The 46,043-nt window shown below is 73.4% G+C and carries 41 protein-coding genes, 1 rRNA gene and 1 pseudogene (1 of these 43 only partly in view); 13 read left to right on the top strand and 30 right to left on the bottom strand.

Annotated elements, in window-relative coordinates:
• The 4 genes from ACO1BR_RS14460 to aroH form a co-directional block, all read right to left on the bottom strand.
• On the bottom strand, positions 1–146 hold the beginning of the coding sequence (locus tag ACO1BR_RS14460; RefSeq protein ID WP_426795457.1) for a lysophospholipid acyltransferase family protein. It extends 511 nt beyond the left edge of the window; the window shows 146 of its 657 coding nt (coding positions 1–146); it begins with the start codon at positions 144–146; its stop codon lies beyond the left edge, outside the window.
• Positions 143–886 carry a (d)CMP kinase gene (gene cmk / locus ACO1BR_RS14465; RefSeq protein ID WP_426795458.1) on the bottom strand — a complete coding sequence of 248 codons (744 nt, stop codon included), beginning with the start codon at positions 884–886 and terminating at the stop codon, positions 143–145. Before cmk ends, ACO1BR_RS14460 begins: the two co-directional genes overlap by 4 nt.
• Positions 887–972: 86 nt before the next feature.
• Positions 973–2,058 carry a prephenate dehydrogenase gene (locus ACO1BR_RS14470; RefSeq protein WP_426795459.1) on the bottom strand — a complete coding sequence of 362 codons (1,086 nt, stop codon included), beginning with the start codon at positions 2,056–2,058 and terminating at the stop codon, positions 973–975.
• Positions 2,055–2,417, bottom strand: coding sequence for a chorismate mutase (gene aroH / locus ACO1BR_RS14475; RefSeq protein WP_426795460.1), 363 nt, complete (start codon positions 2,415–2,417; stop codon positions 2,055–2,057). The genes ACO1BR_RS14470 and aroH overlap by 4 nt, the downstream gene beginning before the upstream one ends.
• Before the next feature lie 199 nt (positions 2,418–2,616).
• Here aroH and ACO1BR_RS14480 point away from each other — a divergent pair, with 199 nt between their 5' ends.
• A complete protein-coding gene (locus tag ACO1BR_RS14480; protein WP_426795461.1) occupies positions 2,617–3,318 on the top strand; it encodes a nucleotidyltransferase domain-containing protein in 702 nt (233 codons plus the stop codon).
• A gap of 4 nt (positions 3,319–3,322) precedes the next feature.
• Here the strand turns inward: ACO1BR_RS14480 and ACO1BR_RS14485 are convergent, their stop codons facing one another.
• The 11 genes from ACO1BR_RS14485 to ACO1BR_RS14535 form a co-directional block, all read right to left on the bottom strand.
• Positions 3,323–4,156, bottom strand: a complete 834-nt coding sequence (locus tag ACO1BR_RS14485; protein WP_426795462.1) for a nucleotidyltransferase domain-containing protein — start codon at positions 4,154–4,156, stop codon at positions 3,323–3,325.
• A complete protein-coding gene (locus tag ACO1BR_RS14490) occupies positions 4,149–5,168 on the bottom strand; it encodes an ADP-ribosylglycohydrolase family protein (RefSeq protein ID WP_426795463.1) in 1,020 nt (339 codons plus the stop codon). The genes ACO1BR_RS14485 and ACO1BR_RS14490 overlap by 8 nt, the downstream gene beginning before the upstream one ends.
• A 67-nt stretch (positions 5,169–5,235) precedes the next feature.
• Positions 5,236–6,366, bottom strand: coding sequence for a pseudouridine synthase (locus ACO1BR_RS14495; RefSeq protein WP_159509892.1), 1,131 nt, complete (start codon positions 6,364–6,366; stop codon positions 5,236–5,238).
• Positions 6,329–7,048, bottom strand: coding sequence for an SMC-Scp complex subunit ScpB (gene scpB, locus ACO1BR_RS14500; protein WP_426795464.1), 720 nt, complete (start codon positions 7,046–7,048; stop codon positions 6,329–6,331). The genes ACO1BR_RS14495 and scpB overlap by 38 nt, the downstream gene beginning before the upstream one ends.
• Complete coding sequence (locus tag ACO1BR_RS14505; protein ID WP_426795465.1) at positions 7,045–8,223, bottom strand: segregation/condensation protein A; 1,179 nt, start codon at positions 8,221–8,223, stop codon at positions 7,045–7,047. Before ACO1BR_RS14505 ends, scpB begins: the two co-directional genes overlap by 4 nt.
• A 92-nt stretch (positions 8,224–8,315) precedes the next feature.
• Complete coding sequence (locus ACO1BR_RS14510) at positions 8,316–8,942, bottom strand: hypothetical protein (protein ID WP_426795466.1); 627 nt, start codon at positions 8,940–8,942, stop codon at positions 8,316–8,318.
• Complete coding sequence (locus tag ACO1BR_RS14515) at positions 8,927–9,943, bottom strand: ParA family protein (protein WP_426795467.1); 1,017 nt, start codon at positions 9,941–9,943, stop codon at positions 8,927–8,929. Before ACO1BR_RS14515 ends, ACO1BR_RS14510 begins: the two co-directional genes overlap by 16 nt.
• 488 nt (positions 9,944–10,431) lie before the next feature.
• Positions 10,432–11,547, bottom strand: coding sequence for an alanine dehydrogenase (ald, locus tag ACO1BR_RS14520; protein ID WP_426795503.1), 1,116 nt, complete (start codon positions 11,545–11,547; stop codon positions 10,432–10,434).
• A gap of 167 nt (positions 11,548–11,714) precedes the next feature.
• Positions 11,715–13,826, bottom strand: a complete 2,112-nt coding sequence (locus ACO1BR_RS14525) for a tetratricopeptide repeat protein (protein WP_426795468.1) — start codon at positions 13,824–13,826, stop codon at positions 11,715–11,717.
• Positions 13,827–14,000: 174 nt separating this feature from the next.
• Entirely contained in the window at positions 14,001–14,627 is a 627-nt protein-coding gene (locus ACO1BR_RS14530) for an NUDIX domain-containing protein (protein WP_426795469.1), read from the bottom strand.
• A gap of 96 nt (positions 14,628–14,723) precedes the next feature.
• Complete coding sequence (locus ACO1BR_RS14535; RefSeq protein WP_426795470.1) at positions 14,724–16,394, bottom strand: CTP synthase; 1,671 nt, start codon at positions 16,392–16,394, stop codon at positions 14,724–14,726.
• 416 nt (positions 16,395–16,810) lie between these two features.
• On the opposite strand from ACO1BR_RS14535, the gene ACO1BR_RS14540 reads away from it, so the two are divergent.
• On the top strand, positions 16,811–18,616 hold the full coding sequence (locus ACO1BR_RS14540; protein WP_426795504.1) for a glycoside hydrolase family 15 protein: 1,806 nt from the start codon (positions 16,811–16,813) through the stop codon (positions 18,614–18,616).
• 98 nt (positions 18,617–18,714) lie between these two features.
• On the opposite strand, the gene ACO1BR_RS14545 is transcribed toward ACO1BR_RS14540, so the two are convergent.
• Complete coding sequence (locus tag ACO1BR_RS14545) at positions 18,715–19,884, bottom strand: beta-1,3-glucanase family protein (RefSeq protein ID WP_426795471.1); 1,170 nt, start codon at positions 19,882–19,884, stop codon at positions 18,715–18,717.
• 229 nt (positions 19,885–20,113) lie between these two features.
• On the opposite strand from ACO1BR_RS14545, the gene ACO1BR_RS14550 reads away from it, so the two are divergent.
• Positions 20,114–21,739 carry a PucR family transcriptional regulator gene (locus tag ACO1BR_RS14550; protein ID WP_426795505.1) on the top strand — a complete coding sequence of 542 codons (1,626 nt, stop codon included), beginning with the start codon at positions 20,114–20,116 and terminating at the stop codon, positions 21,737–21,739.
• A gap of 15 nt (positions 21,740–21,754) precedes the next feature.
• On the opposite strand, the gene ACO1BR_RS14555 is transcribed toward ACO1BR_RS14550, so the two are convergent.
• From ACO1BR_RS14555 to ACO1BR_RS14570, 4 genes are all read right to left on the bottom strand, one after another.
• Positions 21,755–22,924 (bottom strand): glycosyltransferase family 4 protein, encoded by a 1,170-nt coding sequence (locus tag ACO1BR_RS14555; RefSeq protein ID WP_426795472.1) that lies wholly within the window; start codon positions 22,922–22,924, stop codon positions 21,755–21,757.
• 328 nt (positions 22,925–23,252) lie between these two features.
• Positions 23,253–23,633, bottom strand: coding sequence for a hypothetical protein (locus ACO1BR_RS14560; protein WP_426795473.1), 381 nt, complete (start codon positions 23,631–23,633; stop codon positions 23,253–23,255).
• A 79-nt stretch (positions 23,634–23,712) separates the two neighbouring features.
• Positions 23,713–25,476 carry a DNA repair protein RecN gene (gene recN, locus ACO1BR_RS14565; protein ID WP_426795506.1) on the bottom strand — a complete coding sequence of 588 codons (1,764 nt, stop codon included), beginning with the start codon at positions 25,474–25,476 and terminating at the stop codon, positions 23,713–23,715.
• Positions 25,477–25,767: 291 nt separating this feature from the next.
• On the bottom strand, positions 25,768–25,917 hold the full coding sequence (locus tag ACO1BR_RS14570) for a hypothetical protein (protein WP_426795474.1): 150 nt from the start codon (positions 25,915–25,917) through the stop codon (positions 25,768–25,770).
• A gap of 24 nt (positions 25,918–25,941) precedes the next feature.
• Between ACO1BR_RS14570 and ACO1BR_RS14575 the strand changes: the two genes are divergently transcribed.
• Both ACO1BR_RS14575 and ACO1BR_RS14580 read left to right on the top strand, forming a co-directional pair.
• Positions 25,942–26,409: an FtsX-like permease family protein gene (locus tag ACO1BR_RS14575; protein WP_426795475.1), complete on the top strand. Its 468-nt coding sequence runs from the start codon at positions 25,942–25,944 to the stop codon at positions 26,407–26,409.
• A gap of 93 nt (positions 26,410–26,502) precedes the next feature.
• Entirely contained in the window at positions 26,503–27,993 is a 1,491-nt protein-coding gene (locus ACO1BR_RS14580; RefSeq protein WP_426795476.1) for a S41 family peptidase, read from the top strand.
• 35 nt (positions 27,994–28,028) lie between these two features.
• Here ACO1BR_RS14580 and ACO1BR_RS14585 read toward each other — a convergent pair whose 3' ends face one another.
• The 3 genes from ACO1BR_RS14585 to ACO1BR_RS14595 are packed head-to-tail and all read right to left on the bottom strand — an operon-like array spanning position 28,029 to position 30,101.
• Complete coding sequence (locus ACO1BR_RS14585) at positions 28,029–28,970, bottom strand: NAD kinase (RefSeq protein WP_426795477.1); 942 nt, start codon at positions 28,968–28,970, stop codon at positions 28,029–28,031.
• Complete coding sequence (locus ACO1BR_RS14590; protein WP_426795478.1) at positions 28,967–29,782, bottom strand: TlyA family RNA methyltransferase; 816 nt, start codon at positions 29,780–29,782, stop codon at positions 28,967–28,969. Before ACO1BR_RS14590 ends, ACO1BR_RS14585 begins: the two co-directional genes overlap by 4 nt.
• Before the next feature lie 7 nt (positions 29,783–29,789).
• Positions 29,790–30,101: a hypothetical protein gene (locus tag ACO1BR_RS14595; RefSeq protein WP_426795479.1), complete on the bottom strand. Its 312-nt coding sequence runs from the start codon at positions 30,099–30,101 to the stop codon at positions 29,790–29,792.
• Positions 30,102–30,151: 50 nt separating this feature from the next.
• Between ACO1BR_RS14595 and ACO1BR_RS14600 the strand changes: the two genes are divergently transcribed.
• Positions 30,152–30,499 (top strand): sterol-binding protein, encoded by a 348-nt coding sequence (locus tag ACO1BR_RS14600; RefSeq protein WP_426795480.1) that lies wholly within the window; start codon positions 30,152–30,154, stop codon positions 30,497–30,499.
• Here ACO1BR_RS14600 and ACO1BR_RS14605 read toward each other — a convergent pair.
• The 3 genes from ACO1BR_RS14605 to ACO1BR_RS14615 all read right to left on the bottom strand — a co-directional run bounded on the left by ACO1BR_RS14605 (position 30,483) and on the right by ACO1BR_RS14615 (position 33,493).
• A complete protein-coding gene (locus ACO1BR_RS14605; RefSeq protein ID WP_426795481.1) occupies positions 30,483–31,307 on the bottom strand; it encodes an ABC transporter ATP-binding protein in 825 nt (274 codons plus the stop codon). The two genes, ACO1BR_RS14600 and ACO1BR_RS14605, sit on opposite strands and share 17 nt — an antisense overlap.
• 99 nt (positions 31,308–31,406) lie before the next feature.
• Complete coding sequence (locus tag ACO1BR_RS14610) at positions 31,407–32,492, bottom strand: FecCD family ABC transporter permease (protein WP_426795482.1); 1,086 nt, start codon at positions 32,490–32,492, stop codon at positions 31,407–31,409.
• Positions 32,489–33,493, bottom strand: a complete 1,005-nt coding sequence (locus tag ACO1BR_RS14615; RefSeq protein ID WP_426795483.1) for a FecCD family ABC transporter permease — start codon at positions 33,491–33,493, stop codon at positions 32,489–32,491. The genes ACO1BR_RS14610 and ACO1BR_RS14615 overlap by 4 nt, the downstream gene beginning before the upstream one ends.
• A gap of 154 nt (positions 33,494–33,647) precedes the next feature.
• Here ACO1BR_RS14615 and ACO1BR_RS14620 point away from each other — a divergent pair, with 154 nt between their 5' ends.
• Positions 33,648–34,676 (top strand): ABC transporter substrate-binding protein, encoded by a 1,029-nt coding sequence (locus ACO1BR_RS14620; RefSeq protein WP_426795484.1) that lies wholly within the window; start codon positions 33,648–33,650, stop codon positions 34,674–34,676.
• A 79-nt stretch (positions 34,677–34,755) separates the two neighbouring features.
• Complete coding sequence (locus ACO1BR_RS14625) at positions 34,756–35,652, top strand: siderophore-interacting protein (protein ID WP_426795485.1); 897 nt, start codon at positions 34,756–34,758, stop codon at positions 35,650–35,652.
• Between the two features lie 52 nt (positions 35,653–35,704).
• Here the strand turns inward: ACO1BR_RS14625 and ACO1BR_RS14630 are convergent, their stop codons facing one another.
• Positions 35,705–36,790 (bottom strand): HAD-IIA family hydrolase, encoded by a 1,086-nt coding sequence (locus ACO1BR_RS14630; RefSeq protein WP_426795486.1) that lies wholly within the window; start codon positions 36,788–36,790, stop codon positions 35,705–35,707.
• A 176-nt stretch (positions 36,791–36,966) separates the two neighbouring features.
• Here ACO1BR_RS14630 and ACO1BR_RS14635 point away from each other — a divergent pair, with 176 nt between their 5' ends.
• The 5 genes from ACO1BR_RS14635 to ACO1BR_RS14655 all read left to right on the top strand — a co-directional run bounded on the left by ACO1BR_RS14635 (position 36,967) and on the right by ACO1BR_RS14655 (position 43,706).
• Positions 36,967–38,232: a DUF1015 family protein gene (locus tag ACO1BR_RS14635; RefSeq protein ID WP_426795487.1), complete on the top strand. Its 1,266-nt coding sequence runs from the start codon at positions 36,967–36,969 to the stop codon at positions 38,230–38,232.
• Positions 38,233–38,399: 167 nt separating this feature from the next.
• Positions 38,400–39,932 carry a pyridoxal phosphate-dependent decarboxylase family protein gene (locus ACO1BR_RS14640; protein ID WP_426795488.1) on the top strand — a complete coding sequence of 511 codons (1,533 nt, stop codon included), beginning with the start codon at positions 38,400–38,402 and terminating at the stop codon, positions 39,930–39,932.
• Positions 39,933–39,973: 41 nt separating this feature from the next.
• Positions 39,974–41,299 (top strand): lysine N(6)-hydroxylase/L-ornithine N(5)-oxygenase family protein, encoded by a 1,326-nt coding sequence (locus tag ACO1BR_RS14645; RefSeq protein ID WP_426795489.1) that lies wholly within the window; start codon positions 39,974–39,976, stop codon positions 41,297–41,299.
• Positions 41,296–41,871: a GNAT family N-acetyltransferase gene (locus tag ACO1BR_RS14650; protein ID WP_426795490.1), complete on the top strand. Its 576-nt coding sequence runs from the start codon at positions 41,296–41,298 to the stop codon at positions 41,869–41,871. Before ACO1BR_RS14645 ends, ACO1BR_RS14650 begins: the two co-directional genes overlap by 4 nt.
• Entirely contained in the window at positions 41,871–43,706 is a 1,836-nt protein-coding gene (locus ACO1BR_RS14655; protein WP_426795491.1) for an IucA/IucC family protein, read from the top strand. Before ACO1BR_RS14650 ends, ACO1BR_RS14655 begins: the two co-directional genes overlap by 1 nt.
• Positions 43,707–43,790: 84 nt before the next feature.
• Here the strand turns inward: ACO1BR_RS14655 and ACO1BR_RS14660 are convergent, their stop codons facing one another.
• From ACO1BR_RS14660 to rrf, 3 genes and pseudogenes are all read right to left on the bottom strand, one after another.
• Positions 43,791–44,522 (bottom strand): tetratricopeptide repeat protein, encoded by a 732-nt coding sequence (locus ACO1BR_RS14660; protein WP_201305163.1) that lies wholly within the window; start codon positions 44,520–44,522, stop codon positions 43,791–43,793.
• A gap of 126 nt (positions 44,523–44,648) precedes the next feature.
• A pseudogene (locus ACO1BR_RS14665) lies at positions 44,649–45,266 on the bottom strand (hypothetical protein); the annotation flags it as partial.
• Between the two features lie 545 nt (positions 45,267–45,811).
• Positions 45,812–45,928: ribosomal RNA gene (gene rrf / locus ACO1BR_RS14670) — 5S ribosomal RNA — on the bottom strand.
• Positions 45,929–46,043 lie beyond the last annotated feature (115 nt).

Here is a 46,043-nt window from a genome sequence, read left to right on the forward strand (position 1 = left end):
TTGACGGCGAGGATCACCGGCCCGCCGGCCGGCACCCGCCAGGCGCCCAGCACCCGCGGCTGCCACAGGCCGTACATCAGCCCGATGCCGATCCGCCTGCCGACCGCGGCGCCCCGCGGGCTCGGCGGCTTGCCGGAGTCGGTCACCGGGCGACCCGCCCCGATTTTTCGGCGCTGACGCCCTCGACGAGGGTGACCACGCACTCGATGACCTGATCCAGCGTCAGGTCGGTGGTGTCGACCTCGACCGCGTCGTCCGCCTTGGCCAGCGGGGAGGTCTTCCGGGAGGAGTCGGCGGCGTCCCGCTTGATCAGCGCCTCGCGGGTGGCGGCCAGATCGGCAGCCAGCTCGGGGTTCTTGCCCCTGAGCTCACCGTTGCGCCGGGCCGCCCGCGCCTCCGGGGAGGCGGTGAGGAAGACCTTGAGGTCGGCGTCCGGCAGGACGGTTATGCCGATGTCCCGGCCCTCGACGACGATGCCGTGCGGCGCCCCGGCGGCGATGCTGCGCTGGAGGTCGGTGATCAGGGCCCGCACCTCGGGGACGGCGCTGACCGCGCTGACCGCGGCGGTGACCTCCTGGCTGCGGATCGGGCCCGCGGCGTCGAGGCCGTCGACGGTGATGGTCGGGGCGGCCGGGTCCGTACCGGAGACGATCACCGGCTTGGCGCTGGCGTCGGCCACCGCGACCGCGTCGTCGACGTCGATGCCGTTGGTCAGCATCCACCACGTGATCGCGCGGTACTGCGCGCCGGTGTCGAGGTAGCCGAGTCCCAGCTTGGCGGCGACGGCCTTGGACGTGCTGGACTTGCCCGTGCCTGCGGGGCCGTCGATGGCGACAATCACTGCAGCCGGGGCGGTCCGAGCGGCGGTTTCCACGGTGACGAACACCTTTCTTGTTACACGGGGCGGCGGTCCAGGGCACTGAGGGCCTCGGACAAGGTTACTGGCTGAGCCGGAGCGCGCCGTCCACGGAGTCACTGCCGGATCGACCACCCCCGCTCCCGCAGCTCCGCGGTCAGCACCGGCACCGCCGGCGGCTCGACCGTCAGCTGGATGAAGCCGGCCTGCTGGCCCGTGGCGTGCTCGATGCGGACGTCCTCGATGTTGACCCCGGCGCGGCCGGCGTCGGCGAAGATCCGGGCCAGCTCGCCCGGCTGGTCGCCGATGTAGACCGCGACGGTCTCGTACACGGCCGGGGCGGCGCCGTGCTTGCCGGGCACCCGCTCGCGGCCGGCGTTGCCGCGGCGGAGCACGTCGGCGATGCCGGTGGCCCCGCCTCCGCGCTTCTCCTCGTCGGTGGACTCCAGGGCGCGCAGCGACCGTACGGTCTCGTCCAGGTCGGCGGCGACCTCGGCCAGCACATCGGCGACCGGGCCCGGGTTGGCGGACAGGATGTCGATCCACATCGCCGGATCCGAGGCCGCGATCCGGGTCACATCGCGGATGCCCTGGCCGCAGAGCCGCACCGCGGTCTCGTCGGCGCCCTTGAGGCGGGCCGCGACGAGGCTGGAGAGCAGCTGCGGGGTGTGCGACACCAGGGCGACGGCGCGGTCGTGCGCGTCCGCGTCCATCACCACCGGGACGGCCCGGCACAGCGCGACCAGCTCCAGCGCGAGATTGAGCACCTCGGTGTCGCCGCCGGGGACCGGGGTGAGCACCCAGGGGCGGCCCTCGAAGAGATCGGCGGTGGCGGCCAGCGGCCCGGAGCGCTCCCGACCGGCCATCGGGTGCGTGCCCAGATAGCCGGACAGGTCGCAACCCAGGGCCTCCAGCTCGCGGCGCGGGCCGCCCTTGACGCTGGCGACGTCGATGTACGCCCGCGCCGCGCCGCGCCGTATCGCGCCGGCCAGCGCCGTCGCGACATGGGCCGGCGGCACGGCGACGACGGCCAGGTCGACGGGGCCCGGCGGCGGCTCGGCCGTACCGGCGCCGAGCGCGGCGGCCGTCAGGGCCTGCGCCTGGTCGTGGTCCTCCAGGAACACCTGGACGCCCCGGGCGTTCAGCGCCAGCGCGGCGGAGGTGCCGATCAGGCCCGTTCCGATGACGAGTGCGGTCCTCACTGGGCGATGTCCTTCCGCAGCGCTCCGGCGGCCCCCAGGTAGACATGGGCGATCCCGGCCTTGGACAGCCCGGTCTCCACATGGGCCAGCACCCGCACCACACGCTGCATGGCACCGGCGACGTCCAGCTCCTGGGCGCAGATCAGCGGGACGTCCGTGATGCCCAGGCCGCGCGCGGCGGCGGCCGGGAAGTCGCTGCGCAGATCGGGGGTGGCGGTGAACCACACGCTGATCAGGTCGTCCGGCACCAGGTCGTTGCGCTCCAGGATGGCGGTGAGCAGCTCGCCGACCTGCTCCTTCATGTGCTCCGCGTCGTCCCGCTCCAGCTGGACCGCCCCGCGGACGGCTCGTACCGCCACGTCACTGCTCCCCTGCGTCGTGTGCCGTGTCGCGCACCCTCGGCGCGCCCCGTGCCCGTGCGATATGCACGCACGATCAGCGTAAACGGCCGCACCGACATCCGTCCGCGGCGGCCGGTCGGCGAGATGGCCGAGCGGCCACCCCCCGCCGCCGTCACCCCGGTGACAGCGGCCCTCCCCACCAGCGACAATCGCCGCCATGCCGGAAGCCGCCACCGCTCATTCCCTGGTCGCCCAGCACACCGTGTACGCGTGTGTGATGGGGTCGCGCGCCTTCGGGCTCGCCACCGAGACCAGCGACACCGACCGCCGCGGGGTCTACCTCGCACCGACCTCGCTCTTCTGGAGGTTCGAGAAGCCGCCGACGCATGTGGAAGGGCCGCGCGAGGAGGAGTTCTCCTGGGAGCTGGAACGGTTCTGCCAGCTCGCGCTGCGCGCCAACCCCAACATCCTGGAGTGCCTGCACTCGCCCTTCGTGGAGCACGCCGACGCCACCGGCCGGGAACTGCTCGCGCTGCGCGGGGCGTTCCTCTCCCGGCAGGCGCACCGCACCTTCGCCGGCTATGCCACGGGCCAGCTCAGGCAGCTGCGCGCCGACCTGCGGCGGTACGGCGCGCCCCGCTGGAAGCACGCCATGCACCTGCTGCGGCTGCTGGCCTCCTCCCGCGACCTGCTGCGTACGGGCGTCCTGACGCTGGACGTCGGCCCGGCCCGCGAGGAGCTGCTGGCGGTCCGGCGCGGCGAGGTGGCCTGGGAGGCGGTGCAGCGCCGGATGGCGACGCTGTCCGAGGAGGCCGACGCGGCGGTGTCCGGCTCGCCGCTGCCCGCCGAGCCGGACCGGGCCCGGGTGGCGGACTTCCTCTACCGGACCCGCCGCGACTCGGCGCTGGGCCGGGTCTGACCGGTCAGCCCCGGCCCGCGCCGCCGAGCCGGGCCCGGACGACCAGATCGTGCAGCGCGTCCCGGGCACCCGGCGCGTCCGGCAGCGCGGTGGCGGCCTGCGCGGCGTCCAGCCGGGCGTGCAGCGCCGCGATGTCGGTGCGCAGCCGGGCCGGGTCCACCACCGCGCCTGCCGGGCCGTGTTCCGCCGCCTCCTTGGCCGCGATCAGCTCGGGTACGTAGGCGGGCGCCGCCAACTCGCCCAGCAGGGTGGGCAGATGGGGCTCCAGGCGGCCGCCGTCCATCAGGTGGATACCGGTCAGCAGCACCCGCAGGGTGTACAGCAGCGGCTTCAGCTCGCCGGTCTTCTCGAACAGCCGCCACTGGGTGCCCGCGAAGCCTCGGTAGTGGTGCGCGTGATGGGCGGTGAGCAGCTCCGGCGCGAGCGCGACCAGCTCCTCGTGGACGGGCGTGGTGTGCACGACCAGTGGGGAGAGCAGCTGCTCCAGGACGTAGCCGTTGGGGCGCAACAGGAGCCGGGCGAACTTCCGCAGGTCGTGCGAGACCAGGTCCATCTCGACGCCGCCCCGGTCCCCCATCCTCGTCCGGGTCTCCTCGGGCTCGCGCAGCCCCACGAGGTCGGCCACCGGCAGCAGATGGGCGCCGCGCAGGTCCACGTCGGAGTCGCGGGACGGGAAGCCGTAGAGGTGCGCGCCGGAGACCGTGGCGAAGACCAGCGGGTCGTGCTGCTCCCCGACGATCGCGTCCAGGTCGACGGCGGGCAGCCCGGCCGCCCGCAGCACCGCGTCCCGCCCGGCCGGCGCCGCGGTGCCGCCGGCGGTGGTCAGGTGCTCAGGCATCCCAGGCCGCCCCCAGCGCGAGCAGTTCCTCGCGGTACTCGATCCGCCCGGCCCACTCCTCGGGCCACGCCCCGGGCCCCAGCCAGGCGCCCGCGAAGGCGCCCGTGAGGCAGGCGATCGAGTCGGAGTCGCCGGACGTGCAGGCCGCCCGGCGCAGCGCGGTCAGCGGCTCCTCCGGGAAGAGCAGGAAGCACAGCAGCCCGGTGGCCAGCGCCTCCTCGGCGATCCAGCCGGCGCCGGTGGCCAGGCACGGATCGGCCTCCCGGTCCGGCGCGGCGAGCGCCGCGTCCAGCCGGTCCAGCACACCCAGGCACTCGTCCCAGCCGCGCGCGATGAAGGACACCGCCGACGGGTCCTGGGACCGGCGCCAGAGGTCGCCGAGCCAGTCCTCCCGGTAGACGGTGCGCTGCGCGTGCGCGTACGCCCGCAGCAGGCCGGGCAGTTCGGCCGGGCGGGCGCCGTCGGCGAGCGCCCGTACGGCATACGCGGTCAGGTCGCTGGCGGCGAGCCCGGTGGGGTGGCCGTGGGTCAGCGCGGACTGCAGCTGCGCCGCGCCGGAGCGCTGCGCCGCGGTCAGGCCCGGCACCAGCCCGATGGGCGCCACCCGCATGTTGGCGCCGCAGCCCTTCGACCCGATCTGGCTGGCGTCGGCCCAGGCCCGCGCCGAGGTGCTGAGCAGTTCGCAGGCGCGCAGGCAGGTGCCACCCGGGGCCCGGTTGTTGTCGGGCGAGCGCCACCAGGCCACGTACTCGTCCCGTACGGGCTTCTCCAGCCCGGCCGCGGTCAGTTCGCCGCGCGCCATGGCCGTCCGCAGGCCGCGCCCCAGCGCGAGCGTCATCTGCGTGTCGTCGGTGACGAACGCGGGCGTCGGCAGGTCCATCCCGCGCCACGGCCCGCACTTCGCCAGGATTCCCGGCACATCGCTGAACTCGGTCGGAAAGCCCAGTGCGTCACCGAGCGCCAGCCCGATCAGCGACCCCGTGGCCGCACGCCCCCCGTGGAGCTGCCCCATGAAAACCACCCCTTAATCGTCACGATGACATTAAGGGGTGGTCCGGCACTGCCGCAAGCGGCTCCGCCTACAGGTCGACCTCGCGCATCAGCATGCCGACCTCGGTGTTGGTCATCCGGCGCAGCCAGCCCGACTTCTGGTCGCCCAGGGCGATCGGGCCGAAGTGCGTCCGGACCAGCTTGTCCACGGGGAAGCCGGCCTCGGCGAGCATCCGGCGCACGATGTGCTTGCGGCCTTCGTGGAGGCTCACCTCGACGAGGTAGTTCTTGCCGGTGTTCTCCACGACCCGGAAGTGGTCGGCGCGCGCATAGCCGTCCTCCAGCTGGATGCCGTCCTTGAGCTGCTTGCCCAGGTCGCGCGGGAGGGGCCCCTGGATGGCGGCGAGGTAGGTCTTGCGGACGCCGTAGCGCGGGTGGGTCAGCCGGTGGGCCAGCTCACCGTGGTTGGTGAGCAGGATGATGCCCTCGGTCTCGGTGTCCAGCCGGCCGACGTGGAAGAGCCGGGTCTCCCGGTTGGTGACGTAGTCGCCCAGGCACTGGCGCCCGTCCGGGTCCTCCATCGTGGAGACCACACCGGCCGGCTTGTTCAGCGCGAAGAAGAGGTACGACTGGGTGGCGACCGTCAGGCCGTCGACCTTGATCTCGTCCTTCTCCGGGTCGACCCGGAGACCCTGCTCCATGACGACCTGGCCGTTGACCTCGACGCGCGCCTGCTCGATCAGCTCCTCGCAGGCCCGCCGAGAGCCCATACCGGCCCGGGCCAGCACCTTCTGGAGCCGCTCGCCCTCCTGCTCGCCGAAGGTCTTGGGGGTCTTGACCTGCGGCTTGTCGTAGCGGGCGCGGTTGCGCTCCTCGATCTTGGCGTCGTACTCACGGGACCGCGCGGGCGCCGGGCCGCGGCCGCGCTGCTGACCGTCCTTGCCGCCCGGCCGGCCGCCCTGGGACGCGCCCGTACGGGGACCGCCCTTGGCACCGCCGCGGGCCGCCGCGCCGCGGGCGCCGCCCTTCCCGCCGCCCCGGCGCTCGTCGCTCCCGGAGGATCCGCCCACGTCGTAGCGGCGCTCCTCGGGACGGGGGCGGCCCGAGCGCTGCTGCTTGTCGTCGCGCTTTCCCCCCGCCTTCGGCCGGGAGGTGCCCCCATCCGCTCCGCGGTGGTTGCCCCTACCGCTGCCGCTGCTGTTCCTGCCGCTGCTTCGCATCATGATCCGTCTGAGAGTCGCCGCTGTCGTCTACGTCGAACGACGGCATACCTTCCGCGGAGTCGCCCTCGACCGCGTCCGCCTCCGGGAGGAACGGTGCCAGCTCCGGAAGCTCGTCCAGGCCGCGCAGGCCCGTCCGCTCCAGAAAGTAGTTCGTCGTCCTGTACAGGATCGCACCTGTTTCAGGTTCCGTCCCCGCCTCCTCCACCAGGCCGCGCTGGAGGAGCGTGCGCATCACGCCGTCACAGTTGACTCCGCGTACGGCCGAGACGCGGGAACGGCTGACCGGCTGACGGTACGCGACCACGGCCAGAGTCTCCAATGCGGCCTGCGTGAGCCGGGCCTGCTGGCCGTCCAGGACGAAGCTCTCCACCGCGTCCGCGTACGCGGCCTGGGAGTAGAACCGCCAGCCCCCGGCCACCAGCCGCAGGTCGAAGCCGCGCCCCTCGCGGGTGTAGTCGTCGGACAGCTCGCGCAGCGCCAGCGCGACCGCCCGGCGGGACCGCTCCAGCACCCTGGCCAGGTGCTCCTCGGTCGCGGGCTCGTCGACGACCATGAGGACGGCCTCCAGCGCGGGCTTCAGCTCCAGCCCTTCGAGGCCCAGCGCCCCGGTGGGCGCGTCCGCGGCCTCCGGGAGCTCCCCGGGGCCCCGCTCCGTGATGTCGTACGCCGCGCCACTCACGTCCGCGCCTCCTCTTCCTGGTCCATCGTGCCCGCCGTTCCCGCCGGCCCCGCTGTGTCCGCTGTGCCCGCCGGCCCGTCCGGCTCACCCTCGCCCGGCTCCCGGTCGAACTCGTCGGTGACCACCGGCGCAGCCCCCTCCGCGCCCGTCCAGCGCACCGTCAGCGCCCCCAGGGCCTCCTCCTGGTCCAGGGCCACCACGCGCTCCCGGTAGAGCTCCAGCAGGGCCAGGAAGCGCGCCACGACGGTGAGGGTGTCCGGCGCGTCCGCGACCAGCTCCTGGAAGCCGGCCTCGCCCACCTCCCGCAGCCGCGCCATCACCACGCCGGCCTGCTCCCGCACGCTCACCAGGGGCGCGTGGATGTGATCGACGTAGACCTGCGGCCTGGCCTTGGGCTGCATCGCCTTCACGGCCAGCTTGGCGAACCCCTCCGCCCCGATGCCGATGACGACCTCGGGCAGCAGCTCGGCATGCTGCGGCTCCAGCCCGACCGTACGGGGGTAGCGGCGGGCCTCGTCGGCCAGCCGGTCGCTGAAGATGTCCGCGATCCGCTTGTACGCGCGGTACTGGAGCAGCCTGGCGAAGAGCAGGTCCCGGGCCTCCAGGAGGGCCAGGTCCGCCTCGTCCTCCACCTCGGCGGCGGGCAGCAGCCGGGCCGCCTTGAGGTCCAGCAGCGTGGCCGCGACGACCAGGAACTCCGTGGTCTGGTCGAGGTCCCAGTCCGGCCCCATCGCCCGGATGTGCGCCATGAACTCGTCGGTCACCTTGGACAGAGCGACCTCGGTGACATCCAGCTTGTGCTTGGAGATCAGCTGGAGCAGCAGGTCGAAGGGGCCCTCGAAGTTGTCCAGCCGGAGGGTGAAGCGGCCGTCGCCGCCCTCCCGAGGAGCCTCGTCGGCGGGAGCGGCGGCCTCACCCGCCACGGCCTCGTCCGCTACGGGCTCCCCGGCCGCGGCCTCCCGCGGCGCGGCCTCGCCCGGTACGGCCTCACCCCGTACGGCCTCGGGTGGCACGGCCTCGGGTGGCATGGTGTCCGCCGGAGCGGCCTCGTGCGGCTCCCCCGGGGCCGGCGTTTCCCGGGCGGCTTCCGGTGCGGCCTGCGGGACCGCCCCCGGCCCCCGGCCCAGGGCTCGTCGGGCGCGGGGGGCGGGGGCGTCGTCGTCGGTCGTGGGCATCGCGGTCCAGGGTGCTGCGGTCCCGCGCCTCAGGGCGGCGGGCTGGTCACGGCGGGGTGTCCCGCCGAAGAAGGAGGCTATCCGGCGGGCGGCTAGCGACCGCGCAGCCGCCGCACCAAGATGCTGGCGTCGCCGCGCGACTCCAGGTCGGCGAGGACCACGGCCACCGCCTCGCGGACGATCCGGCCGCGGTCGACGGCGAGGCCGTGCTCGCCGCGCAGGACCAGGCGGGCGTGTTCCAGGTCCATGAGCTCCTCGGCGGAGACATAGACGGTGATCTTCTCGTCGTGCCGTTCCCGGCCGCTGGGGCGCCGGTTGGCGCCGCGCCCGCCCCGGCGGCGGCCCGGCCCGGCGCCCTGCGCGCTCTCCGTCTCGCCCCGGCCCGCCCGGCCCGCCGGCGTCCGGTGCCCCTTGGGGCTCTCCGGCTCCGGCTCCCGGCCGCCGTGCTCGGCGGGCGCCGTACGCCCCGCTGAACCGCCGTCGGCGGCCGGTGCGCCCTCGGTGTCCGTGCCGCTCTCCGGCCGCCGCTGCCGGGCGGCGGTGGCCGCCTCGGGCGCGTCCGCGGCGGAGTCCGACTCGCCCGCCGGCGCAGGCACGCGCGGTGCCTCGCCGGCCGGGGCGCCGTTCGTCGTGCGACGGGGAGCGGACGGCTGCAGGCCCACGCCCCCGGTGGTACGGAACAGTTCGTCGGCTCCGGGCAGACTCACTCGGCGTGACACCGGGCGAGCACCTCCCTGGCGAGCTGGCGATAGGCGGCGGCACCCACGGAGTTGGACGCGTACGTGGTGATCGGCTCGCCCGCGACGGTGGTCTCGGGGAAGCGGACCGTACGGCCGATGACGGTGTGGTAGACGTGGTCGTCGAACGCCTCGACGACGCGCGCCAGGACCTCGCGGCTGTGCACCGTACGGGAGTCGTACATGGTCGCCAGGATGCCGTCCAGCTCCAGGTCGGGGTTGAGCCGCTCCTGGACCTTCTCGATCGTCTCGGTCAGCAGCGCGACACCGCGCAGCGCGAAGAACTCGCACTCCAGCGGCACGATGACCTTGTGAGCGGCCGTCAGCGCGTTGACGGTCAGCAGGCCGAGCGAGGGCTGGCAGTCGATGACGATGTAGTCGTAGTCGGCCAGCAGCGGCTTGAGCGCCCGCTGGAGGGTCGACTCGCGGGCGACCTCGCTGACCAACTGCACCTCTGCCGCTGACAAATCGATATTGCTGGGCAGCAGGTCCATGTTGGGGACCGCGGTCTTGAGCAGGACCTCGTCGGCCGACATGCCCCGCTCCATGAGCAGGTTGTAGACCGTCAGGTCGAGCTCCATCGGGTTGACGCCGAGTCCGACCGACAGGGCTCCCTGCGGGTCGAAGTCGACGAGCAGCACCCGTCGTCCGTATTCGGCGAGTGCGGCGCCCAGGTTGATGGTCGAGGTGGTCTTGCCGACCCCGCCCTTCTGGTTGCACATCGCGATGATTTTGGCGGGGCCGTGATCCGACAGCGGCCCCGGGATGGGGAAGTACGGGAGCGGTCGCCCGGTCGGGCCGACGCGCTCGCGGCGCTGGCGCGCGGCGTCCGGCGCGAGCGTCGCCGCGTATTCGGGGTCCGGTTCGTACTCCGCGTCCGGATCGTAGAAGTGCCCCTCGGGCAGGTCGTCGTAGTCGGCGAGACGGGCGGGTTCTCCACTGCCCCGGTCGCCGGCCATGGCGTTCACGTGATGGCCGTCCATGCTCTGGTGGGCTGTCGTGGAAATGCTCTGGTGGGCTGCGAAGGTGTGGACCGCTACGGAGCCGACAGCCTCGCGCCCCGAGGGACCCTGGCCCCGTGCAACCGCTCCTGGCCGACCACCTCCGGGAGTAAATGTCGACTCATTCACAAGTCGTCTTACCTCCTTGGATGTGACCAGGAAACTTATCGATAGGTCAGCGTGGCACCATGCCGACGGTTGGCGACTCTATGGCGTGTCGGGCGTCCGCAGCAACACAATCCGCGTGACCCGGCCCGATGTGTCGGTAACGGAACCCCTCGATGTCAAGGGTGCACAGCGCACAACCGCGATGTTTCGGGGGTACGCGAATCGGTTAAAGGGCTACGTTCGCGGCGAGTTGAGAGCCGGCCGCCGAAAACCGCCTCCGGGGCGTGTCGCACATGCGACCGGCCGGACCCTGTCGACAAGGCCCGGCCGGTTGTGCGGCATTGACGCGTGCGGTTGACGCCTCAGCCCAGGAGCGTGCGCAGCTCGGTGCACTCGAGGCCGTGCGCCTCGGCGACCTCGGGGTAGACGACCTTGCCGTCGTGCGTGTTCAGGCCCTTGGCCAGCGCCGGGTCACGGCGCAGCGCCTCGACCCAGCCGCGGTTCGCCAGCTCCACGATGTAGGGCATCGTCGCGTTGGTGAGGGCGTAGGTGGAGGTGTTGGGCACCGCGCCGGGCATGTTGGCGACGCAGTAGAAGACCGAGTTGTGGACCTGGAAGGTCGGCTCGGCGTGCGTGGTCGGCTTGGAGTCCTCGAAGCAGCCGCCCTGGTCGATGGCGATGTCGACAAGAACACTTCCGGGCTTCATCTTGGCGACGAGCTCGTTGGTGACCAGCTTCGGGGCCTTGGCGCCCGGGATCAGGACCGCACCGACGACCAGGTCGGCCTCGACGACGGCCTTCTCCAGCTCGTAGGCGTTGGAGACGATCGTCTGCACCTTGGTGCCGAAGATCTTGTCGGCCTCGCGGAGCTTGTTGATGTCCCGGTCGAGCAGGGTGACGTGGAAGCCGAGGCCCACGGCGATCTGCACGGCGTTCCAGCCGGAGACGCCACCGCCGATGACGACGGCCTTGCCCGCCTGGACGCCCGGGACGCCGCCCGGCAGCACGCCGCGGCCACCGGCCTGGCGCATCAGGTGGTACGCGCCGACCTGCGGGGCGATCCGGCCCGCAACCTCGGACATCGGGGCGAGCAGCGGCAGCTGGCGGCCGGCGGTCTCGACGGTCTCGTAGGCGATGGCGGTGGTGCCGGACGCCAGGAGGGCGTCGGTGCACTCCTTGGAGGCGGCCAGGTGCAGGTAGGTGAAGAGCGTCTGGTCCTTGCGGAGGCGGTGGTACTCCTCGGCGATCGGCTCCTTGACCTTCAGCAGCAGGTCGGCGGTGCCCCAGACCTCATCGGCGGTGTCGAGGATGGTGGCGCCCGCGGAGACGTACTCCTCGTTCGTGATGGACGAGCCGAGGCCGGCGTCCTTCTCGATGAAGACCTGGTGGCCGTTGCGGGCGAGCTCGTTGACTCCGGCGGGCGTGATAGCCACCCGGAACTCGTTGTTCTTGACTTCGCGGGGGATGCCGACCTTCACGTCGATCACGGTCCTTGAATGAGAGCTTGCAGAGGAATTATCCCCTCATGCGTCGCATGACGGAACTGACCGCGCCGTACGCGGCCCGCCCAGTCTATTGAAGGACCTCATGTTGTCTAGCCTTGCAAAGCATTAATTTTTTGGAATGCCACTACCGATTTCGTAGGTCAGTCGGGGTGCTCTTCCCGAAGGCGTTCCCCGGCGGCCCGATGGAGCCGTGCCGCCGCCGGGTCGCCGAGGACGTCGAGGGTGTCCGCAATCCGCAGCTGGAACCCCGTTTCGGCCCGCACATCGGACGCCTCGCGGGCGATGCCGAGGGCTTCCAGAAGGCTCCGCAACGCCTCCTCCGGCCGCCCGGCGTATTCGTGGACCCGAGCCGCCTCCGCCGTCACCCGTGCCTGGCCGGCGAGATCACCGAGCCTGCGGTGGGCCCGGGCGGCGGCCCGGCACTCCTTCAGCGCCTGCTCGTACCGGCCGGTGAAGCCGAGTGCGGTGCCGATCCGGCCGTGCAGCCGCGCCGCGTCGGGCCGCTCGCCACGGGCGAGCCGCAGCTCCAGCGCCCGCCCGTACCAGTCGGCGGCCCGGGTCCAGTCGCCCAGCTCGGCGTAGCTGTCCCCCAGTGACTCCAGCGCCCGGCCGGTGGCCGCCGGGTCCCGCACCGCGCGCGCCGCCTCCAGCGCGCCCCGGTAGCGGGCCAGCGCCTGCACGGTGCGGCCCGCCTGGGCGTCCAGGTCGCCGAGGTTCAGCAGGGCGGCGCCCTGCTCGCGCGGCAGCCCGCGCCGCGTGGCGGCCTCCAGGACGAGCCGGTGCAGGATGTAGAGGTCGGGCGCGGCGGCCTCGGGGCCGTGGTGGGCGAGCAGCGCCCGAGTCAGGGCGGCCAGCAACCGCCGGTCCAGGGTGTCGAGTTGGCCGTCCGCGACGGCGATCCGCGCGGCGTCCAGGAGTGCGCCGCGGCGGGTGCGCAGCCAGTGCGCGGCGGCTGCCCGGGAGGGGAAGCGCAGCGCGCGCGGCAGCCCCGCGGCCCTCCGGCGCGCGGGGGAGTCGGCCGGTTCGGCCGCCGCCCGGCAGGACTGGAGCAGCCGTACGGTCCGCTCCAGCATCCGGGCGCGGGCCAGCTGCACATCGGCCGGCCGCTCGTGCTCCCCGAGCAGCTCGCGGGCGAGCGGGGCGAGGCAGCCGGGAAGCCGGTAGCGGGGGTAGGGCTCGTCGTCGGCGGGCGGGGCCCCGGGGGCGTCGTCGGCGGGCACCGGCCGCAGCAGGCCGAGCGCGGCGAAGTCCTGCAGCAGGGTGGCCGCCGCGTCCACCGCGCAGCCGCCGAGCGCGGCGGCGACATGGGCGTCGACCAAGCCGTCCGGGGCGAGGGTGGCCAGCCGCAGTATCCGGGCCGCGGGCCGCGGCAGCGCCGCGTAGGTGAGGTGGAAGGCGCGGTAGAGGGGGAGGTCGCCGGTGGGCAGGGCCGGCGGCACCGGGACGGCCTGCAGCGCCTGGCGCAGGTCGGCGACGGAGGACTTGGGGCGGGCGGCGAGCCAGGCGCCCGCCAGTATCAGCGCTGCGGGCTGGCCGCCGCACTCCTCGGCGACGGCGTCCGCGGTCCGCGGGTCGACGGTGATCCTGGTCGGTCCCGCGTAGCGGTACAGCACCTCCACGGCCGCGGCGGCGTCCAGCCCGCCGAGGGCGCACGGCCGGACGTCCGGGATGCCGGTCAGCGGCCCCTGGGAGACCACCACGACCAGGCAGTCCGGGGCGTCCGGGATCAGCGGCTCGACCTCTTCGGCGCCCGGTGCGTCGTCCAGCAGGAGCAGCGCCCGGCGCCCGGCGAGCGCGCCGCGCAGCGCCTCGGTCAGCTCGTCGTCGGGGGCGCCGGGCGGGGCACCGGCGCCCAGCGCGCCGAGCAGGTCGCGGGCCGTGCGGTCGGTGGCCACGGGTTCGCCGCCGCGTCCGGTCAGTACCGCGCGCAGCACCCCGTCGGGATAGTCCTGCGCCAGCTCGCGCAGCAGCTCCTCGGCCAGGGCCGTACGGCCGGACCCGGGACGGCCGGCGATCAGCAGCACCCGGCTGCGGGCGCCCCGGCGGCCGGAGAGGGTGTCCAGGCCGGCCCGCCGGATGTCGGCGCGCAGGGCCTTGATCTCACGGCGGCGGCCGGCGAACCCGGCGGCGACGGGGCGGGGTGCGGCACTGTCCTGGCGGGGCCCCGGCGTCCGCCGCTGCTGTGCCGCCGTGCCGGGCCCGCGCACCGCCTCCGGCGCGAGGTGCCCCCCGCCCACCGCCTGGTCCGTCACCGGTCACGCTCCCGTCCACCTGCGCGTACGTGCCCGCCGCGAGCGCGTACGGGCACGCTGCCGAGCGTAGTTCACGAACCGTCACGTCCCGTGCGGAGCAGGGCGGTTGGGTCACTCGATCGGATCGGATGATCATCCGACCGGTGCGCGGAAGAGGCCCCGTGCGGCCCCTGGTCAGACCTCGAAGGGGCGGGCCGGCCAGGGCGCGTCGGCCGGCCGCAGCGCGTCCACGCCCGCGCCCGCACGGGCCGCGCTGAGCGCCAGCGCCCCGACGACCAGGCAGTTGTTGTGCAGCTCACCGGCGAGCACCCCGCGGACCAGGTCGGCCAGCGGCACCCGCGCCAACTCCATGTCGGCCTCCTCCTCGGAGACCGCGAACCGCTCCCCCTCGGCCTCGGACAGATCGCGGGCGAGGAAGATCCGTACCGCCTCGTCGCAGCCGCCGGGGGTGGTGTAGACGTCGGTCAGCACCCGCCAGTCCTCGGCCTTGACGTGCGCCTCCTCGTACAGCTCGCGCTGCGCGGCGTGCAGCGGGTTCTCGCCGGGGACGTCGAGCAGCCCGGCGGGGATCTCCCACAGCCGCTGGCGCACGGGGTGGCGGTACTGGCGCAGCACGAGCACCCGGTCCGCGTCGTCGAGGGCGAGCACCGCCACCGAGCCGGGGTGGACCTGGTAGTCGCGCCGGGCGGTGGCGCCGTCCGGCATGACGACCTCGTCGGTGCGCACGCTGGTCTTGTTGCCGGTGAACGGCGTGGTGGTCGCGGTGACCGTCCACTCCTCCGGGGTGTCCTTGATCGCCATGCGCGTCCTCTCGTGCGACGGTGCCAACGCGGAAACCGGGGTACGGCCCCGGCGAAGGAGGCCGTACCCCGGCAACGGTATCCGTCGTGCCGCGGGCTACTTCGCGGCGCCCGGCTTCCGCGCGGACTGCTGCCGCTGCACGGCCGCCTTCACCAGGCCGGCGAAGAGCGGGTGCGGGCGGGTCGGGCGGGACCGCAGCTCCGGGTGCGCCTGGGTGGCGACCAGGTAGGGGTGGACCTCGCGCGGGTACTCGACGTACTCGACCAGCTTGTTGTCCGGGGAGGTGCCGGAGAAGACCAGGCCGGCCTTCTTCTCCAGCTCGCCGCGGTAGGCGTTGTTGACCTCGTAGCGGTGGCGGTGCCGCTCCTCGACGTAGGGCTGGTCGTCGTAGGTCTCGCGGACGATCGAGCCCTCGGCGAGCTTGGCCGGGTACATGCCCAGCCGCATGGTGCCGCCCATGTCGCCCTCGCCCGCGACGATGTCCATCTGCTCGGCCATCGTGGAGATCACCGGGTGGGCCGCGGCCGGGTCGAACTCGGTGGAGTTGGCGCCCTCGATGCCGGCCAGGTTGCGGGCCGCCTCGATGACCACGCACTGCAGGCCCAGGCAGAGGCCGAGCAGCGGGAGCTTGATCTCCCGGGCGTAGGTGATCGCGCCGACCTTGCCGTCCACACCGCGGTCGCCGAAGCCGCCGGGGATGCAGACCGCGTCGCAGTCGGCGAGCTGCTCGGCGGCGCCGGCCGGGGTCCTGCAGTCGTCGGAGGTGACCCACTTCACCTTCACGCGGGCGCGGTTGGCGAAGCCGCCGGCGCGCAGCGCCTCGGTGACCGAGAGGTAGGCGTCCGGCAGGTCGATGTACTTGCCGACCAGCGCGACCCGGACCTCGTGGTCGGGGTTGTGGACGCGGTCGAGCAGGTCCGCCCACTGGGTCCAGTCCACGTCGCGGAACGGCAGGTCCAGCTTGCGGACCACGTACGCGTCCAGCCCCTCGGCATGCACGACCTTGGGGATGTCGTAGATCGACGGGGCGTCCGGGCAGGCGATGACCGCGGCCTCGTCGACGTCGCACATCAGCGAGATCTTGCGCTTGATGGCGGTGGGGACCTCACGGTCGGCGCGCAGCACGATCGCGTCGGGCTGGATGCCGATGTTGCGCAGCGCGGCGACCGAGTGCTGGGTCGGCTTGGTCTTCAGCTCGCCGGACGGGCCGATGTACGGGAGCAGCGAGATGTGCACGACGAAGACGTTGTCCCGGCCGACCTCGTGGCGGACCTGGCGGACGGTCTCCAGGAACGGCAGCGACTCGATGTCGCCGACCGTGCCGCCGACCTCGGTGATCACGACGTCGACGTCGTCGGTCGCCATCCGCCGGATGCGGTGCTTGATCTCGTTGGTGATGTGCGGGATGACCTGCACGGTGTCGCCGAGGTACTCGCCGCGCCGCTCCTTGGCGATCACGGTGTTGTAGACCTGGCCGGTGGTGACGTTCGCGGAGCCGTCGAGGTCGACGTCCAGGAAGCGCTCGTAGTGGCCGATGTCCAGGTCGGTCTCGGCACCGTCGTTGGTGACGAAGACCTCGCCGTGCTGGAACGGGTTCATCGTGCCGGGGTCGACGTTCAGGTACGGGTCGAGCTTCTGCATCGTGACCCGCAGGCCGCGCGCCTTCAGGAGTGCACCCAGGCTGGAGGCCGTGAGCCCCTTGCCGAGCGAGGAGGCGACGCCCCCCGTGACGAAGAGGTGCTTGGTCGTCGTGGATTTGGGCGGCATGGCCAAGAGGGAACTCCCGTGGTCGCGAGGTGGAGAGGTGCGAGGTGGCGCCGGTCCTGGGATTCAGGGGTGCCGTCGCTGCGGTTCGGGGGTGCCGTACTTCTGCCGTGACATCTCAGGGCGTCCCACCGGTCCACGGGGTACCAGGCTATCAGCGACCGGGCATGGTCGCTCCCGGCGACTCCGGCGAGCGGCCACATCACCCGGGCCACTCGTTCGGAGCCCTTAGTGCCGTGAGCACCGCGCGCCGCACCCGACCGCGTCGTATCCTGCTCGGACACTCGCTACGAGCCGACCGGAACAGGCACCACCCCCGCCCCGAAATTTCCGGTCCAGCTGCTCGGCGACGTTGTTTCATGGGCAGGACGGACAGCACATAACGTCCCATGGGGGGCGTGACTCCAGTTCGACGGGAGATGCACGTGGCCGGGCGCATCGAGGACTACGCACTTATCGGCGATATGCAGACCGCCGCTCTCGTGTGCCGGGACGGCACGGTCGACTGGCTGTGCCTGCCCCGCTTCGACTCGCCGGCGGTCTTCGCGGGGCTGCTGGGCACCGAGGAGCACGGCTTCTGGCAGATGGGCCCGGTCAACGGCAAGGGCCCGAAGCAGGCCGACCGTCGCCGCTACCGAGGGGATTCACTCGTTCTGGAATCCGAGTGGGACACCCCCCGCGGTACCGTCCGGGTGATCGACTTCATGCCGCCGCGGGACGGTGCGCCGCAGGTGATCCGCATCGTGGAGGGCGTCAGCGGCCGGGTCCCGATGCGCTCGGAGCTGCGGATGCGGTTCGCGTACGGCTGGGTGGTGCCGTGGGTGCACAAGGTCGACGGCCGGACGGTGGCGGTCGCCGGGCCCGACGCGGTGTGGCTGGACACGTCCGTGGACACGTACGGCAAGAATCTGACGACGTACTCCGACTTCACCGTGTCGCCCGGGGAGCGGATCGCGTTCACGCTCAGCTGGCAGCCCTCGCACCACCAGCCGCCGGCCGCCGCGGCGGACCCGGAGGGCGCGCTGGAGGCGACCGAGGAGTTCTGGCGCGAGTGGGTCGAGCACTGCACCTACCACGGGCCGTACCGGGACGCGGTGGTGCGCTCGCTGATCACGCTGAAGGCGCTCACGTACGCGCCGACCGGCGGGATCGTGGCAGCGCCGACCACGTCGCTGCCGGAGTGCATCGGCGGGATCCGCAACTGGGACTACCGCTTCACCTGGCTGCGGGACGCGGCGATCACGCTGTCGTCGCTGCTGCGCACCGGCTACCGCGAAGAGGCGCGGGCCTGGCGGGAGTGGCTGCTGCGCGCGGTGGCCGGCGACCCGGAGAACCTCCAGATCATGTACGGCATCGCGGGTGAGCGGGAGCTGGGCGAGAACGAGCTCAACTGGCTTCCCGGGTACGAGAATTCGCGTCCCGTACGGGTCGGCAACGGCGCCGCGGGGCAGCTCCAGCTGGACGTCTACGGCGAGGTCACCGAGGCGCTGCACCTGGCGCACATGACGGGGCTGGCCCGCAACGACTACGCCTCGCTGCTCCAGATCAAGCTGATCCAGTGGGTGGAGAAGCACTGGGACGAGCCGGACGAGGGCATCTGGGAGGTCCGCGGTCCGCGCCGGCACTTCGTGCACTCCAAGGTGATGACCTGGGTCGCGGTCGACCGCACGGTCAAGCTGATCGAGTCCGGGGACGTGGACGGGCCGCTGGAGCGCTGGAAGGACCTGCGCGAGACCATCCACCGGGACGTCTGCGAGAAGGGCTACGACAAGGAGCGCAACACCTTCACCCAGTCCTACGGCTCCCAGGAGCTGGACGCGTCGCTGCTGCTGATCCCTCAGATGGGCTTCCTGCCGCCGGACGACAAGCGCGTCATCGGCACCATCGAGGCCATCCAGCGGGAGCTGGGCACCGAGGACGGTTTCGTCCTGCGCTATCCGACGGCCGGTGAGGGGCTGGGCGTGGACGGCCTCGAAGGGGACGAAGGGGCCTTCCTGGCCTGCTCGTTCTGGCTGGCGGACGATCTGGCGATGATCGGCCGGGTGGAGGAGGCCCGCAAGCTCTTCGAGAAGCTGCTCTCGCTCCGCAACGACCTGGGGCTGCTGGCGGAGGAGTGGGACCCCCGGCTCAAGCGGCAGGTGGGGAACTTCCCGCAGGCGTTCAGCCACGTTCCGCTGATCGACACCGCGCTGCGGCTGACGGCGAGCGGGGCGTACGGGGGGTAGCCGTACCCCGGCACTCGTCCGGCGTTCCCGCGTTCCGGGGTGGAGCCCGGTGGTCCGGGCGGCACCTTTCGCATACCGGGGGCCGCGGGCGGCCGGGCTCAGAACGCGGTCAGGGTGAGGGTCAGCTCCTTCGGGGCGGGGTCCTCGATGTACGAGGCGAAGCCGGCGACGTCGTCGAAGGCGAAGCCGTACGCCTTGCCGTCCCGGGTCGCGGCGTGCATGGCGGCGGCGTAGTGGTTGGTGAGCCGCTCCCGGTAGAAGGTGGCCGGGTCGGTGGTGGGCTGGGCGGGGTGGGTCGTGAGGGTGGAGCGGTTGAGGGCGGCGCCGAGGACGGCGGCGACCGGGCCGAGGGTGCCGTCGTTGGGGGCGGCGAGGGTGCCGTCGCAGAAGAGGACGTCGCGGGTGGAGGGCTTGGCGAAGGAGACCGCCTTGGGGCCCGTGAAGCCGAGCCGGTCGCCGCTGACCCGGCCGGTGAAGGTGCCCGCGTTGGTGGTGACGGTCAGGTCCTTGGCGGCGTAGGCGGTCCATGCCTCGTCGATGGCGGGGGCGAGGTAGTCCTTGCCGAACAGGCCGCCGTCCAGGCCGTGGCCGGGTGCGATGACGCGTTTGTCGCCGATGACCAGGCGGTCGAAGCCCTCGGCGCCCTTGACGTCGGAGAAGATCCGGGCGCGGGCGCCGTCCCTGAGCGTGCCGGTGGTCTGGTCCCTGGCGCCGGTGAGCCGCAGGGCCAGCGGCACGCTGAACATGTCGACCATGGTGGTGTTGCAGTACATCCCGCCGGCGGTGTGGGTGAACTCCGCGCAGTCGTGCAGGACGTCGTAGTTGGGGTCGCCGGCGACCCAGCCCGCGGGGTAGGCCAGCGCGGGCTTCCCGTTGCCGTCGGCGACCGCCTTGATCCTGAGCTTGCCGCCGAGGGCGGCGTAGATCCGGCCGGACATCAGGGGGAGTTGGAGGGTGGTGGTGCCGTTGGCGGCGAGGGGTATGGCGTAGTCGGTGAAGCCGTCCGGGCCGTTGTCGGCGAGGGTGACGGGCTTGAGCTGCCCGTCGGCGGTGACGCGGACCTGTTGGGTGCCGTCGTTGCCGAGGATGTAGATCCGGATCGAGGAGTTGGCGTAGGCGCCGGAGGTGTTGACGATGTGCAGCGGCAGGCCGGCGGCGGACGGGCCGGCCGGGGCGGGGGCACCGAGGGCGCGGGCGGCGGTTGCCAGGCCGGCGGTGGCGGCGGCACCGGCGGCCAGGCCGCCGAGGAGGCTGCGACGGGTGATCACGGGCTGCTCCTAGTGGGGGGTGTGTGGCGGGAGTGCTCTCGCCACGGAGGTACCGGGAACCCTGCCGAGCCGGTGGGGCACCGTCAACGGGGCGGAGCCGAAAAGGAGTTGGAGCGGGCGGTGCGGTGCCCGTACGGGCGGGACGGGTGCCCCGCGGCCCGGGTGCCCGGCGGTGGCCATCCGGACCGCGGCCTTCCGGACGGCCGTACTGCGGGTAGCGTTCGTCGCCATGGGGCCGCAAGGGAAGATCGAAGCCGAGATCACGGTACGCAGGGCACTGGAGCTGCCCGCGCTGCGGCGCGGTCTGCCGGAGGTGCTGGCCGGCGAGCACCGGCTGGACCGGGCGGTGCGCTGGGTGCACGCCGGCGAGGTCCCGCACATCGCCTCGCTGCTCAAGGGCGGCGAGCTGCTGCTGACCACCGGTCTCGGGGTGGGCGCCCGGCCGTCCGAGCAGCGCGCCTTCATCCGCAGGCTCGCCGAGCGCGACATCGCCGCGCTGGTGGTGGAGCTGGGCTCCCGGTTCGACGCGCTGCCCGCGGCGCTGGTCGACGCCGCGCGGGACTGCGGGCTGCCGCTGGTCCAGCTGCACCGCGAGGTCCCGTACGTCACGGTCACCGAGGAGATCCACACCGAGATCATCAACAGCCACTACTCCCTGCTGCGCCGGGCCGACGAGCTGCTGCGGCGCTGCACGGACGTACTGCTGCGCGGCGGCGGGGCCCCCGAGGTGCTGCGGCTGCTCGCCGTCTTCACCGGCAATCCGCTGTGCCTGGAGGCCCCCGACGGCAGCCCGCTGTACGCGGCGGGCCCGGAGGGCGACGACGGGCCCGCGGACGCCGATCCCCTGCTGGCCTGGGAGGGCCTGCGGGAGACCGGGGTGCGGATCGACGTGCCCGGGGGCGGGCACGGGCCCGAATCGGTCCGCGCCCTGGTGCTGCTGCCGGTCAACACCCCGCTCGCGCCGGTCCACCGGATCGCCGCGGAGCGGGCCGCCGACCTGCTCGCCGTCGTCATGCTCCAGTCCCGCCAGGAGGAGGTGCTCGCCGCGCGCGGGCGCGGGGACTTCCTCGCCGAGCTGGCGGAGGGCCGGATCTCCGCGGCCGAGGCCCCGGCCCAGGCCCGGCTCCTGGGGTTTCGGCCTGGTGCCGACCCGGTGCTCCCGGTCGTGATGCGGCTGCCCGCCGCGCTGCCCTCCCCCGGCAGCTGGGCGCTGCTCGCCCAGGCGCTGCGCGAGGAGCTGGCCGCGCCCGGCGTACCCGTACTGCTCGGCGTCCGCCCCGTGGAGGGCCGGGTCCCGCTGCTGGTGGCGCTCCGGGCGGGCCAGGACCGGGCCGCGCTCGCCGGCCGGATCGCCGAGGCGCTGCGCGCCGGGGTCGTCCGCGCGGGCCTGGACCGGCCGTCCGCGCAGCGCCCGGTGGTCGTCGTCGGGACGGCGGGCGACTGGGCGGCCGCCGGCCCCGGGCTGCGGCACGCCGGGGAGGCCGCGGCGGCCGCCCAGGGGCTGCCGGAGCAACCCTGGTACGACGCCCGCCGCCTGGACATCGAGCTGCTGCTGTGGCGGATGCGCGAGCACGGCGAGCAGGGGGTGCTCACCGACTTCGTGGAGCGCGCCATCGGGCCGCTGCTCGCCCATGACCGCGGTGCCCGCCAGCCGCTGCTGCCGACCCTGGAGGCGTATCTGGCCAGCGCGGGCCGCAAGGCGGAGACCGCCCGCGATCTGAACGTGAACCGGCAGACGCTCTACGACCGGCTGGCGCGCATCGCCCAGCTGCTGGCCACGGACCTGGACGATCCGCAGACGGTGCTCGGGCTGCGGCTGGCGCTGCGGGCACGGCGGCACACCGACCGGCCGTAGGGTCCGTCCGACGGGTCAGACCGGCTGGACGGTCTCGACCGGCTGGGTCAACTCGTCGTAGACGCTGAGCACTTGGGCCACCGTGTCGTTCTCGCTGGGCCAGCCGGCGGCCTGGGCGCGGCCCGCCTCGGCGAGGGCGTCGCGGCGCACCGGGTCGGCGAGCAGGTCGAGCACCGTACGGGCGAGGGCGGTGGCGTCCCCGTAGCGGACCAGTTCCGCGGCCCGGCCGACCAGTTCGCGGGTGCCGCCGGTGTCGGTCGCCACCAGCGGCACCCCGGCGCGCAGCGCCTCCTGGGCGATCAGCGAGCGGGCCTCCCACCGGCTGGGCAGCACCACCAGGTCGGCGGCGGCGAGGAGTTCGGGCACGTCGTCGCGGCGGCCGAGGAGCTGGACGGGCAGCCGCTCGCTGTCGATGCGCCGCTGGAGCGCGGCCCGCTGCTCGCCCTCGCCCGCGATGGCGAGCAGCGGCTGGGGGTCCAGCGCGCACCAGGCGTGCGCCGCGTCCAGCAGCAGGTCGTGGCCCTGATACGGGTCGAGGCGGCCGACGGCGAGCAGCAGCGGCCGGTCCACCGCGCCCAGTTCGGCCCGCTCCTTGTCGCGGGCCGGGTCGTCGTCCGCGGGTTCGCCGGGGGGCCCGCCGGGCCGCGGGCACGGAACGGCGACCGGGGCCAGCCGGGCGTCGCGGGCGCCCCGCTCGCGCGCCCGGTCGACGAGGTCGGAGCAGACGCCCAGGACGACGGCGGCGGCGCGGGCCACCCGCCGCTCCATCAGATGCACGACGCGGGCCCGCGCGCCCTCGGTGTGCGCCTTGGTGTGCCAGGTGATGACCAGGGGCACCCGTCCGCCCCGGGGCCCGCGCAGTCCGCGGAGCGCGACGGAGGCGCGCAGCCCGGCCCGCAGGCCGTGGGCGTGCACCAGGTCGGCGTCCCAGCAGGCGCTGCGCAGGGCGGCCATGCCGGCCGGGTCCATCCGAGGGGTGACCTGCACGAACCGGGCGCCGGCCGCGCTAAAGCCGTACGCCTCCTCGGCCTCGGGGGTGGCGCAGACGGTGACCCGCACCCCGCGCGCGACCAGCCCTTCGGCCAGCGAACGGACGTGCGCCGCGCTGCCGCCGCTGCCGTGGCCGAGCACCTGGACCGTGCGCAGCGGCGACAGACCGTGCGCCGGGGACGGGGTGCTGGTCACGTGGTCGGGCTCCTGGTTCGGCGCCGGCACGTACCGTACCGGCGGGGCGGTTTCCTGCTGCGAAGTGCTGCGATGCGCCGGGCCCGCGGGGGCGGTGCCCGTCCTCGGGAAGGACGGGGCGGACCGGCCGCGGCACTGCGCACCGCGCCCAGGATGCCAGCCCGGAGACGTCAATTCGGCACCGTGCGGACGCCGTTCCGGTGGGAAGTCTCACCCCCGGATCCCGTGATTCACCCACATGGGCGACAAGCCGACCACGCGGATTGCCTTCCGGACGAGGGGAACCAACCGGTCCGGTCCCCGTCCGCCGCTGTCCGGAACCCGTCCTTCACTGTCCGGATCCACTCACCACCGGTACGGCCGCGACCGCGGACCGGGGCGATCCGCCCGGACGAGGCGCCCGCGGCCCGGGCCAGAGGGCGCCGGCCGCCCGGCTGACGCGGTCGCCGGCCGCCGCGGCGACGAGCGCGGTCGCGCCGCGGGTCCGGGCGGACAGGCCGGGGGCGCCGGCGGCGGCGAGCGCGGTGCCCGGGGCGGTCGCCGGTCCCGCGTGCAGGGTGACGGTCCGGCCCGCGTGGTTCGTCCGCTCCCACCGCGCTGCGCCGCCCGGCGGCCGCGGGCGCAGCGCCGCGTACCCGGCCCGCGTCGCACCGGCCGCCGCGATCAGCGCCGTCGTCGGCGCCAGGGTCGGTCCGACCACCCTCGCCACCAAGCCACTCCCCTCAACCGGCCCGCCGCCGGGCTCAACTCCCCGGCCCGTGGGCCCTCTCCGTAGGTGTCCGGCCCGGCTATGCCCCCGTGCGCGCCGTCTCCAGCAGTTCCTCCGCGTGGGCGCGGGCCGTCTCGGAGTCCTCCTGGCCGGCGAGCATGCGGGACAGTTCACGGACCCGCTCCTCGCCCTCCAGGACCGTGACGCCGCTGCGGGTGACCGAGCCGTCGTTGGTCTTCTCCACCAGGAGCTGGCGGTCCGCGAAGGCCGCGACCTGCGGGAGGTGGGTGACCACCACGACCTGCGCCGACCGGGCGAGCCTCGCCAGCCGTCGGCCGACCTCGACGGCCGCCTTGCCTCCGACGCCCGCGTCGACCTCGTCGAAGAGGTAGGTGGGCACCGGGTCGGTGCCGGCGAAGACGACCTCCACGGCGAGCATCACCCGCGACAGCTCACCGCCGGACGCGCCCTTGGCGATCGGCCGGGGCGGTGCGCCCGGGTGCGGGGCGAGAAGGAGTTCGACCTCGTCGGCGCCTGTCGGCCCGTAGGCCACGGTGCGGCCGTTCACCTCGATGCCGTCGGCGTCCTCGCCGTCCCCGCTCACCTCGGTCTGGCGGATCGAGACGCTCACCCGGGCGTGCGGCATGGCGAGTTCGCCGAGCTCGGTGGTGACCGCGTCCGCGAAGCGCTTCGCGGACGCGGTTCGGACGTCGGTCAACTCCTGTGCCAGTTCGCCCAGTTCGGTGCGGAGGGCGTCGCGTTCCGCGGTCAGCTCGCCGATCCGGTCGTCGTCGCCGTCCAGTTCGGCGAGCCGGGCGGCGCTCCGCTCGGACCAGGCCAGCACCGCCGCGATGTCCTTGCCGTACTTGCCGGACTTGCCGTACTCGCCGTACTTGCGGACCAGGTGGTTCAGGACGGCGCGGCGCTCCTCGACGGCCGCCAGCCGCAGCGGGTCGGCGTCCAGGCCGTCCGCGTAACCCGCCAGTTCGCCCGCGACGTCCGCCATCAGGATGCCGATCTCGCCGAGCCGCTCGGCGAGCGCGGCCAGCGCCGGGTCGTGGCTGCGGACGGCCTCCAGCGCGCGGTGCGCCCCGGCGACCAGGGTGGTGGCGTCGACGCCCTCGGGGTCCTCGGGGTTGCCGGCCAGCGCGGCGTGCGCGGCGGACGCGGCGGAGGCCAGCGCCTCGGCGTGCCCGAGCCGCTCGGCCTCGGCGGCGAGTTCGGTGTCCTCGCCGGGCTGCGGCTCGGCGGCGGCGATCTCGTCGAGGCCGAAGCGCAGCAGGTCGGCTTCCTGGGAGCGTTCCCTGGCCCGGGTGGTCAGCTCGTCCAACTCGGCGGCGACGGCGCGCAACCGGCGGTGGGCGGCGGTGTACTTGGCGAGCGGGACGGCGACCGCGTCCCCGGCGTAGCGGTCCAGGGACGCGCGCTGGCGGGCCGGCCGCAGCAGACCCTGCTGGTCGGTCTGGCCGTGGACGGCGACCAGGTCGTCGGCCAGTTCGCCGAGCAGGCCGACCGGTACGGACCGGCCGCCCACATGCGCGCGCGAGCGGCCCTCGGCGGAGACCGTGCGACTGATCAGCAGCGCGCCGTCGTCCAGCTCCGCACCGGCTTCCTCGGCCCGTACGGCCGCGGGGGCCGTGGCGGCGAGGGTGATCCTGCCTTCCACCACCGCCGACTTGGCGCCGATCCGCACCAGGGCGGGGTCCGCGCGCCCGCCCAGCAGCAGGCCGAGGCTGGTGACGACCATGGTCTTGCCGGCGCCGGTCTCGCCGGTCACCGCCGTGAAGCCCGGGGACAGCTCGACAACGGCGTCGTCAATGACGCCCAGGGACCGGATCCGCATCTCCTCCAACACGGATACGACCTTACGAGGTCCGGGGGCCGCCCCGCGACGGCCTCCCCCTCACTCCCGTCCCGGCACCGCCCGGCCGCGACCCCCGCCCTGCGGTTCTCCACCCCGCGGACCTGCGGAAAACCCCACCAGGGAAGGGGTGAGAGCCGCATGGCGGCGGACCGCTCCCGGCCGTCACGCTGGTCCGGAGACGGAACCGGGCGGTGCGCACGGTCAGAACCGGGCGAACGGTGGAAGAGGGGGACACATGTCCAGCGGATTGGCGCGAGCCGCGCTGCGCGGTCACCGGCCCGCGTTCGCGGGGACTGCGGTGGCGACGCTGTTCGCCGCGACCGTGGTCGGGGCGTCGACGACGGTGCTCGCCGCCACCGGCGCGGACCGCTTCCCCGCGTCCGCACGGCGCGCGATGGCGGCCCACGACGTAGGGGACATGGCGGTCGCCCTGCTCCTCGGCTGGTGGTCGCGTGCGGCACCACCGAGATCGCGCCGCACGCCACCGCCGCCCACCGGACCGGGTCCGCGGGCCCGGCCGGCGCGGTCTGGCCGGACTACGTCGGCACCGGCCTGTACGCGGGCTTCGCCGCCATCGCCGCCGGCGACACCCTGGCGCTGATCACCGCCGAGCGGCGCCGCGATCCGGCGCTGCGGCGGCCGGTCGGCTCACGGCCCCGCCAGGTACGGGCGATGGCCGCCTGGGAAGCGGCCGTGGTCGCCGGCACCGCCCTCGTCCTCGGTACCGCGATCGCGCTGTGCACCCTCGCCCCGATGCTGCGGCAGGCGTTCGGCGACCCGCTGCCCTACGTCCCGGGGCCGGCGGCCGCCGCGATCGCCGGCGGCACCCTGCTGCTCGCGCTGCTCGCCACCGGCCTGCCCGTCCACCTCGGCCTGCACCGCCGCGCCACGGAGACCCTGGCCGCGGCCTGACGGCCTCCGCCCCACCCTCCTGCTGCTCCGCCCTCCCACGAGGCACATCTCATGCCCCCACACACATCCCACGACCCCCACGAGGTACCCGCCATGAGCGCCCCGGCACCGCACCGCCCGGAACCCGGCCCCCACCGCCCCCGCACCACGACCCTGTTGCACTCCGCACTGGCCGCCGTGGCCGCCCTCGCCGCGCTCACCGCCACCGGTTGCGCGCCCCCGGCCGCCGCGGCCCGCGCCGGCGCCGCCCGTGCTCCCTCCCTGGACGGCGTCTGGCGGACGGAGGGCTACGGCACCCTCGTCGCCATCAAGGGCCGCACCCTGCGGACGTACGAGACCACCGCCGTCAGCTGCCTGCCCGGTTCCGTCACCGGCACCCGGTCCGGCGCCCCCGACGCGCACGGCGCGAGCCGCTTCACGGTCCCGGACCAGGCGCCGCTGACCGTCTCCCCGGCAGGCGCCGACCGCGCCCGGCTGGCCTTCGACGACAACGTGGGCAGCCGCACCCTGCACCGCGTCGGCGCGCTGCCCGAGCGGTGCGGCCGGCGCCCGTCCCGGGACCCCCGGGCGGTCTTCGACGTCTTCTGGCAGACCTACGCGGAGAACTACCCCTTCTTCCGCGCGAAGGGGATCGACTGGGCCGCGGTCCGCGACCGCTACCGGCCGCGGATCACCGCGCACACCACCGACGCCCAACTCTTCGCGGTGCTGCGCGAGATGATCGAGCCGCTGCACGACGCGCACACCCGCGTCGTGGCCGGTCCCGGCCGGCGGTTCGCCGGCAAACGCCCCGGCACCGAGCTGCCCACCCCGGAGACCGCCGCCCGTATCGACCGGGCGATCGCCGCGAACCTCGGGGCCGGCACCGTGCAGCGGCACTGGGCCCAGGGCAAGCTCTCCTACGCCGATCTCCCGGGCCGGATCGGCTACTTCCGGATCACCCAGTTCACCGACTACACCGAGAAGGGCGACTACGCCAGCGATGTCGCCGAGCTGGACCGCGCGCTGGACGCGGTGTTCACCAGGGCCCGTACGCAGGGGCCCACCGCGCTGCGCGGCCTCGTCGTCGACCTGCGGCTCAACGGCGGCGGCGCGGACCCCCTCGGCCTGCGGATCGCCTCGCGGCTCACCGGCCACCCCTACCTCGCGTACCGCAAGCGGGCCCGCAACGACCCCCGCGACCCGGGCGCGTTCACCACTCCCGAGCCGATCCGGGTCCGCCCGCACCAGGGCCCGGTCTACACCGGCCCGGTGGCCGTCCTCACCGGCCGGCTGACGATCAGTGCCGGGGAGACCTTCACCCAGTCGCTGATGGGCCGCTCCCCCGCCCCCACCCGGATCGGCGAGAACACCCAGGGCGTCTTCTCCGACGTCCTGGAGCGCAGCCTCCCCAACGGCTGGACCTTCGGCCTGCCCAACGAGGAGTTCCTGACCGCCGAGGGGCGCACCTTCGACGGTCCGGGCATCCCCCCTGCACTCGCCACCCCCGTCTTCACCGAGGCGGAACTCGCCGCCCGGCGGGACAGCGCCCTCACCCGCGCCCGGGAACTCCTGGCACACGGGGCCCGGGTCAGCGGCCAGTAGCGGGGAGGGGCCGGTGGGCCCGGTGGGGCAGGTGCCTAGTGCGGCGCCCCCCGCCACCCCGCCACCGGGAGCGCGAACTTGGCGACCAGGCGGTCCGTGAACGACGCGTGGTGCAGTCGCGCCAGGCGTACCGGGACGGCGCCGCGGCGGACCTCGACGCGGGCGCCGGCGGGGAGTTCGACGGTCCGCCGGCCGTCGCACCACAGCACCCCGTGCGGGGTCTTGGGCTGCACCTCGACCGCGAGCACCGAACGCGGCGAGGTGACCAGCGGCTTGGCGAACAGGGCATGGGCGCTGATCGGCACCATCAGCAGTGCCTCGACCTCGGGCCAGACCACCGGTCCGCCGGCGGAGAAGGCGTACGCGGTCGAGCCGGTCGGCGTCGCGCAGACCACCCCGTCGCCACCGAAGCGAGACACCGGCCGGCCGTCGACCTCGGTGACCACCTCCAGCATCCGCTCGCGGGCGGCCTTCTCCACGGACGCCTCGTTGAGCGCCCAGTCGGTGTGGACGACGGTGCCGTTGTTGCGGACCAGGACGTCCAGCGTCATCCGCTCCTCGACCTCGTAGGCGCGGGTGACGACCCGGTCGACGACCTTGTCGAGGTCGTCGCGCTCGGCCTCGGCGAGGAAGCCGACCCGGCCGAGGTTGACGCCCAGCATCGGCACCCCGGACGTCCGGGCGAAGTCCGCGCCGCGCAGCAGCGTGCCGTCCCCGCCGAGGACGACCAGCAGTTCGCAGCCCTCGGCCGCGCACTGCTCGGACTCGACGCGCACGACCGACGGCGGCAGCGGCAGATCCGCGGCCTCCTCCGCCAGTACCCGCACCCCGATCCCGCTGCGCAGCAGTCCCTGGACGACGAGTTCGGCGCTGCGGATGGCCGCCGGGCGGCCGGTGTGCGCCAGCAGGAACACCGTCCGCCCGGCGCGGCTGATCTCCTGTGCTGCGCTGCCTTCAACTGCCTGGGTTGTGGTCAACGGGGCCCCTCCGCCACTGCACGGTCGACATCCGCCGGGTCGAGTGCAGGCGCCCCGGCGCGCAGCCACAGAAAGTACTCGACATTGCCCGACGGTCCGGGCAACGGGCTCGCGGTCACGCCAAGGACGCCCAGCCCCAGTTCGGCCGCCCGGCCCGCGACCGCGCACACCGCCTCGGCCCGCAGCCGGGCGCTGCGCACCACTCCGCCGCTGCCCAGCCGCTCCTTGCCGACCTCGAACTGCGGCTTGACCATCAGCACCAGGTCCGCGTCCGGCGCGGCGCAGCCGACCAGCGCGGGCAGTACGAGGCCCAGCGGGATGAACGAGAGGTCGCCGACGACGAGGTCGACGGGCTGCGCGTCGATCTGCTCCAGCGTCAACTCGCGTACGTTGGTACGGTCCTTCACGGTGACCCGGTCGTCGCTCTGGAGCGACCAGGCGAGCTGCCCGTAGCCGACGTCGACGGCCACGACATGGCCGGCGCCGGCCCGCAGCAGGACGTCGGTGAAGCCGCCGGTCGAGGCGCCGGCGTCCAGGGCCCGCCGGCCCTCGATCCGCAGTCCGCGCGGGACGAAGGCGGCGAACGCGCCGGCGAGCTTGTGGCCGCCGCGCGAGACGTAGTCGGGGTCGTCCTCGTCGGCGCGGACGACCAGGGCCGCGCTGGTCTCCACCTGGGTGGCCGGTTTGGTCGCCCTCGCCCCGGCGACGGTCACCCGGCCCGCGGCGATCAGCTGGCTCGCGTGTTCCCGGGAGCGGGCCAGCTTGCGGCGCACCAGCTCCGCGTCGAGTCGGCGTCGTGCCACTCCTGCCACCTGTGGTTCAGCTCCTGTTGTCGTGCGTGGTCGGGGAAGGCGCGGGCGGCCCGGGCGGCTGGTCCAGGGAGGCCAGCACATCGCGCAGCCCACGGTGCACATCCTCGTACATGTCCAGGTGGCCGCCGGTCGGGAGGTGGTCGGCATCGGCGAGGCGCCGCAGCGCGGCGTCGACCGCGGGCAGGCCGGTGGGTGTCACCGGCACCCCGAGCGGCTGCTGCCCTGCGGGGCCGGACGGCTCGCCGGCCCCCTCTGCTGACTCGGGCACGGACAGGGTCCCCGGTGCCTCCGGCTCCGGGCCGGACGTCGGCTCTTCCATGCCTCCGACGCTACCTCGACCGCCCCCGGCCTGGCGTATCGTCGGGCGCGATGGCAACCCACGACCAGTGCCGCGCCGCGCTCGACCGGCTGGCCCAGAACCTGTCCTCGGCGCAGGGCGACGTGCGCAGCGCCGCCGCGCTCGACCGTTCGCTCAGCTGCCGCATCACGGATCTCGACACGACCTTCCTCGGGCGGCTGGCCGACGGCACGATCCGGGACGTCACCAGCGTCCAGGGCCCGCCGCCGCACAAGGCCGAGATCCGGCTCACGATGGCCGGGGACGATCTCGTCGCGCTGGTGGACGGCCGGCTCAACTTCGCCGTGGCGTGGGGCACCGGCCGGGTCAAGCTGGAGGCCGGGCTGCGCGATCTGCTGCGGCTCAGGACGCTGCTGTAACGGTCGCCGGGGCGGTGGCCCGGCGCGGCCGGCGGGCGGCCGGGACGACCAGCGGGGTGCCGGTCTCCGGGTCGTCGATGATCTGGCAGCCGAGGCCGAAGACCCGCTCGACCAGGTCGGCGGTGACGATGTCGGTCGGCGCGCCCTCGGCGATCACCTCGCCGTTCTTCATGGCGATGAGGTGGGTGGCGTAGCGGGCCGCGTGGTTGAGGTCGTGCAGCACCGCGACGAGGGTGCGCCCCTGCTCCTCGTGCAGTTCGGAGCAGAGGTCCAGGACCTCGATCTGGTGCTGGATGTCCAGGTACGTCGTCGGCTCGTCGAGGAGGAACAGCGGGGTCTGCTGGGCCAGTGCCATGGCGATCCAGACGCGCTGCCGCTGGCCGCCGGAGAGTTCGTCGACGTAGCGGTCGGCGAGTTCGCCGACGCCGGTCGCCGCCATCGACTCCCGGACGATCCGCTCGTCCTCGGCCGACCACTGGCGGAGCAGGCCCTGGTGCGGGTAGCGCCCGCGGGCCACGAGGTCGGCGACGGTGATCCCGTCGGGGGCGATCGAGGACTGCGGCAGCAGCCCAAGCGTCCTGGCGACCTTCTTGGCCGGGAGCGAGGAGATCGCGGCGCCGTCGAGCAGCACCGAGCCGGCGGCCGGCTTGAGCATCCGGGAGAGCGCGCGCAGCAGGGTGGACTTGCCGCAGGCGTTCGGGCCGACGATGACGGTGAAGGAGTGGTCGGGGATGGCGACCGAGAGGTTCTCGGCGATCACCCGCTGGTCGTAGGCGAGGGTGACGTTCTCGGCCGTGAGACGGCTCACTTCGGGGCTCCTGGGAGTGGTGGGGTGTCGCTGCTGGTGTCGGTGGTCGCGGTCACGGCTGCCGGGCGCGGCGGCCGGTGCGCCCCGCCGCGGGCCGGTTCACACCCGTCCGGCCTTCCGCTCGGTGAACAGCAGCCACACGAGGTAGCCGCCGCCGAGGATTCCGGTCAGCACGCCCACCGGCAGCTGGTCGGCACCGAAGAGCCCCTGCGAGGCGACGTCCGCTGCGACCAGCAGGGCGGCGCCCATCAGGGCGGCCGGCAGCAGGTTGGGGCCGGGTGACCGGGTGAGCCGCCGGGCGAGTTGGGGCGCGGTGAGCGCCACGAAGGAGATCGGTCCGGCTGCCGCGGTGCCGGCCGCGACCAGCACCACAGCCGCCAGCAGCGCGGCGATCCGGACCCGCTCGACCCGTACGCCCAGCGCGGACGCCGCGTCGTCGCCCATCTCCAGCATCCGCAGCGGACGTCCGAAGCGGAGCACCAGGGGGACGAGGACGGCGCAGACCGCGGCCAGCGGCCAGACCTGGTCCCAGTCCCGGCCGTTGAGCGATCCGGTCATCCAGGTGGTGGCCCGGGTCGCCTCGTGGATGGTCGCCTTGGTCAGCAGGTAGAGCACGATGGCGTAGAGCATCGCGGCGGCGCCGATGCCGACGAGGACGAAGCGGTAGCCGTGGATGCCGCGCTTCCAGGCGAGCAGGAAGATGGCGAGGCCGGTGGCCACACCGCCGACGACGGAGCCGGCGGCGACGCCGTAGGGGCCGCTGTCGAAGTAGACGATGGCGACCAGCGCGCCGACCGAGGAGCCCTGGGCGAAGCCGAGCATGTCCGGGCTGCCGAGCGGGTTGCGGGAGACGGTCTGGAAGACCGCCCCGGCGACGCCGAAGGCGGCGCCGACCAGCAGCCCCACCAGCACCCGGGGCAACCGGAGTTCCTGCACGATGAACTGCTGGCCGGGGGTGCCGCCGCCGGTGAGGGTGCTCAGCACCTCGGAAGGCGTCATCGGGTAGTCGCCGGAGCCGACCAGCGCGACCGCGGCGGCCACCGCGACGGCCAGCAGCAGCAGTCCGGCGAGGACGGCGCGCACGTCGAGCCGGACCGAGAGCCCGCTCCCGGTGCGGACCGCCCGGATGCGCCGGGTGGGCCGCGCCCCGGCCGTCACCTTGGTTCGCTCGCTACGCTCACTCACAGCTGGGCCATCCTCCGACGCCGTACGAGACAGATGAAGACCGGGCCGCCGATGACGGCCGTGACGATGCCGACCTGGAGTTCGCCGGGCCGGGCCACGACCCGGCCGAGCACGTCCGCGCCCAGCAGCAGCACCGGCGAGAGCACCGCCGAGTACGGCAGGATCCAGCGCATGTCCGGTCCGGTGACGGCCCGTACGGCATGCGGCACCATCAGCCCGACGTAGACGATCGGGCCGCAGGCGGCGGTCGCCCCGCCGCACAGCAGGGTGACCGCGAGCATCGCCAGCACCCGGGTGCGGGTCAGCCGCGCGCCCAGTGCCCGCGCCTGGTCGTCGCCGAGCGCGATGGCGTTCAGCGGCCGGGCGAGCAGCAGCGTCAGGAGCGCGCCGGCCGCGAGGAACGGCGCGATCTCGGTGACCGTGGGCATGGTCGCGGCGGCCAGTGAACCGACCGTCCAGAAGCGCATCTTGTCCAGCGCCGCATTGTCCAGCAGGTTGACGGCGTTGAGGTAGCCGGTGAGGACGGCGGTGAGCGCGGTGCCGGCGAGGGCGAGCCGCACGGGGGTGGCGTTGCGGGTGCCGCCGAGGACGTAGACCGCCACCGAGACCACCGCGGCGCCGGCGAACGCGAACCACACATAGCCGGTCAGCGAGGTGACGCCGAGGAAGCTGATGCCGGAGACGACGGCGGCCGAGGCGCCGGCGTTGATGCCGAGGACCCCGGGGTCGGCGAGGGGGTTGCGGGTCAGCGCCTGCATGACCGTGCCGGCGAGGCCGAGGGCGGCGCCGGCGAGCAGGCCGAGGAGGGTGCGGGGTACCCGCACGTCGCGGACGATGACGTCGGTGTCGGAGCCGGAGTAGTGGAACACCCCGTGCCACACCTGGTCGAGGGGTATCTGTTTGGCGCCGACGGCGATGCCGAGGACGGTGATCACGGCGAGCCCGGCCACGGAGGCGAGCAGCCCGGCCGACCGTATGACGGGGCGTCGGCGAGGAGCCACGGGGGCCGGTGCCGCTGTTGCTGCGGGGGGACTGTCAACCAACACGCTAGTTAGGTTAGCCTACCCTCACAAGCACGTGATCAACCGGCCCTTCCGGTACCGCCGTACGCCCTGCCGATCCGGTTGCCCCCTTCGAGAGAGAAGTACCCACGCCATGAGAACCCCCCGAAGCGTATCCCCGTCCCGCCGCGGCATCCTGGCTGCGGGCGGCGCCGTCGGCATCGGCGCGCTGCTCGCCGCCTGCGGAGGGGGCAGGGGTTCGGGGGGCGGCAACGGCGGTGTCGAGGGCGGCCCGTGGTCCTTCACCGACGACCGGAAGCAGAAGGTCTCCCTCCCCCACACCCCGCAGCGCATCGTCGCCTTCACCGGCACCGCCGCCGCGCTGCACGACTTCGGCGCCGCCGACCGGATCGTGGGCGTCTTCGGCCCCACCAAGCTCCCGGACGGCAAGCCCGATCCGCAGGCCGGCGACCTCGACGTCGACAAGGTCGCCATCCTCGGCAACGCCTACAACCAGTTCAACGTCGAGAAGTACGCCGGCCTGAGCCCCGATCTGCTCGTCACCAACATGTACGAGCCGGGCGCCCTCTGGTTCGTCCCGGACGACAGCAAGGACAAGATCGCCAAGCTCGCCCCGAGCGTGGCCGTCACCTCCTCCCGGGTCCCGCTCGACCGGATCGTCGCGCGCTACGCGCAGCTCGCCACGGCACTCGGCGCGGACCTGAAGGCCAAGAAGGTCGCCGACGCCAAGGCCCGCTTCGAGAAGGCCGCCGAGGCGCTGCGCAAGGCCGCCAGGGCCCACCCGGTCAAGGTGCTCGCCTGCTCCGGCAGCGCCGACCTCTTCTACGCCTCCAACCCGGGCATCAACGCCGACCTCATGTACTTCAGGTCCCTCGGCGTCGACCTCATCGCCCCCGACCACCTGGACAAGGCCGGCTACTTCGAGAGCCTCAGCTGGGAGAACGCCGACAAGTACCAGGCCGACGTGCTCCTGCTGGACAACCGCACCGCCACCCTCCAGCCCAAGGACCTGGCCGCCAAGCCCGCCTGGAACAAGCTCCCCGCCGTCAAGGCCGGCCAGATCACCCCCTGGTCCAGCGAGCCGCGCTTCTCCTACGCGGGCGCCGCACCGCTCCTCGAATCGCTCACCAAGGCCATCGAGGGTGCCAGGAAGGTCAACTGACGCACCGTCACACCCGCGCACCCGCTCCACCGGCCCCCGTACGCACACCACGCCCCGTACCGTCCCGGGAGGTTCCCGTATGACCACGACCGCCGCCCCCGCCACCGCGCCGTACCGCTTCTTCGACGTCCATGTCGTCCGCGCCCGGCGGCTGAGTACGTCCATGGTCCGGATCACCTTCGGCGGCGAAAGGCTCGACGAGCTGATCTCCGGCGGCCGGGACCAGCGCTTCAAGCTGTTCCTCCCGCAGCCCCACCAGGCGGAGCCGGTCTTCGACGACACGGGCGACGGCTGGTACACCGCCTGGCGGGCCCAGGACCCGGCCGAACGGCCCGTGATGCGCTCGTACACCATCCGCGAACAGCGCCCCGCCACCGGCGAGTTCGACGTGGACTTCGCACTGCACGGCGCCGACGGCCCGGCCGCGGCGGTGGCCGGCGGCCCGGCCAGCCGGTGGGCCGCCCGCGCCCAGCCCGGCGACCGGCTGACCGTCCTCGCCCCGGCCGTCGAGGACAACGGCGGGGTCGACTTCCGGCCGCCGCCCGGCACCGACTGGATCCTGCTCACCGGCGACGAGACGGCGCTGCCCGCCATCGCCGGGATCCTGTCCTGGCTCTCCCCCGGCACCCGGGCCAGGGTCTGGATCGAGATCGGGCACGAGGACGACCGGCAGCAGCTGCCGACCTTCGCCGACGCCGACATCACCTGGCTCGTCCGGGACCCGGCCACGGCCGCGCACACCGAGCCCGTACGGGACGCGCTGCGCACCGCCGAACTGCCCGCGGGCACGCCCTACGCCTGGATCGCCGGCGAGGCCGGCACCGTCAAGGCGGTGCGCCGGCACCTCGTCGGGGAGCGCGGATTCGACCGCCGCGCCGTCAAGTTCACCGGCTACTGGCGGCGCGGCGCCACCGAGGAGGACCTGATCGCGGAGCTGACCGCCGCGGCGGCGAAGCGCACCGGGCAAGCGGCCTGAGCGGTCCGGGCCCCGCCGCATCCGGTGGGGCCCGGCGCCCGACAACCCCCCGTCACATCCCGATCTGCCCCAGCGCCTTCCCGGCGTCCGCCACGCAGCTGCCCTCGCCGGCCGCCGTCCACGCCGCCGCGCACAGCGCCCGCAGCCCGTCCAGCGGATCCCCCGCACCGTCCAGGACCAGGGTGTCCCCGGCCCCGGCGCCGGACGCACCGGCCCGCCAGCCCCCGCACCGGAAGCCGTCGCCGTCCGCCGCCACCTCCGGCTGCGGCACCAGCACACCGCGCAGATCCGCGTCCACATACGTCGGCCGGTGCCGCGGCGGCGCCGCCAGCAGCTCCGCCGGGGTCGTCACCCCGGTCAGCACCAGCAGCGAGTCGACCCCGCCGTTCCAGGCGCCCTCGATGTCGGTGTCGAGCCGGTCCCCGATCACCAACGGCCGCTCGGCTCCGGTCCGCAGCACCGTCTCCCGGTGCATCGGCGGCTGCGGCTTGCCCGCCACCTGCGGCGCACCGCCCGCGGCGATCCGCACCACCTCGACCAGCGCGCCGTTGCCCGGCGCGATACCGCGCTCCTTGGGAATCGTCAGATCGGTGTTGGACGCGAACCACGGCACCCCGCGCTGCACCGCGTAGGCGGCCTCCGCCAGCTGCCCCCAGTCCAGCCCGGGGTCGTAGCCCTGGACCACCGCCGCCGGATCGTCGTCCGCGGACGCCACCGGCTCCAGCCCGCGCTCGCGCAGCGCCACCCGCAGCCCCTCGCCCCCGATGGCCAGCACCTTGGCGCCGGACGGCACCTGCTCGGCGATCAGCCGGGCCACCGCCTGCGCCGAGGTGATCACGTCGTCCGCGTCCGTCGGCAGGCCGAATCCGGTCAGCTGGTCGGCGACCGCCTGCGGCGTCCGAGCCGCGTTGTTCGTCACATACGCCAGGTGCATCCCGCTCTCCCGCGCCGCGGTCAGCGACTCCACGGCATGCGCGACGGCCTGCCCGCCGGCGTAGACCACCCCGTCCAGGTCCAGCAGCGCCGTGTCATACGCCTCGCTCAGCGCGCGCCGGCTCCCCTCGGGCCGGCACCGCTCACCCCCGCCCGCCCAGCGGCGCTCGTCCCCGCCCGCCCTCCTGCGAGTCTGCTCCTCCATGCCCTGCTGCTCCTTGCTCCTCCGTGCCGTACGAAGGACTCCGGCGCGCCGTGTGAAGGACCGGCCCGGCTCCTGGGAGCCCGCCGTCCGCCGCCGCGCGGCTACCGATATCTTCCGGCCACTCGGGGCCGCTCCCCCGATCATCCCGCACCCGCCGAGCGGCATAGCATTCTTCAATGACCAGTACCGACGGCCTCCGCCTCCTCCCGTTCCGCGGACTGCGCTATGCCCCGGACCGGGTCAGCAGCCTCACCGCTGTCACCTCCCCGCCCTACGACGTCGTGGTCCGGCCGGACGGCGTCCGTGAGCTGGAAACCTCCGATCCGTACAACATCGTCCGGCTGATCCTCCCGCAGGCCGCGGACCCCACCACCCGCCACCGCCAGGCCGCCGACACCCTCCGCCGCTGGCGCACCGAGGGCGTCCTGACCCGCGACCCCGAGCCCGCCCTCTACGTCTACGAGCAGCGCTGCGGCGACGTCCTCCAGCGCGGGCTGATCGGCGCGCTGCGCCTGGACGGCCCGGTGCTGCCGCACGAGGACGTGATCCCCGAAGTGGTCGAGGACCGGGCCGCGCTGATGCGCGCCGCGGCCGCCAACTTCGAGCCGCTGCTGCTCTCGTACCGCGGCCGCGGCACCGCGACCGGCGCCACCGCGGTCATCGAGCGCACGGTCCGGGGCGCCCCGCTGCTCGCCACCACCACCGAGGACGGCTTCGCCCACCGCCTCTGGGCGGTCACCGACCCCGCCGACCTGTCCGCCATCGACGAGGACCTGTCCCACCAGGAGGCGCTGATCGCCGACGGCCACCACCGCTGGGCGACCTACCAGCGGCTCCACGAGCAGCAGCCCGGCGCCACCGCCGCGTCCCCCTGGGCGTCAGGTCTGGTGCTGCTCGTCGACACCGCCCGCCATCCGCTCCAGGTCCGCGCGATCCACCGCGTGCTGCCGCATCTGCCGCTCGCCAAGGCGCTCGCGGAGGTGACCGGCGCGTTCCGGGTCCGCCGGCTGCCCGGCGAACTGCCCGCTGCCCTGAAGGCGCTGGAGGAGACGGCCGGCAGCGCCTTCGTCCTCTCGGCCGGCCCGGACGACTTCCATCTCCTCGACCGGCCCGACCCCGGGCTGCTCGACCGGGCGATCCGCACCGACCGGCCCGAGGCGTGGCGGCGGCTGGATGCGACCGTGCTGCACTCCGTCCTGCTCGACGAGATCTGGCGGATTCCCGACCACCCCTCGGACATCAGCTATCTGCACCGCACCGCGGACGCCGTCGAGCAGGCCGCCCGGCACGGCGGCACGGCCGTCCTGATGCGCGCCACGTCCGAGGAGACGGTCCGTCAACTCGCCCAGTGCGGCGTGACGATGCCACGGAAGTCGACGTCCTTCGGCCCCAAGCCGGCCACCGGCCTGGTGCTGCGCACGCTGAACGACGATACGGACTGACACGAACCGAACGACCCTGGTCACACCGCCCAGGACACCCCATACCCACCCGACGATCTAGTTAGGTTAGGCTTACCTCACTACGTCGTCGGGTGGGTCTCCCTGCCCCCGTGCACACCTCCGCCCTGCACGGGACGTGGCCAACTCCGCACCAGGGAGGGCACTTCATGAGCCTCCTCGCGCACCCCGCCGAGGACCCGGCCGACAGCCGGACGTATCTGCTCAACAACGGCACCGCCGACCACTACCGCACCGCGGTCACCGACGGCGTCGCACGGATCAGCGGCCGGATCGCCGCCACCGACCGCCCGTTCACCGGCATCTCCGTCGACGGCCTCACCCCCGCGGTCGACGCCGTCGACCTCGACACACCCCTGCACGACCCGGCCGCCGCCCTCGACGAACTCGAAGAGGTCTACCTCCGCGACGCCGTCTACTTCCACCACCCGCGCTACCTCGCGCACCTCAACTGCCCCGTGGTGATCCCCGCCCTCGTCGGCGAGGCGGTGCTCTCCGCTGTCAACTCCTCCCTGGACACCTGGGACCAGAGCGCCGGCGGCACCCTCATCGAACGCCGGCTGATCGACTGGACGGCCCGCCGCATCGGCTTCGGCGAAGCCGCCGACGGCATCTTCACCAGTGGCGGCAGCCAGTCCAACCTCCAAGCGATGCTGCTGGCCCGGGACGAGACCTGCCGCCGCGAACTGGCCCGCGCCACCACCCCGGACGGCACCCGGCTCACCGACCTCCTCCCCCGGCTGCGCATCCTCGCCTCGGCCGCCGGCCACTTCAGCATCAGCAAATCCGCCACCCTGCTGGGCCTCGGCGCGGAAGCCGTCATCGCCGTACCGACCGACGAGCACCGGCGGATGCACACCACCGCCCTCGCCGCCGAACTGGAGCGCTGCCGCCGCGACGGCCTGATACCCATGGCGGTCGTCGCCACCGCCGGCACCACCGACTTCGGCTCCATCGACCCGCTCCCCGAGATCGCCGAACTGGCCGCCCGCCACGGCGCCTGGATGCACGTCGACGCCGCCTACGGCTGCGGACTGCTGGTCTCCCGCCGCCGCGAGCTGCTCACCGGCATCGAACGCGCCGACTCGGTCACCGTCGACTACCACAAGTCCTTCTTCCAGCCGGTCAGTTCCAGCGCCGTCCTGGTCCGCGACCGCGCCACCCTCCGGCACGTCACCTACCACGCGGACTACCTCAACCCGCGCCGGATGGCCGAGCGGCGCATCCCCAACCAGGTCGACAAGTCGCTCCAGACCACCCGCCGGTTCGACGCCCTCAAGCTCTGGCTCACCCTGCGCATCATGGGCGCCGACGCCGTCGGCGAACTCTTCGACGAGGTCATCGACCGGGCCGCGGACGCCTGGAAGCTGCTGCACGACGACCCGCGCTTCGACGTCGTCGTCGAACCGCAGCTGAGCACGCTCGTCTTCCGCTACGTCCCCGCCGACGACCAGGACCCCGAACTGAGCGACCGGGTCAATCTGCACGCCCGGGATGCCCTCTTCGCCTCCGGCGACGCGATCGTCGCCGGCACCAAGGTCGACGGCCGGCACCACCTCAAGTTCACCCTGCTCAACCCCGAGACCACGCTCGACGACATCGCCACCGTCCTCGACCTGATCGCCGAGCACGCCGGCCGCTACCTCGCCGCCCGGCCCCAACCGGCCCTCAGCGCCCGCTGACCCTGCCCCCTCCCGACCGACCACCCCTCACGGAGACCCTCGTGACCGCCCCTCACGATGCCCCTTACGATTTCGTCGGCATCGGCCTCGGCCCCTTCAACCTCGGCCTCGCCTGCCTGACCGACCCGATCGACGGACTCGACGGCCTGTTCCTGGACGACAAGCCGGCCTTCGACTGGCACCCCGGCATGATGCTCGACAGCAGCCACCTCCAGGTGCCCTTCATGGCCGACCTGGTCACCCTCGCCGACCCCACCTCGCCCTTCTCCTTCCTCAACTACCTGAAGGAATCGGGCCGGATGTACTCCTTCTACATCCGCGAGAACTTCTATCCGCTGCGCGCCGAGTTCAACGACTACTGCCGCTGGGCCGCCGGCAAGCTCGACACCATCCGCTTCGCCCACGAGGTCACCACCGTCGAGTACGACGAGACCGCCGAGCTCTACGTCGTCCACGCCGACCACCAGGGTGAACGCCGCACCTTCCGCGCCCGCAAGCTCGTCCTGGGCACCGGCACCCCGCCGCACCTCCCCGACGCCTGCCGCGACCTGGGCGGCGACCTGCTGCACAACACCGACTACCTGGACGCCAAGCCCGCCCTCCAGGCCAAGAAGAGCATCACCCTCATCGGCAGCGGCCAGAGCGCCGCCGAGATCTACCACGACCTCCTCCAGGACATCGACAGCCACGGCTACCACCTGACCTGGGCCACCCGCTCCCCCCGCTTCTTCCCCCTCGAATACACCAAGCTCACCCTGGAGATGACCTCACCGGAGTACGTGGACTACTTCCACGCCCTCCCCCCGGCCACCCGCGACCACCTCAACGCCACCCAGAAGCACCTCTACAAGGGCATCGACTCCGCCCTCGTCAACGACATCTTCGACCTCCTCTACCAGAAGAACCTGGCCGGCCCGGTCCCCACCCGCCTGCTCACCAACACCGCGCTGGACACCGCGCGTTACGACGCCGCCACCGGCACCTACACCCTCGGCCTGCGCCAGGAGGAGCAGGGCCAGGACTTCACCCTCGACACCGAGGGTCTGATCCTCGCCACCGGCTACCGCTACCGCGTACCGGACTTCCTCACCCCCGTCCGCGACCGCATCTCCTGGGACGCCCAGGGCCGCTACGACGTCGCCCGCAACTACAGCATCGACACCACCGGCCACGGCATCTACGTGCAGAACGCCGAACTGCACACCCACGGCTTCGTCACCCCCGACCTCGGCATGGCCGCCTACCGCAACTCCTGCATCATCCGCGAACTGCTCGGCCGCGAGTACTACCCGGTCGAAAAGGCCATCGCCTTCCAGGAGTTCGCCGCCCCCGCGACCCCGCACCACCCCACGGAGATCCCCGCATGAACGAGCGCAGCGAGCCCGCCTTCACCCGCACCGACCCCGCGCTCGGGGAGTTCTCCGTCCGCCCCGTCGACCCGGCCGCCGACACCCCGCTGCTGCACCGCTGGGTCACCGACCCCAAGGCCGTCTTCTGGCTGATGCAGGACTGCGATCCGGCCGCCGTCGAGAAGGAGTTCCGGCGGATAGCCGCCGACCCCCACCACGACGCCTTCCTCGGCCTGCACAACGGCACCCCCGCCTTCCTCATGGAGCGCTACGACCCCGCCCACCGGGAACTGGTCGGCATCCACGCCGCCCAACCCGGCGACGTCGGGATGCACTTCCTGACCGCCCCCACCGACACCCCCGTCCACGGCTTCACCCTCGCGGTCCTCACCACCGTCATGGAGATGCTCTTCGCCGCCCCGGACACCCGGCGCGTCGTCGTCGAACCCGACACCCGCAACACCGCCGTACACGCCCTCAACAAGGCCGTCGGCTTCGAGGTCGTCCGCACCCTCTCCCTCCCCTCCAAAGACGCCTACCTCAGCGTCTGCACCCGCGACCAGTTCCTGGCCACCCGAGGAGCCTGCTAATGCCCACCACCCCGCAGACCACCGCCACCACCCACGGCACCCCGCAGCCCCCCGCCCAGGACGCCGTCGCCCACCTCACCCCCGCCCTCTGGGCCCGCGCCAACCGCGCCCTGATCCGCAAGGCCCTCGCCGAGTTCACCCACGAACGGCTGCTCACCCCCCAGCACCTGCCACAGGACGGCCACTACGCCGTACCCAGCGACGACGGCCACACCGAATACCGCTTCACGGCCCGCAGACAGGCCCTCGACCACTGGCAGATCGACCCCGGCAGCATCACCCGCCACCGCACCGGCACGGACGCCGAACTCCCCCTGGACGCCCTGGACTTCATCACCGAACTGCACGGCTCCCTGGGGCTGTCCCCCACCGTCCTCCCGGTCTACCTGGAAGAGATCAGCTCCACCCTCTCCGGCACCGCCTACAAGCTCGCCGGCGACGCCCCCACCGCCGCCGAACTCGCCGCGTCCGGCTTCCAGGCCGTCGAGACCGGGATGACCGAGGGCCACCCCTGCTTCGTCGCCAACAACGGCCGCCTCGGCTTCGGCATCCACGAGTACCACTCCTACGCCCCCGAGGCCGCCGCTCCCCTCCAGCTCATCTGGCTCGCCGCCCACCGCGACCACACCACCTTCACCGCCGGCGCCGGCCTCGACTACGAGACCCTGCTCCGCGACGAACTGCCCGAGCCCACCCGCAACCGCTTCGCGGCCACCCTCACCGGCCTCGGCCTCGACCCCGACGACTACTACCTCTTCCCCACCCACCCCTGGCAGTGGTGGAACAAACTCTCCGTCACCTTCGCCGCCGAGGTCGCCACCCGGCGCCTGGTCTGCCTGGGCCCCGGCGACGACCAGTACCTGGCCCAGCAGTCCATCCGCACCTTCTTCAACACCACCAGCCCCGAAAAGCACTACGTCAAGACCGCCCTCTCGGTCCTCAACATGGGCTTCATGCGCGGCCTGTCCGCCTCCTACATGGAGGCCACCCCCGCCATCAACGACTGGCTGGCCCGCCTGATCGACGCCGACGACACCTTCAAGGCCGCCCGCTTCTCGATCATCCGCGAGCGCGCCGCCATCGGCTACCACCACCGCCAGTACGAGGCCGCCACCGACAAGGGCTCCGCCTACCGCAAGATGCTCGCCGCCCTCTGGCGCGAAAGCCCCGTCGCCACCCTCGAACCGCACCAGCGGCTGGCCACCATGGCGTCGCTCCTCCACCTGGACCGCGACGGCGACTCCTTCGCCGCCGCCCTCATCGAGGAGTCCGGCCTCGCCCCCGCCACCTGGCTCCGCCGCTACCTCGACGGCTACCTCACCCCCGTCCTGCACGCCTTCTACGCCTACGACCTGGTCTTCATGCCGCACGGCGAGAACGCCATCCTCGTCATCGAGGACGGCGCGGTGGCCCGCGTGATCTTCAAGGACATCGCCGAGGAGATCGCCGTGATGTCCGCCGACGCGGTCCTGCCGCCCGCCGTCGCCCGCATCCGCGCCGACGTCCCCGAGGACAAGAAGCTCCTCTCCGTCTTCACCGACGTCTTCGACTGCTTCTTCCGCTTCCTGTCCGGCACCCTCGCCGACCACGGCGTCCTCGACGAGGACACCTTCTGGCGCACCGTCGCCGAGTGCATCACCGACTACCGCTCGGCACACCCCCACCTCGCCGACAGGTTCGCCCAGTACGACATCTTCACCCCCGAGTTCGCCCTGTCCTGCCTCAACCGCCTCCAACTGCGCGACAACCAGCAGATGGTCGACCTCCAGGACCCCGCCGGCGCCCTCCAGCTCATCGGCACCCTCCGCAACCCCATCGCCCCCTACGCCCCCTGACACCACCCCCACCCCAACGCAGAAGGGCGGGACCCTCACGGGTCCCGCCCTTCTCCTCATCCTTCACCAGGATCTAGCCGTCGATCAGCCCTTCCCGGGCTCCTCAGGAGAGCCGGGCTCCCCCTCCTCCTCGGACTCCTCCAGCACGTCCGTGAACTGCACCCCGTCCAGCTCCGCGAGCCGGTCCGAGGCATCCGTCGTGCCGGCCTGATCGGCCTCCAGCGCCCTGGCGAACCAGTCCCGCGCCTCGTCCGCACGCCCGACCTCCAGCAGCGCGTCCGCATACGCGTACCGCAGCCGGGCCGTCCACGGGTGCACGGCGCTCGACGCCAGCTCGGGGCTCTGCAGCGTCACCACCGCGGCGTCCGCCTGCCCCATGTCCCGGCGCGCACCGGCCGCGACCAGCCGCATCTCCACCTGCCCGGCCCGGTCCAGCTTCTGCACCTCCGGCTCACCGGCCATCGCCAGCGCCTTCTCCGGCCGCCCGAGCCCGCGCTCGCAGTCCGCCATGACGGGCCACAGCTCCACGCTGCCGGTCATCCGCCGCGCCGCCCGGAACTCCGCCAGCGCCTCGCTGTACTTCCCGACCGCGTACGCCGCGAAGCCGGCGGCCTCACGCACCGCGGCGACCCGGGACGCCAGCCGCAGCGCCACCCGCGAGTACCCGTACGCCTTCTCCGGGTCCTCGTCCAGCAGCTTCGCGACCATCACCAGGTTCCTGGCGACATCCCCGGCCAGCGTCTTCGGCAGGCTCAGCAGCTCCTGCCGCACATCCTTGTCGATCTCCTCACCGGTGACGTCGTCCGGAATCGGCAGCCGCTTGATCGGCTCCCGGTCCCGCCGCTCGTCCCGACGGTCGTCCCGACGGTCGTCCCGGCGCCCGTCCCGCCCGCGCCCGCCCCCATAAGGCCGACGCCCGGAACGCTCGTCGTCCCGCCGGAACCCACCCCGGTACCCACCACGGTCATCATCCCGACGCGGCCCACGGTCGTCCCGCCGAAACCCACCGCGCTCGTCGTCCCGACGCGGCGCACGGTCATCCCTACGGAACCCACCACGCTCATCGTCCCGACGCGGCCCACGGTCATCCCTACGGAACCCACCACGCTCATCATCACGCCGCGGCCCACGGTCATCACGCCGGAAACCACCACGCTCATCGTCCCGACGCGGCCCACGATCGTCCCTACGGAACCCACCACGCTCATCATCACGCCGCGGCCCACGGTCATCACGCCGGAAACCACCACGCTCACCGCCCCGCACGTCATCACGCCGCGGCGCCCGGTCGTCCCTACGGAACCCACCGCGCTCATCATCGCGACGCGGCCCACGATCGTCCCGACGGAACGCGCCCCGCTCGCCACGGTCACCGCGGTCGTCCCGCCGGAACCCACCACGGTCATCATCGCGACGCGGCCCACGGTCATCCCTACGGAACCCACCACGCTCATCATCACGCCGCGGCCCACGATCGTCCCTACGGAACCCACCACGCTCATCATCACGCCGCGGCCCACGGTCATCCCGCCGGAAACCGCCCCGCTCACCGCCCCGCTCACCGCCGAACGACCGCTCGTCGCGCTGGAATCCACCACGCTCGTCATCACGCCGCGGCGCCCGGTCGTCCCTACGGAACCCACCGCGCTCATCATCGCGACGCGGCCCACGATCGTCCCTACGGAACGCGCCCCGCTCGCCACGGTCACCGCGGTCGTCCCGCCGGAACCCACCGCGCTCACCGCCCCGCACGTCATCCCGACGCGGACCCCGGTCATCCCGGCGGAACCCACCACGCTCGCGGTCCCCGCCGCGGTAACCGCCGGACTCTCCACCGCGGTTGTCCCGGCTGTCCCGGTTATCCCGGCTGTCGCGGCTGTCGCGCCGCGGGCCGCGGTCATCACGCCGGAAACCACCACGGTCACCGTCGTCACGCCTCGGCCGGCGCTCCGAACGATCGTCGGAAGAGTTGGTGGACATCGACGTGACTCCTGTCTTCGGCACTACATTCATTCTCACGCACCGACCACTTCGGCGCGCTTCGGCAAAGCAAAAGGACCCTTGGTCCCAGCGTGAACGCTGGGACCAAGGGTCCTTGAAAGATTGTTCGGCGGCGTCCTACTCTCCCACAGGGTCCCCCCTGCAGTACCATCGGCGCTGAAAGGCTTAGCTTCCGGGTTCGAAATGTAACCGGGCGTTTCCCTAACGCAATAACCACCGAAACACTATGAAGTTGAACTCCAGCCGGAACAAGGCGAGTTCGTTACTTCAGAACCTACACAGTGGACGCGAGCAACTGAGGACAAGCCCTCGGCCTATTAGTACCAGTCAACTCCA

Source organism: Streptomyces sp. YGL11-2 (assembly GCF_050054615.1).
Classification (GTDB): Bacteria; Actinomycetota; Actinomycetes; order Streptomycetales; family Streptomycetaceae; genus Streptomyces.

Excerpts from the sequence above, each read along its gene's own strand:
- ACO1BR_RS14480 (WP_426795461.1), top strand. The coding sequence starts at position 2,617 with ATGCCGGAAGCCGCCACCGCTCATTCCCTGGTCGCCCAGCACACCGTG.
- ACO1BR_RS14485 (WP_426795462.1), bottom strand. The coding sequence starts at position 4,156 with ATGCCTGAGCACCTGACCACCGCCGGCGGCACCGCGGCGCCGGCCGGG.
- ACO1BR_RS14490 (WP_426795463.1), bottom strand. The coding sequence starts at position 5,168 with ATGGGGCAGCTCCACGGGGGGCGTGCGGCCACGGGGTCGCTGATCGGG.
- ACO1BR_RS14495 (WP_159509892.1), bottom strand. The coding sequence starts at position 6,366 with ATGCGAAGCAGCGGCAGGAACAGCAGCGGCAGCGGTAGGGGCAACCAC.
- ACO1BR_RS14505 (WP_426795465.1), bottom strand. The coding sequence starts at position 8,223 with ATGCCCACGACCGACGACGACGCCCCCGCCCCCCGCGCCCGACGAGCC.
- ACO1BR_RS14515 (WP_426795467.1), bottom strand. The coding sequence starts at position 9,943 with ATGGACGGCCATCACGTGAACGCCATGGCCGGCGACCGGGGCAGTGGA.
- ACO1BR_RS14530 (WP_426795469.1), bottom strand. The coding sequence starts at position 14,627 with ATGGCGATCAAGGACACCCCGGAGGAGTGGACGGTCACCGCGACCACC.
- ACO1BR_RS14535 (WP_426795470.1), bottom strand. The coding sequence starts at position 16,394 with ATGCCGCCCAAATCCACGACGACCAAGCACCTCTTCGTCACGGGGGGC.
- ACO1BR_RS14540 (WP_426795504.1), top strand. The coding sequence starts at position 16,811 with ATGCACGTGGCCGGGCGCATCGAGGACTACGCACTTATCGGCGATATG.
- ACO1BR_RS14550 (WP_426795505.1), top strand. The coding sequence starts at position 20,114 with ATGGGGCCGCAAGGGAAGATCGAAGCCGAGATCACGGTACGCAGGGCA.
- recN (WP_426795506.1), bottom strand. The coding sequence starts at position 25,476 with ATGCGGATCCGGTCCCTGGGCGTCATTGACGACGCCGTTGTCGAGCTG.
- ACO1BR_RS14570 (WP_426795474.1), bottom strand. The coding sequence starts at position 25,917 with ATGTCCCCTACGTCGTGGGCCGCCATCGCGCGCCGTGCGGACGCGGGG.
- ACO1BR_RS14580 (WP_426795476.1), top strand. The coding sequence starts at position 26,503 with ATGAGCGCCCCGGCACCGCACCGCCCGGAACCCGGCCCCCACCGCCCC.
- ACO1BR_RS14595 (WP_426795479.1), bottom strand. The coding sequence starts at position 30,101 with ATGGAAGAGCCGACGTCCGGCCCGGAGCCGGAGGCACCGGGGACCCTG.
- ACO1BR_RS14600 (WP_426795480.1), top strand. The coding sequence starts at position 30,152 with ATGGCAACCCACGACCAGTGCCGCGCCGCGCTCGACCGGCTGGCCCAG.
- ACO1BR_RS14620 (WP_426795484.1), top strand. The coding sequence starts at position 33,648 with ATGAGAACCCCCCGAAGCGTATCCCCGTCCCGCCGCGGCATCCTGGCT.
- ACO1BR_RS14625 (WP_426795485.1), top strand. The coding sequence starts at position 34,756 with ATGACCACGACCGCCGCCCCCGCCACCGCGCCGTACCGCTTCTTCGAC.
- ACO1BR_RS14630 (WP_426795486.1), bottom strand. The coding sequence starts at position 36,790 with ATGGAGGAGCAGACTCGCAGGAGGGCGGGCGGGGACGAGCGCCGCTGG.
- ACO1BR_RS14635 (WP_426795487.1), top strand. The coding sequence starts at position 36,967 with ATGACCAGTACCGACGGCCTCCGCCTCCTCCCGTTCCGCGGACTGCGC.
- ACO1BR_RS14640 (WP_426795488.1), top strand. The coding sequence starts at position 38,400 with ATGAGCCTCCTCGCGCACCCCGCCGAGGACCCGGCCGACAGCCGGACG.
- ACO1BR_RS14650 (WP_426795490.1), top strand. The coding sequence starts at position 41,296 with ATGAACGAGCGCAGCGAGCCCGCCTTCACCCGCACCGACCCCGCGCTC.
- ACO1BR_RS14655 (WP_426795491.1), top strand. The coding sequence starts at position 41,871 with ATGCCCACCACCCCGCAGACCACCGCCACCACCCACGGCACCCCGCAG.